The sequence below is a fragment of the Micromonospora sp. RHAY321 genome, from assembly GCF_023896955.1.
Classification (GTDB): Bacteria; Actinomycetota; Actinomycetes; order Mycobacteriales; family Micromonosporaceae; genus Micromonospora.
Genome location: NZ_JAMHIW010000026.1, coordinates 1 through 45,879, shown reverse-complemented (window position 1 = coordinate 45,879; position 45,879 = coordinate 1). Strand labels below are relative to the sequence as shown.

The 45,879-nt window shown below is 72.6% G+C and carries 44 protein-coding genes, 1 tRNA gene and 1 other RNA gene; 32 read left to right on the top strand and 14 right to left on the bottom strand.

Translation table 11 applies throughout. The features are described from left to right. On the bottom strand, positions 1 to 1,102 hold a 1,102-nt coding region (locus tag M8C17_RS30525; RefSeq protein ID WP_252420069.1), incomplete at its 3' end, for a GNAT family N-acetyltransferase. Then, complete coding sequence (locus M8C17_RS30520; protein WP_252420068.1) at positions 1,099 to 2,250, bottom strand: GNAT family N-acetyltransferase; 1,152 nt, start codon at positions 2,248 to 2,250, stop codon at positions 1,099 to 1,101. The genes M8C17_RS30525 and M8C17_RS30520, both read right to left, overlap by 4 nt. 168 nt (positions 2,251 to 2,418) lie before the next feature. Between M8C17_RS30520 and secA the strand changes: the two genes are divergently transcribed. After that, entirely contained in the window at positions 2,419 to 5,340 is a 2,922-nt protein-coding gene (secA, locus tag M8C17_RS30515) for a preprotein translocase subunit SecA (RefSeq protein ID WP_252420066.1), read from the top strand. A gap of 87 nt (positions 5,341 to 5,427) precedes the next feature. On the opposite strand, the gene M8C17_RS30510 is transcribed toward secA, so the two are convergent. Together M8C17_RS30510 and M8C17_RS30505 are read right to left on the bottom strand one after the other, a co-directional pair. Continuing rightward, the gene (locus tag M8C17_RS30510; protein ID WP_252420064.1) at positions 5,428 to 6,018 is read right to left on the bottom strand and encodes an Rv3235 family protein; all 591 of its coding nucleotides are present in this window, start codon (positions 6,016 to 6,018) and stop codon (positions 5,428 to 5,430) included. Between the two features lie 100 nt (positions 6,019 to 6,118). Further along, on the bottom strand, positions 6,119 to 6,376 hold the full coding sequence (locus M8C17_RS30505; protein ID WP_252420062.1) for a helix-turn-helix domain-containing protein: 258 nt from the start codon (positions 6,374 to 6,376) through the stop codon (positions 6,119 to 6,121). 186 nt (positions 6,377 to 6,562) lie between these two features. On the opposite strand from M8C17_RS30505, the gene M8C17_RS30500 reads away from it, so the two are divergent. After that, positions 6,563 to 7,072, top strand: coding sequence for a hypothetical protein (locus M8C17_RS30500; RefSeq protein ID WP_252420060.1), 510 nt, complete (start codon positions 6,563 to 6,565; stop codon positions 7,070 to 7,072). A 13-nt stretch (positions 7,073 to 7,085) separates the two neighbouring features. Here the strand turns inward: M8C17_RS30500 and M8C17_RS30495 are convergent, their stop codons facing one another. Further along, a complete protein-coding gene (locus tag M8C17_RS30495) occupies positions 7,086 to 8,168 on the bottom strand; it encodes a hypothetical protein (protein WP_252420058.1) in 1,083 nt (360 codons plus the stop codon). A 350-nt stretch (positions 8,169 to 8,518) separates the two neighbouring features. Here M8C17_RS30495 and pruA point away from each other — a divergent pair, with 350 nt between their 5' ends. The 10 genes from pruA (at position 8,519) to M8C17_RS30445 (ending at position 17,424) form a co-directional block, all read left to right on the top strand. Further along, the gene (gene pruA, locus M8C17_RS30490) at positions 8,519 to 10,147 is read left to right on the top strand and encodes an L-glutamate gamma-semialdehyde dehydrogenase (protein WP_252420056.1); all 1,629 of its coding nucleotides are present in this window, start codon (positions 8,519 to 8,521) and stop codon (positions 10,145 to 10,147) included. A 175-nt stretch (positions 10,148 to 10,322) separates the two neighbouring features. Beyond that, positions 10,323 to 10,838, top strand: a complete 516-nt coding sequence (locus M8C17_RS30485; RefSeq protein WP_089017591.1) for a PadR family transcriptional regulator — start codon at positions 10,323 to 10,325, stop codon at positions 10,836 to 10,838. A 175-nt stretch (positions 10,839 to 11,013) separates the two neighbouring features. Further along, complete coding sequence (prfB, locus tag M8C17_RS30480) at positions 11,014 to 12,135, top strand: peptide chain release factor 2 (RefSeq protein WP_252420054.1); 1,122 nt, start codon at positions 11,014 to 11,016, stop codon at positions 12,133 to 12,135. Between the two features lie 118 nt (positions 12,136 to 12,253). Next, complete coding sequence (ftsE, locus tag M8C17_RS30475; protein ID WP_030331491.1) at positions 12,254 to 12,934, top strand: cell division ATP-binding protein FtsE; 681 nt, start codon at positions 12,254 to 12,256, stop codon at positions 12,932 to 12,934. A 67-nt stretch (positions 12,935 to 13,001) separates the two neighbouring features. Continuing rightward, positions 13,002 to 13,877 (top strand): permease-like cell division protein FtsX, encoded by an 876-nt coding sequence (ftsX, locus tag M8C17_RS30470; protein ID WP_252420052.1) that lies wholly within the window; start codon positions 13,002 to 13,004, stop codon positions 13,875 to 13,877. Between the two features lie 151 nt (positions 13,878 to 14,028). Next, positions 14,029 to 14,508, top strand: a complete 480-nt coding sequence (smpB, locus tag M8C17_RS30465) for an SsrA-binding protein SmpB (protein WP_252420071.1) — start codon at positions 14,029 to 14,031, stop codon at positions 14,506 to 14,508. A gap of 104 nt (positions 14,509 to 14,612) precedes the next feature. Further along, positions 14,613 to 14,988, top strand: a transfer-messenger RNA (tmRNA) gene (gene ssrA, locus M8C17_RS30460). 98 nt (positions 14,989 to 15,086) lie between these two features. After that, positions 15,087 to 15,767 carry a hypothetical protein gene (locus tag M8C17_RS30455; RefSeq protein ID WP_252420050.1) on the top strand — a complete coding sequence of 227 codons (681 nt, stop codon included), beginning with the start codon at positions 15,087 to 15,089 and terminating at the stop codon, positions 15,765 to 15,767. A 134-nt stretch (positions 15,768 to 15,901) separates the two neighbouring features. Continuing rightward, complete coding sequence (locus tag M8C17_RS30450) at positions 15,902 to 16,417, top strand: hypothetical protein (RefSeq protein ID WP_252420048.1); 516 nt, start codon at positions 15,902 to 15,904, stop codon at positions 16,415 to 16,417. A 53-nt stretch (positions 16,418 to 16,470) separates the two neighbouring features. Beyond that, positions 16,471 to 17,424, top strand: a complete 954-nt coding sequence (locus tag M8C17_RS30445) for a hypothetical protein (protein WP_252420046.1) — start codon at positions 16,471 to 16,473, stop codon at positions 17,422 to 17,424. A gap of 28 nt (positions 17,425 to 17,452) precedes the next feature. Here the strand turns inward: M8C17_RS30445 and mdlC are convergent, their stop codons facing one another. After that, entirely contained in the window at positions 17,453 to 19,048 is a 1,596-nt protein-coding gene (gene mdlC / locus M8C17_RS30440) for a benzoylformate decarboxylase (RefSeq protein ID WP_252420044.1), read from the bottom strand. 143 nt (positions 19,049 to 19,191) lie between these two features. Next, a complete protein-coding gene (locus M8C17_RS30435) occupies positions 19,192 to 19,992 on the bottom strand; it encodes an S-methyl-5'-thioadenosine phosphorylase (protein ID WP_252420042.1) in 801 nt (266 codons plus the stop codon). Between the two features lie 172 nt (positions 19,993 to 20,164). On the opposite strand from M8C17_RS30435, the gene M8C17_RS30430 reads away from it, so the two are divergent. From M8C17_RS30430 to M8C17_RS30420, 3 genes are all read left to right on the top strand, one after another. Next, positions 20,165 to 20,755: a YqgE/AlgH family protein gene (locus M8C17_RS30430; protein WP_252420070.1), complete on the top strand. Its 591-nt coding sequence runs from the start codon at positions 20,165 to 20,167 to the stop codon at positions 20,753 to 20,755. A 98-nt stretch (positions 20,756 to 20,853) separates the two neighbouring features. Then, positions 20,854 to 20,926, top strand: a tRNA-Ala gene (locus M8C17_RS30425). Between the two features lie 122 nt (positions 20,927 to 21,048). Further along, complete coding sequence (locus tag M8C17_RS30420; RefSeq protein WP_252420040.1) at positions 21,049 to 21,615, top strand: hypothetical protein; 567 nt, start codon at positions 21,049 to 21,051, stop codon at positions 21,613 to 21,615. Between the two features lie 52 nt (positions 21,616 to 21,667). Here M8C17_RS30420 and M8C17_RS30415 read toward each other — a convergent pair whose 3' ends face one another. Together M8C17_RS30415 and M8C17_RS30410 are read right to left on the bottom strand one after the other, a co-directional pair. Beyond that, the gene (locus tag M8C17_RS30415; protein WP_252420038.1) at positions 21,668 to 22,549 is read right to left on the bottom strand and encodes a helix-turn-helix transcriptional regulator; all 882 of its coding nucleotides are present in this window, start codon (positions 22,547 to 22,549) and stop codon (positions 21,668 to 21,670) included. 160 nt (positions 22,550 to 22,709) lie between these two features. Further along, a complete protein-coding gene (locus tag M8C17_RS30410) occupies positions 22,710 to 22,832 on the bottom strand; it encodes a ribosomal protein bL36 (RefSeq protein WP_074317072.1) in 123 nt (40 codons plus the stop codon). Between the two features lie 140 nt (positions 22,833 to 22,972). Here M8C17_RS30410 and M8C17_RS30405 point away from each other — a divergent pair, with 140 nt between their 5' ends. Continuing rightward, a complete protein-coding gene (locus M8C17_RS30405) occupies positions 22,973 to 23,896 on the top strand; it encodes a lytic polysaccharide monooxygenase (protein ID WP_252420036.1) in 924 nt (307 codons plus the stop codon). Positions 23,897 to 23,920: 24 nt separating this feature from the next. On the opposite strand, the gene mgrA is transcribed toward M8C17_RS30405, so the two are convergent. Beyond that, positions 23,921 to 24,916 (bottom strand): L-glyceraldehyde 3-phosphate reductase, encoded by a 996-nt coding sequence (gene mgrA, locus M8C17_RS30400; protein ID WP_252420034.1) that lies wholly within the window; start codon positions 24,914 to 24,916, stop codon positions 23,921 to 23,923. A gap of 70 nt (positions 24,917 to 24,986) precedes the next feature. Between mgrA and M8C17_RS30395 the strand changes: the two genes are divergently transcribed. The 8 genes from M8C17_RS30395 (at position 24,987) to M8C17_RS30360 (ending at position 33,539) form a co-directional block, all read left to right on the top strand. After that, a complete protein-coding gene (locus M8C17_RS30395; RefSeq protein WP_252420033.1) occupies positions 24,987 to 25,967 on the top strand; it encodes an aldo/keto reductase in 981 nt (326 codons plus the stop codon). A gap of 5 nt (positions 25,968 to 25,972) precedes the next feature. Further along, on the top strand, positions 25,973 to 26,470 hold the full coding sequence (locus M8C17_RS30390; protein ID WP_252420032.1) for a hemerythrin domain-containing protein: 498 nt from the start codon (positions 25,973 to 25,975) through the stop codon (positions 26,468 to 26,470). A gap of 55 nt (positions 26,471 to 26,525) precedes the next feature. Further along, positions 26,526 to 27,770 (top strand): histidine kinase, encoded by a 1,245-nt coding sequence (locus M8C17_RS30385; RefSeq protein ID WP_252420031.1) that lies wholly within the window; start codon positions 26,526 to 26,528, stop codon positions 27,768 to 27,770. Next, the gene (locus M8C17_RS30380; protein ID WP_252420030.1) at positions 27,767 to 28,417 is read left to right on the top strand and encodes a response regulator transcription factor; all 651 of its coding nucleotides are present in this window, start codon (positions 27,767 to 27,769) and stop codon (positions 28,415 to 28,417) included. The genes M8C17_RS30385 and M8C17_RS30380 overlap by 4 nt, the downstream gene beginning before the upstream one ends. 76 nt (positions 28,418 to 28,493) lie before the next feature. Further along, on the top strand, positions 28,494 to 29,570 hold the full coding sequence (locus tag M8C17_RS30375) for a hypothetical protein (RefSeq protein WP_252420029.1): 1,077 nt from the start codon (positions 28,494 to 28,496) through the stop codon (positions 29,568 to 29,570). 57 nt (positions 29,571 to 29,627) lie between these two features. After that, positions 29,628 to 31,088: a sigma 54-interacting transcriptional regulator gene (locus M8C17_RS30370; RefSeq protein WP_252420028.1), complete on the top strand. Its 1,461-nt coding sequence runs from the start codon at positions 29,628 to 29,630 to the stop codon at positions 31,086 to 31,088. Positions 31,089 to 31,090: 2 nt separating this feature from the next. Continuing rightward, positions 31,091 to 33,043 (top strand): VWA domain-containing protein, encoded by a 1,953-nt coding sequence (locus M8C17_RS30365; RefSeq protein WP_252420027.1) that lies wholly within the window; start codon positions 31,091 to 31,093, stop codon positions 33,041 to 33,043. Between the two features lie 28 nt (positions 33,044 to 33,071). Further along, positions 33,072 to 33,539: a hypothetical protein gene (locus M8C17_RS30360; protein ID WP_252420025.1), complete on the top strand. Its 468-nt coding sequence runs from the start codon at positions 33,072 to 33,074 to the stop codon at positions 33,537 to 33,539. 149 nt (positions 33,540 to 33,688) lie between these two features. Here the strand turns inward: M8C17_RS30360 and M8C17_RS30355 are convergent, their stop codons facing one another. Further along, entirely contained in the window at positions 33,689 to 34,696 is a 1,008-nt protein-coding gene (locus tag M8C17_RS30355) for a GlxA family transcriptional regulator (RefSeq protein WP_252420023.1), read from the bottom strand. A 53-nt stretch (positions 34,697 to 34,749) separates the two neighbouring features. Between M8C17_RS30355 and M8C17_RS30350 the strand changes: the two genes are divergently transcribed. After that, positions 34,750 to 36,054 carry an MFS transporter gene (locus M8C17_RS30350; protein WP_252420021.1) on the top strand — a complete coding sequence of 435 codons (1,305 nt, stop codon included), beginning with the start codon at positions 34,750 to 34,752 and terminating at the stop codon, positions 36,052 to 36,054. A gap of 10 nt (positions 36,055 to 36,064) precedes the next feature. Here M8C17_RS30350 and M8C17_RS30345 read toward each other — a convergent pair whose 3' ends face one another. The 3 genes from M8C17_RS30345 to M8C17_RS30335 all read right to left on the bottom strand — a co-directional run bounded on the left by M8C17_RS30345 (position 36,065) and on the right by M8C17_RS30335 (position 37,645). Further along, positions 36,065 to 36,778 carry an RICIN domain-containing protein gene (locus M8C17_RS30345; RefSeq protein WP_252420019.1) on the bottom strand — a complete coding sequence of 238 codons (714 nt, stop codon included), beginning with the start codon at positions 36,776 to 36,778 and terminating at the stop codon, positions 36,065 to 36,067. A gap of 72 nt (positions 36,779 to 36,850) precedes the next feature. After that, entirely contained in the window at positions 36,851 to 37,135 is a 285-nt protein-coding gene (locus M8C17_RS30340) for a DUF427 domain-containing protein (protein WP_252420017.1), read from the bottom strand. Positions 37,136 to 37,174: 39 nt separating this feature from the next. Continuing rightward, positions 37,175 to 37,645: an aminoacyl-tRNA deacylase gene (locus M8C17_RS30335; protein WP_252420015.1), complete on the bottom strand. Its 471-nt coding sequence runs from the start codon at positions 37,643 to 37,645 to the stop codon at positions 37,175 to 37,177. Between the two features lie 93 nt (positions 37,646 to 37,738). Between M8C17_RS30335 and M8C17_RS30330 the strand changes: the two genes are divergently transcribed. The 7 genes from M8C17_RS30330 (at position 37,739) to M8C17_RS30300 (ending at position 45,879) form a co-directional block, all read left to right on the top strand. Then, positions 37,739 to 39,136 (top strand): FAD-binding oxidoreductase, encoded by a 1,398-nt coding sequence (locus M8C17_RS30330; protein WP_252420013.1) that lies wholly within the window; start codon positions 37,739 to 37,741, stop codon positions 39,134 to 39,136. Continuing rightward, positions 39,133 to 40,476 carry a class I SAM-dependent methyltransferase gene (locus tag M8C17_RS30325; RefSeq protein WP_252420011.1) on the top strand — a complete coding sequence of 448 codons (1,344 nt, stop codon included), beginning with the start codon at positions 39,133 to 39,135 and terminating at the stop codon, positions 40,474 to 40,476. Before M8C17_RS30330 ends, M8C17_RS30325 begins: the two co-directional genes overlap by 4 nt. A 91-nt stretch (positions 40,477 to 40,567) precedes the next feature. Beyond that, positions 40,568 to 41,125, top strand: coding sequence for a helix-turn-helix domain-containing protein (locus tag M8C17_RS30320; protein WP_252420010.1), 558 nt, complete (start codon positions 40,568 to 40,570; stop codon positions 41,123 to 41,125). Continuing rightward, positions 41,118 to 41,996 carry an SRPBCC family protein gene (locus M8C17_RS30315; protein ID WP_252420009.1) on the top strand — a complete coding sequence of 293 codons (879 nt, stop codon included), beginning with the start codon at positions 41,118 to 41,120 and terminating at the stop codon, positions 41,994 to 41,996. The genes M8C17_RS30320 and M8C17_RS30315 overlap by 8 nt, the downstream gene beginning before the upstream one ends. A gap of 113 nt (positions 41,997 to 42,109) precedes the next feature. Further along, complete coding sequence (locus tag M8C17_RS30310) at positions 42,110 to 42,343, top strand: zinc-ribbon domain-containing protein (protein WP_252420008.1); 234 nt, start codon at positions 42,110 to 42,112, stop codon at positions 42,341 to 42,343. A 354-nt stretch (positions 42,344 to 42,697) separates the two neighbouring features. Further along, entirely contained in the window at positions 42,698 to 45,070 is a 2,373-nt protein-coding gene (locus M8C17_RS30305) for an EAL domain-containing protein (protein ID WP_252420007.1), read from the top strand. 50 nt (positions 45,071 to 45,120) lie between these two features. Continuing rightward, positions 45,121 to 45,879, top strand: a complete 759-nt coding sequence (locus M8C17_RS30300; RefSeq protein WP_252420006.1) for a MerR family transcriptional regulator — start codon at positions 45,121 to 45,123, stop codon at positions 45,877 to 45,879.

The following is a 45,879-nucleotide window of genomic DNA, read 5'->3' as shown; positions in this document are numbered from 1 at the left end:
CGGCCGGCAGCAGGGCGAAGGTCAGATCGTCGAGTCGGGTGCCGGCCAGGCCGGGGAGCCTGCCACGCTGCAGGGCCTCGCGCCGGAAGCCCACCCGCTCCAACACGCGGTGCGAGGCGATGTTGTCCGGCACGGTGCCGGCAACCAGCCGGGCGATGCCGGCCGGCCCGAACGCCCACCCGGCGAGCAGCCGGACCGCCCGCGTCGCGTACCCCCGGCCCCGCCACTCGGGCAGCAACGCGTAGCCGACCGACGCCTCGCCGCTGGCCACGTCGGTGTACGACAACCCGCAACTGCCCGCCGGCTCGCCGCTGGCCGCGTCGAGGATCAGCAACCGGGCGATGTCGCCGGTCAGCCATCCGCTCTCCGCGAGCCGGCAGCGCCGCTCGATCGCGGCCCGCTCCGGCGGCACCGGTGGCGCCTGGTTCGCGACCACCTCGGGTCGGCTGTGCAGCCGGTACATCAGCTCCGCGTCGTCCGGTGCGAGCCTGCGCAGGGTCACCACCTGATCGGTGAGCAGCCCGTCCGGCAGGTCGGGCAGCGGCCGGGCGGCCGGACCGGGTGGATCGTCGGCGAGGCGCACCCAGGCCAGCAGGTCCCGCCGGCCGCCCTCCCGGCTCGGGCTTGCCGCCCGGCGTACCCCCTCGTACCGGTAGCCGGCGGCGAGCGCGATCCGCTGGCTGGGCCCGTTCTCCGGGTCGGTGAGCAGTTCCAGCCGTACGGTCCCGGTGGCGAAAGCGTGCTCGCTCAGCGCGCGGGTGGCCGCGCCGGCCACCCCACGCCCGCGCGCCGCCGGCAACACCCAGTAGCCGATTTCGGCCTGACCCCGGTCGGGCACCGGGTTGCTCAACCCGATCCCGCCGAGCAGCCGGTCGGTGGCCGGGTCCGCGACCGCGTAGGCCGCGCCGCCCCCGGTCCAGGCCGCCGGGGCGCCCGCATCGATCCACCAGCGGGCGTCGGTCTCGGTGTACGGCGTGGGCAGGTTCGGCAGGAACCGCTGGGTGACCGGGTCCGCGCAGCCGGCGACCACGTCGGCGGCGTCCTCGGAACGGAACGGGCGCAGGCGTACGCCGTGCGCCTCGACGACCCGCTGAGGCGTCACGTCAGGTCCTTGGCGAGCAGCGCGGCCACCCAGACGTCGACCCGCTCGCCCCGGTGCTGCACGCCGCCCCGGGCGGTCCCCTCGAACCCGAAGCCCGCCTTCTCGGCAGCCCGGCGGGAGGCGGTGTTGCCCACGTTCGCCTTCCACTCGATCCGGGCCAGGCCGAGCGTGGTGATGCCCCAGGCGCTCAGCGCGGCCAGGGCGGCCGGCATGTAGCCGCGGCCCCGGGCAGCCGGAGCGGTCATGAAGCCCACGTCGGCGAGCAGTGGGTCGGCGGGGGAGAGCCGCAGGTCGATCGAGCCGGCGTACCGGTCGTCCGGGTCGGCGATCACGAAGCAGGCGTCGTCCCCCCGCGCCCAGGCCTCCTGGCTGAAGCCCTGGTACCACTGCGCGTCGGCACGCTCGTACGGGTCCGGCACGGTGGTCCAGCGGATGGTCTCCGGGTCGCGGCAGGTCTCCACCACGGCGTCCAGGTCCTGCTCCTCCATGGGCCGCAGCCGCAGCTCGCCGGACCGGGCGGTGGCGAACAGGGTGGGCTGCGGTCGGCCGAACACGGCGGCCCGCCGGGCGGCCAGGGTGCCCGGACCGGCCGGCCCGGTCGACCCCGGCTCGGGCACCTCCCCGGGCAGCAGCGACCCGATCCAGCCGTCCGCGCCGTCGTTCGGTGTTCCGTCGACCATCCGCAGCCGGCCGTCGATCCGGAACCCGGCCCGCAGCGCGACCAGCCGGGAGGCGTGGTTGCCCACCTCGGCCTGCCAGATCAGCCGGCGCAGGCCGAGCGTGTCGAAGGACCAGCGGGCCACCGCGCGGGCGGCCCGGACCGTCACCCCCCGGCCGCGCGCCCACGGCGCCGTCCAGTAGCCGATCACGCCGGTGCCGGCGTCGCCGATGGAGACCAGCCCGCAGGAGCCGAGCAGTTGGCCGGTTGCCGGGTCGCAGACCGCGAAGGGTGCCCCGGTTCCGTCCGCCCAGGCCCGTCCGCTCACCTCGGTGACAAACCCGTGAGCGTGTTCCGGCAGGTATGGGCGCGGTACGGTGGTCCAACGCTGAATGTCCGGGTCCTGGCACGCTCGGTACACGGCGTCGGTGTCGGCCTCCCGCCAGGGGCGCAGCAGTACGCCGTCCTCGATGATCTCCACAGGCTCCACTCCTGCATCGTGCCGGAACGTTCGCCGACGGCGTAACCGGATAACGGCCCGCGCGCTCCCGTCGCGCGCGTTATGTCGGGTTCAACGGGATGGACCGCCGCCACCAGTGACCATCGCGCCGATGGAGCGCCTACGATGGTTCGAGACTGTCTAGGGGAGCGTTGATCCGTGTCGATTCTGGAAAAGGTCCTTAACGCGGGCGAGGGCCGCATGGTGCGCCGGCTCAAGGCCATCGCCGCCGCCGTCAGCTCGATCGAGGACGACTACGTCAACCTCACCGACGAGGAGCTGCGCGGCATGACCGAGCAGTTCCGGGAGCGGCTCGCCGACGGCGAGACCCTCGACGACCTGCTGCCGGAGGCGTTCGCGGTGGCCCGCGAGGCGGCCGCCCGGGTGCTCGGCCAGCGGCCGTACGACGTCCAGGTGATGGGTGGAGCGGCGCTGCACTTCGGCAACATCGCCGAGATGAAGACCGGTGAGGGTAAGACGCTGACCTCGGTCATGGCCGTCTACCTCAACGCGCTCTCCGGCGACGGCGTGCACGTGGTCACCGTCAACGACTATCTCGCCCAGCGCGACGCGGCCTGGATGGGTCGGGTGCACGAGTTCCTCGGGCTGACCGTCGGCGTGGTGCTGCCCAACCGGCCGGCCAGCGAGCACAAGGCCGCCTACGAGTGCGACATCACCTACGGCACCAACAACGAGTTCGGCTTCGACTACCTGCGCGACAACATGGCCTGGTCGAAGGACGAGCTGGTCCAGCGGGGTCACAACTTCGCGGTGGTCGACGAGGTCGACTCGATCCTGATCGACGAGGCGCGTACCCCGCTGATCATCTCCGGCCCGGCCGAGCACTCGGCCCGCTGGTACGGCGAGTTCGCCGGCGTGGTGGCCCGGCTCCAGCCCGGCACCGACGGCGAGGGCGACTACGAGGTCGACCACTCCAAGCGCACCATCGCGGTCACCGAGCGCGGCGTCGCCAAGGTCGAGGACCGGCTCGGCATCGACAACCTGTACGAGTCGGTGAACACTCCGCTGGTCGGCTACCTGAACAACGCCATCAAGGCCAAGGAGCTGTACAAGCGCGACAAGGACTACATCGTCAGTGACGGTGAGGTCCTGATCGTCGACGAGTTCACCGGTCGCATCCTGCACGGCCGCCGCTACAACGAGGGCATGCACCAGGCGATCGAGGCCAAGGAGGGGGTGGAGATCAAGCAGGAGAACCAGACCCTGGCCACCATCACCCTCCAGAACTACTTCCGCCTCTACAACAAGCTGTCCGGGATGACCGGTACGGCGCAGACCGAGGCGAGCGAGTTCAACAAGGTCTACAAGGTCGGCGTCGTGAGCATCCCGACGCACCGCCCGATGGTCCGCGAGGACCGGCCGGACGTCATCTACAAGACGGAGAAGGCCAAGTTCAACGCGGTGATCGAGGACATCGCCGAGCGGCACCAGATGGGCCAGCCGGTGCTCGTCGGCACCGTCTCGGTGGAAAACTCCGAGATCCTCTCCCAGCTGCTGCGCCGGCGGGGCATCCCGCACGCGGTGCTGAACGCCAAGTTCCACGCCCGGGAGGCCGAGATCGTCGCCCAGGCCGGGCGCAAGGGCGCGGTCACCGTGGCGACCAACATGGCCGGCCGTGGCACCGACATCCTGCTCGGCGGCAACCCCGAGTTCCTCGCCGCGAACGAGCTGCGCCAGCGCGGCCTCGACCCGGTGGAGAACGAGGAGGAGTACGCCAAGGCGATGGAGGAGGTCCTGCCCAACTGGAAGCAGGCCTGCGACGCCGAGGCCGACGAGGTCGCCGCGGCCGGTGGCCTGTACGTGCTGGGCACCGAGCGGCACGAGTCCCGGCGGATCGACAACCAGCTGCGTGGTCGCGCCGGCCGGCAGGGTGACCCGGGCGAGTCGCGCTTCTACCTGTCGCTGCAGGACGAGCTGATGCGGCGCTTCCGGGCCGGTGCGGTCGAGGCGGTCATGGAGCGCTTCAACATCCCGGAGGACGTGCCCATCGAGTCGAAGATGGTCACCCGGCAGATCAAGAGCGCCCAGGCCCAGATCGAGGGCCAGAACGCCGAGATCCGTAAGAACGTGCTCAAGTACGACGAGGTGCTCAACAAGCAGCGCCAGGTCGTCTACGCCGAGCGGCTCCGGGTGCTCAACGGTGAGGACCTCTCCGACCAGGTCCGCAACATGATCGACGATGTGGTCGAGGCGTACGTGCGGGGTGCCACCTCCGAGGGTTACGGCGAGGACTGGGACCTCGAGCAGCTCTGGTCGAGCCTCAAGCAGCTCTACCCGGTCGGCGTGACGATCGAGGAGCTGGAGGAGGAGGCCGGCGGCTCCCGGGCCGGCATGGACGCCGACTTCCTGGTCGCCCGGCTCAAGGAGGACGCGCACGCCGCGTACGACCGCCGCGAGGAGCAGGTCGGCCCCGAGGGGGTGCGTCAGCTCGAGCGGATGGTGCTGCTCCAGGTCATCGACCGCAAGTGGCGCGAGCACCTCTACGAGATGGACTACCTCCAGGAGGGCATCAACCTCCGGGCGTACGCCCAGCGTGACCCGGTGGTGGAGTACCAGCGCGAGGGCTTCGACATGTTCGCCACCATGATGGACGGCATCAAGGAGGAGACGGTCGGCTTCCTCTACAACGTCGATGTCCAGGTGACCGAGCCGGAGCCGGACACGGAGGAGGTCGCGCTGCTCGACAAGCCGGTGGAGATCCGAGCCAAGGGTCTCAACCGCGCGCCGCAGCGGCAGGGCCTGCAATACTCCGCCCCCACCATCGACGGTGAGTCCAGCCCCGGTGCGGTGGCCGTCGAGCAGGCCGAGCAGCAGGCTCCGGCGCTCGGTGTGGGTCGGCCGGCTCCGGGTGCCCCGGCGTCACCGGGGTCGAGCGCCCCGTCCGCCCCGCAGCGGCCGGCTTCCGGCCTTCGGGGCCCGGCGGTCCCGTCTGCCGCGTCGCGTCGGCCGGCACCGAACCAGGCGGAGGCCAGCAACGGCCCGTCCCGCAACGCGCCGTGCCCGTGCGGCTCGGGCCGCAAGTACAAGCGCTGCCACGGCGCGCCCAACGGCGGCAACTGAACGACGGCACCTGAGCGACAGAGCTGAGGGCCCCGGTCGATCTGGCCGGGGTCCTTCGCTGTCGGCAGCCCTCGACGGCAGGTGTGCTCAGAGGATCTGCAGGGCGGTGCAGACCCAGCGCCCTCGCCGGTGCTCCAGGCGGAGCGCCATCGCCCAGCTTCGGCCACCCGCGCCGGTGAGCACCGCGGCCGCTTCGACGGCGGCCTCGCGGGGCTCGCAGACCCGCAGGCGGAGCAGCCGGACCACCGGTCGCGCGGCGCGGCGCCGGGGCGATCCGACGCGACGCGACGCCCGGGCCAACTCGGCCAACAGCTCACCGGCCCGGGCCGGGTCGAGCAGGGGGCGTAGCTGCGCCGGAGACCGGTAGCCGTTGACCACCTCCAGGCAGGTGCCGACGAAGCGGTGCGCGGCGCGGGTCGCCTCCGGAGCGGTCGCCGGTGGCAGCGGTGCGCCCGGGTGGGTGGTGGGTCGGGTGGGCACCCGGCGGAGGGCGGCACGGCGGTCCGGCGGCCGGACCGGATCCGGTCGGGTCGAGGCGAACAGGTCGAGGGCGAGTTGGCCGTGGGTCGGTGCCGGCCAGTACGCACCGTCGACCTCGTCCGCGTACGGGGGGTCGATGGGCGGGACGGGGCGCAGCCGCACAGGTGGTCGGGACGGACCTGGTAGCGGCTCGCTCATCACTGCCCCCTATGATCTTGCGTTTGCCTTCGTTTGCCTCCGACAGCTCTGATTCTGGGTGATGGAGCGGCCACGGTCAATGGCGCAGCGGAGGCTAGGACTACTCGGGGTCGCGGTCGACGAGCGGGTTGCTCTGGACCCAGTCGGCGGTCTCGGCGTACTTCCGCGCGATGTACTCCTCCAGCCGAACGCGTTCGACCCGCCACTGACCGCGACCACCGATCTTGATCGCCGGCAGTTCCCCGCTGCGCACCATGTGGTAGACCTGCGAGTCCGACACGTTCAGCTCGGCGGCGACGTCGGAGAGCAGCAGGAACCTCGGCTCCACAGGAACTCCCGGGGTTGGTGTCGTTTGCATCAGTTTGCCATCGACAGCCCCGGCGGCCCAGCACCGGTCAGCTCCAGCGACCGGCCAGCGCGGCGGACACACCGGTGCGGGAACTTCCACCGGCCGGAGGCGGGGTGTATGACGGTCACGGCGTGCGGCATGATCTGCGCCCGTGCCGGCGGCCGCCGGTGGAGGACGTGAGCGGGGAGACGACCGGTGACCGACGAGCTTGTCCGGGTGTACGTGCCGGCGACCGTGCCGATGCTGGCCCGGCTGCGGGAGCAGGGGCTGACGGCCGACAGGGCGCACGCGGTGACCCCGGCGCTGCGCGAGTGGTACGCCGAGGGCGACGAGGAGGAGTTGGAGTACGTCGCGTTCACCCGCGCCGCCCAGGACGCGCTGCACCTGCTCCGGGACGACCTGGCCGCGCCCCGCCGCCGGGTCGTCGTCTCGGTCGACCTACCCGCGGCCGCGATCGGCCGGGGCGATGGTGAGCTGGGATCCAGCACGGTGACGCTCGCCGAGGCCGTGCCGGTGGGCGCCGTCGCGGCGATCCACGTGGACGGCGCGGACGCGGTCGAGGAGGTCGCGGCGGCGGCGGACGTGGTGGCCGAGGCGGCGGCTGGTGACCCGGACGCCCAGTTCACGGTCGACGGCGCCGAGGACCACGAGTTGGAGTGGTACGACGTGACCGAGCTGGACCTGCTGCTGCGCGCCGCCGGCTGAGGCCGGCGGGCGGTCAGCGGGCCGGGTCTGCCCCGGCCTGGTTGGCGTCGGCGGGCTCCGTGTCCGCCGGATCCGAGTCGAACGGGTGCGCCTCGGCCGGGTCGGCGCTGACCGGGGCGGGTTCGTCGTCGTCGGTGTGGGCCGGGCTGAGCGTGCGTCCGAACGCGATGAGCGCGGTCAGCGCCCCCACGAAGAGCACCCAGATGCCGTTGTCCACCCGTGAGGTGCCCAGCGAGGTCTGCGCCACGGCGTCGGCCTCGCTCAGCGCGCTGGCCAGGTCGAGCAGCGACCGGCCGCCGATCCGGATGATCACCTCGGCGAGCAGCAGGAGCAGCCCCGGCCCGGCACCGGCCAGCAGGTACGCCGGCCAGCGCAGCGCCGGCGTCCCGGGGTCACGGCGGACGGCCCGCCGTCGTGCCCAGCTCAGGTAGCCGAAGGCGAGCAGCCCGGCGAGCAGGCCGGCGAGAAGCGACTCGGTGCGCGACACCCACTTGGCCGCGTCCACCAGCGACTCCTGGCTGTCGCCCGCGCCGAAGAGGTCGAAGAGCGGGTCCCGGGCGGGGCTGAACGCGACCACGAAGACCAGCGTGCCCAGCGCGGCGGCAGCCACCGCACCGACCGCCGGGGCGGTCCGCGCGCCGGCGGCCGCGCCACCGATGATCGCCGCGGCAGCGGTGGTGCCGGCGATCACGTTGGTGGTCGACGTGTCGAAGTAGGTGAGGTTGATCGCCAGCGCGGCGGCCAGCCCGACCAGCATTCCCGCACCGATCGCCCCGACGAAGCGCAGGGTGGACCGGTCGCCGTACCGGCTGGCGAGCAGGTTTCCGAAGGACAGGGCGACGGCGGCCCCGGCCACCAGCGCGGCTGAGATCACACCGGGCAGGGCGAACGCGGAGAGGCTGATCGCGGTGACCCCGGCCGCCGACGAGGTGATGGCCTCCCGGGTCGACCAGAGCATGGCGGCGAGCCAGGCGAGCGCCAGCAGCGCGAGCACCGCGGCACCGGGCGCGGGAACCGGCCCGACGCTGGGGGTGGCCGCGTCGACCGCCGGGTCGTCCGACTCCGCGGCCGGGACGCGGCCGGGCTGCTTGGTCATCGTCTCCCCTTCAAGGCGGCAGGTCACCGACCATTCAGGGTACGCGGGCCGGCTGGGTGCCCCGCCGCCCCGGGACGGTCGCGGCCCGCCCGGCCCGTCCGGCTTCCACCGCGAGGATGCCCGACCTCCGGGTGGTCCTGCTCCCCGCACCTCCTCGGTAAGGGGAGGAGGGGTGGGGCGGTCCTTCGCCGGTGGGTGGTGGTGGAGGTGAGGCGGGCACCCCCACGTGGAACAATCGCGGGAGGTCCCGCCGCTGCTCGGCCCTCCCGTGCGGCGTCCGGTGTCCGGCCGTCCGGTCGGTCCCCGCGGGTCCGGTTTCGCCACCGCAGTCGAGATCGCCAGGAGCCTTGATGGATGCCGTGTTCTCCGTACCCGAGCCGCGCAACGAGCCGGTTCGCAACTACGAGCCGGGCAGCCCCGACCGGGAGCGGCTCCAGCGGCGGCTGACCGAGCTCGCCGCCGAGCGCATCGACCTGCCGATGACCATCGGCGGCGAGCAGCGGATGGCCGCCGGCGACTCGATCAACGTGGTGCAGCCGCACAAGCACGCGCACGTGCTGGGCGTGACCGCGCACGCCACCCACGACGATGCCCGGGCCGCGATCAAGGCGGCCAAGGACGCCGCTCCGATGTGGCGGGCCCTGCCGTTCGAGGAGCGTGCCGCGATCTTCCTGCGCGCGGCCGAGCTGCTCGCCGGTCCGTGGAGGGACACCCTCAACGCCGCCACGATGCTCGGCCAGTCGAAGACCGCGATCCAGGCGGAGATCGACGCCGCCTGCGAGTTCATCGACTTCCTCCGGTTCAACGTGCACTTCGCCCGGCGCCTGCTCGAGGAGCAGCCGGCCTCCTCGCCCGGCGTCTGGAACCGCTTCGACCACCGCCCGCTGGAGGGCTTCGTCTACGCGGTCACCCCGTTCAACTTCACGGCCATCGCCGGCAACCTGCCGTCGGCGCCGGCCCTGCTGGGCAACACGGTGATCTGGAAGCCGGGCCCCACCCAGCAGTTCGCCGCGCACTTCACCATGCGGCTGTTCGAGGCCGCCGGCCTGCCGCCCGGTGTGATCAACATGGTCACCGGCCGGGGCGAGGAGGTCTCCGACGTCGTGCTCGCCGACCCGGACCTGGCCGGCATCCACTTCACCGGCTCGACCAAGGTCTTCCAGCAGCTGTGGCGGACCGTCGGCGACAACATCGCCCGTTACCGGGGCTACCCGCGGCTGGTCGGCGAGACCGGCGGCAAGGACTTCGTGGTCGCGCACACCAGCGCCGACGTGGACGCCCTGCACACCGCGCTGATCCGTGGCGCCTACGAGTACCAGGGCCAGAAGTGCTCGGCGGCCTCGCGGGCGTACGTGCCGCGCTCGCTCTGGGAGGGTGGTCTGCGGGACCGGCTGGCCGCCACCACCGACTCGCTGACCTACGGCGACGTCGCCGACTTCGGCAACTTCGGCGGCGCGGTGATCGACGACAAGGCGTTCTCCCGGCACACCGCCGCCCTGGAGTTGATCGCGGGCGACGACACCTGCCGGGTGCTGGCAGGCGGCACCGCCGACGACTCGGTCGGATACTTCGTCCGGCCGACGCTCTTCGAGTGCTCCGACGCCGCCCACGAGACCTTCACCACCGAGTACTTCGGGCCGATCCTGGGCGTGCACGTGTTCGACGACTCCCGCTTCGACGAAGTGGTCGCGCAGGCCGAGTCGATCGCGCCGTACGCGCTGACCGGGTCGGTGTTCGCCACCGACCGCCGGGTGATCGACGCGGTCGGCGAGCGGATGCGGTACGCGGCCGGCAACTTCTACATCAACGACAAGCCGACCGGCGCGGTGGTCGGGCAGCAGCCGTTCGGCGGTGCCCGGGCCAGCGGCACCAACGACAAGGCGGGCTCCTGGCTCAACCTGGTGCGCTGGCTGTCGCCGCGGACGATCAAGGAGACGTTCGTGCCGCCGACCGACCACGCGTACCCCCACATGGGCTGACCGGCGACGGACCGCCGGTGGCGCGCCTGGCGCCGCCGGCGGTCGGCCACCGGCGCCAAGCCATCGATAGTCCTCAATGGACAGTCTGTCGCCGACAGTGCACATAGGAAGTCCTGTCGGGTGGCAAACCGCCAAATCCTGGACGTCGCGAGCGCAAAGTGGCAGCGTAGTGGGCATGGCGGATTCCGGAGTCAACCCTACGGCGGCGGCCCTTCTCGGGCTGCTCCATGAGGGCCCGATGACAGGCGGTCAGTTGATGGCCGCCGCTGAGCGCCGTCTGGCGCCGTACTGGTCGATGACCCGCAGCCAGGTCTACCGCGAGTTGCCGGTGCTGGCCGAGCGGGGTCTCGTGCGGCTGGGCAAGCCCGGGCCGCGGATGAGTCAGCCGTACTCCCTCACCGCCAGCGGGAAACGGACATTTTCTCGCTGGCTGACGGAGAACCCGGGGCGGGACACCATCCGCAACCCGATAGCGCTCCGGATGGCCTTCGGCGAGTTGCACTCCGCCAGCCAGCTGAAGAGCCTGTACGCCTCCGCCAACGAGTACCACACCGAGGCCCTGGCGCAGGTGCGGGAACAGGTCAAGAACGCCAAACGGGACGGGGAGACGTACGACGCCAGCGCGCTGGAGTTCGCCGTCGCCTACCATCGGGCGGCCCTGTCGTGGCTGAAGTCCGCCCCCGTCGGGTGATCTCCGGCGGGTCCGCCCATAGGGAACGAGCTGCTCCGCCCACCGAGGCGCAGCGTCTTTTACGCGTCGGACTGCGGGGCTCGCAAGCTCACTCCTCGCCAGCGCAGCGTCTTTTACGCGCCGGACTGCGGGGCTCGCAAGCTCACTCCTCGCCAGCGCAGTACGCTTGTCTGTCGTGACCGCTGCCGATTATGCCGAACAGCTCAAGGAACTCGACGCGACCCTGCGAAACATCGAGGCCGTCCTCAACCTTGACCGTCTGCACGAGGACAAGGCCCGGCTCGAGCAGGAGGCGTCCGCCCCCGACCTGTGGGACGACCAGGCCAAGGCTCAGCAGGTGACCTCGCAGCTGTCGTACGTCAACGGCGAGATCAGCAAGCTGGGCAGCCTGCGCTCCCGGCTCGACGACGCCCAGGTGCTGCTGGAGCTGGCCGAGGCCGAATCCGACCCGGGCGTGCTGACCGAGGTCGAAGCGGAGATCACCGGGCTGACCAAGGCCATCCAGGAGATGGAGGTCCGCACCCTGCTCTCCGGCGAGTACGACTCCCGGGAGGCGCTGGTCGCCATCCGGGCCGGTGCGGGTGGCGTGGACGCGGCGGACTTCGCCGAGATGCTGCTGCGGATGTACCTGCGCTGGGCGGAGCGGCACGGCTACCCGACGGAGGTCTACGAGACCTCGTACGCCGAGGAGGCGGGCCTGAAGTCGGCCACCTTCGCGGTCAAGGTGCCCTACGCGTACGGCACGCTCAGCGTCGAGTCGGGGACGCACCGGCTGGTCCGGATCAGCCCCTTCGACAACCAGGGCCGCCGGCAGACCAGCTTCGCGGGCGTGGAGGTCCTGCCGGTCACCGAGCAGACCGACCACATCGACATCCCCGAGAACGAGATGCGGGTCGACGTCTACCGGTCGTCCGGCCCGGGTGGGCAGAGCGTCAACACCACCGACTCGGCGGTGCGGCTCACGCACATCCCGACCGGCATCGTGGTGACCTGCCAGAACGAGAAGTCCCAGTTGCAGAACAAGGCCTCCGCGCTGCGGGTGCTCCAGGCCCGGTTGCTGGAGCGGAAGCGCCAGGAGGAGCAGGCCAAGCTGGAGGGGCTGAAGGAGAACGCCGCCGGCTCGTGGGGGGACCAGATGCGGTCCTACGTCCTGCACCCGTATCAGATGGTGAAGGATCTCCGAACCGAGCAGGAGACCGGCAATCCGACCTCGGTCTTCGACGGTGAGTTGGACAGCTTCATCGAAGCCGGTATCCGTTGGCGCAAGCAGCGTCAGCTCGCCGGCGACGGTGCGTGACGACGCGCGGGCGGAGCGCGTCATCGATCTCCTGGTAGACCCCTGAATCGAGGACGCGCGCCCCATCTGCGGGGCGTGGGGCTTGGCTCTGTCATTACACCGCGTAGACTCACCACCCGTGATTCAGCTTGAGCAAGTGACGAAGACGTACCCGAAGGCGTCCCGGCCTTCGCTCGACAACGTGTCCGTCTCGATCGAGAAGGGCGAGTTCGTCTTCTTCATCGGTCCATCCGGCTCCGGCAAGTCCACGATCATCAAGATGCTGCTGCACGAGGTCGCCCCCAACAAGGGTCGGGTCGTCGTCAACGGCAAGGACGTGACGTCGATGCGCTCCTGGAAGCGACCCCACTTCCGGCGCTCGATCGGCTGTGTCTTCCAGGACTTCCGGCTGCTTCCGAACCGCACCGCGTACGAGAACGTGGCGTTCGCCCTCGAGGTGATCGGCAAGACCAAGGCGGTTGCCCGCCGGGTCGTGCCGGAGGTGCTGGAGCTGGTCGGGCTCGGTGGCAAGGAGCACCGCTACCCGCACGAGCTCTCCGGTGGTGAGCAGCAGCGGGTCGCCGTCGCCCGGGCGTTCGTGAACCGGCCGCTGATCCTGCTGGCGGACGAGCCGACGGGAAACCTGGACCCGGACACCTCGATCGAGATCATGCGTCTGCTGGACCGGATCAACCGCACCGGCACGACCGTCGTGATGGTCACCCACGACTCCAACATCGTGAACCAGATGCGCCGCCGCGTCGTCGAGATCGAGAGCGGCCGCATCGTGCGTGACCAGGCCCGTGGTGTCTACGGGTGAGCCGGCGCTCCACCCCTGCGCTGCCTGACGACGAACACCTCATGCCGGAGACCCGGAGGAAATCCCGATGCGCGTGAAATACGTCCTGTCCGAGGTACTGGTCGGACTGTGGCGCAACGTGACCATGTCCATCGCGATGATCATCACGATGGCGGTCTCGCTGACCATGCTCGGCGCCAGCGGTCTCATGTACCGCCAGGTCGACGACATGAAGGACCTCTACTACAAGAACATCGAGGTTTCGATCTTCCTGAGCCAGGAGGTGAGCGAGCAGCAGCGCACCGACCTGGACGCCAAGCTGAAGAGCGACCCCCTGGTGAAGGAGGTCCTCTACGTCAACAAGGACGAGGCGTACAAGCGCTTCAAGGAGATGTACCAGGACGCTCCGGACCTGGTGAACGCCGTGAAGCCCGACCAGCTGCCCGAGTCGTTCCGGCTGAAGCTGAACAACCCGGAGCAGTACAAGAACATCTATGACCAGTACAAGGAGACCGAGGGCGTCGACGAGATCGTCGACCAGAGCCGGCTACTGGACAAGATCTTCAACATCCTCACCTCGATCCAGAACATCGCGCTGGCCGCGGCCATCGTGATGGCTGTCGCCGCCCTGCTGCTGGTCGCGAACACCATCCAGGTTGCCGCGTACAGCAAGCGGCGTGAGGTGGCGGTCATGAAGCTGGTCGGCGCGTCCAACTGGTTCATCCAGGCCCCGTTCGTGCTGGAGGCCGTCGTGGCCGGCCTGATCGGTTCGCTGCTCGGCCTGGTCGCCCTCGTCGCGGCGAAGTATCTGCTCTTCGACGGGTCGCTCAGCGCGTTGCAGGGCCTGCTCTCGCCGATCACCTGGGGCGACATCCTGTTCATCTTCCCGCTGATGGCGGGCGTCGGTGGCCTCGTCAGCGCCGGCACCGCCTGGATCACCCTGCGCTTCTACCTGCGGGTCTAGGCACCGGACGGGTCGTCCCGTCGTCTCCCGGGGACCCTCCCGCTGCCGGAAATAAACGGCGCGGGAGGGTCCTTGTCATTCAGGTAGCATGATCGGTTGTCCGGCCGGGGTGACCCCGGCCACGGACGTCGGAGGAGAGGGGGTGGCACCCATGCCACGGGAAAAGGGGCGCAAGGTGGTCGCCTCCAACAAGAAGGCGCGCCACGACTACTCGATCCTCGACACGTACGAGGCGGGCATGGCGCTGACCGGCACCGAGGTCAAGTCGCTGCGGGCCGGGCGCGCGTCGCTGGTCGACGCGTTCGCCCAGGAGCGCGACAACGAGTTGTTCCTGCACTCGATGCACATCCCGGAGTACACCCAGGGCACCTGGACCAACCACGAGCCCCGGCGTACGCGCAAGCTGCTGCTCAACCGGGGCGAGCTCGACAAGCTTCTCGGCAAGACCCGCGAGGGCGGTCTGACGATCGTCCCGTTGCAGGTCTATTTCTCCGACGGCTGGGCCAAGGTCGAGATCGCGCTGGCCAAGGGCAAGAAGTCGTACGACAAGCGTCAGGACCTCGCCAAGCGGGACGCGGACCGGGAGATCGCCCGGGTCTCGGGTCGGCGCGGCAAGGGCATGGAAGACTGAAAAATCCTGTTTGTCCGGGTCGGCGAGTTGGCCCGGGGCTCGGGATGAAACCCGTTGCGGCAGGCGTTAGTCTTGTCAGTGCCGCCACATCGGCGGCCTGTCGAGGGGGTGACTGGTTTCGACTTCGTACGCAGCGACAGGGGAAGCGAGCCGAGGAAGCCGACGTCGTCTCGAGAATCGGTCGTCGGAAACTTATAAGCGCCAAGAACAATCGCGCTGACTTCGCTCTCGCCGCCTGAGGCGAGTAGCTAAGTCTGTCGGCCTGGGAACGCCTTCGTCCCAGTAGCCGGCATCAGCTAGGAGGCTGGCCAATCGGACCCGGTCGCGGGGTCCGTGCGGCGAGATTAATCAGCGACTGGGCCCGTCACACCAACTTGCTCGCGTGAGCGGTGGGGCCGAGTAGAGGCACAGCGAGCTGCGCTCGGAGAAGCCCTGACAAACCGGCGAAGGACCCGGGTTCGATTCCCGGCACCTCCACCACCTCGAAGCGATGCGCCCCGGCCACCGGCCGGGGCGCATCGTCGTATCCAGGCTTGTGCGGGTGCCGCGCTCGGCCGCGGCTCACCTACGCTGCCGCTGTGACGAACGAGGAACTACGCCTGTCGGTCGGCGCGTCACCCGGTCAACGCACCGTCTCGGTGGTGGTCGGCGTCCTCATTGCCGCCCTCGGCGCGACGTACCTGGTGCTGCCCCTGGTCGCCGACGGGCTGCTGCGCCGGCTGACCGGCCCGGGCGACGAGTTCGCCACCTACGAGGAGGCCCGCGACCTGCCTCCGGGGCTGCTGCCGCCCGCGCTGCGGGACTCCGGCAGTGGCGGGAACCAGCCCGAGCGTGCCTGGCTCGTCGGGCTCTGCGGTCTGCCGTTCGTCCTGCTCGGCGTCTACCTGGTGCTGCGGGTGCTCCGCACGGCCGCCTGGCTGGACGGCAGCCGCGTGCGGGTGCGCGGCGCGTTCGCCAGCCGCACCGTCGACCTCGCCACCGCTCGGTTCGACGCGGCCACCGTGCCGTCCCACGAGGCGGGGGACGACGCGCGGGTGCGCGAGGCCCGGGCGCCGGCCATCGTCGCCATCGCCAGAGACAGCGAACGGCGGGTCACCGTCCCGCTGCGCGGCATGGGCCTGGCGACCCTGCCCCCGTCCGAGCTGCGGGCTCTGGCGGACGCCATCACCCTCGGTCGTCCCCTCGACGGGCGCGACGGCGACGCGCACGCCGTCGCCGCGAACCTGCGCCGCCTGGCGGAGCACCCCTTCGGAGGCTGAGCGGACGCGCTGGAGGGGCGGCCGTGACCAGTGGGGCCGATGGGGTAGATGAGCCGTCCGGTGGCCCTGGACAGGGCGGGACCAGCGGGTTCACCATCGCGGTATGCGGTAGCAACACAGCGCGGGAGGTGCCCATGGTCACCGGTCCGGTCCAGCAGCCGTCACTCGTCGCCCGGCGGTCCGCCGCGCTTCCGCGTCCGGCCGGTCTCCCCGCCGGTCCGCACCTCACCGGGCTTCCCGGTGACCCCCGCCCGGCCGGGTTCGCCGGCGACCTGCACGCGCTCGCCCGGGCCGTCGCCCTCGCGCCGACCGAGCCCCGTTGGCGCGAACGCGTGCTGGTCCGGCTGCGCCCGGTCGGGCAGGGCTTCGCCGAGCACGTGAGGGTCACCGAGGGGCCCAACGGCCTCTACCGGGAACTGCTCACGCACGCGCCCCGGCTGGACCACGGCGTGCGGTTGCTGACCCGGGAACACGCCGCGATCGTCGCCGCGCTCCTGGCCGTGCAGCGGGTGGCGGAGCAGCCCGAGGTCAGCCCCGACGAACTGCGCGGCCGGGCCGGCTGCCTGCTGCGTACGCTGGCCCGGCATCGGCGCCGAGGCGCCGACCTGCTCTGGCAGGCGTACCAGACGGACCTGGGTGGCGAGACCTGAGCGGGCCGCCGCCGGCCGGGGAACCGGTGCGCCGGCGTACGCGTCGAACCGACATGCGTCGACCCGTCCTGCTGCTCGTCCTGCCCCTGCTGATGCTCGCGACGGGCTGCGCCACGACCGGCGCCGACCCGGCCGACGGCCCCACCGCCCCGGCACACCGTTCGGAGGCGTTCGACCAGCGGGCCACCGAGGTCGCCGAGGCGTGGCGTCCCAGCCCCGACTGGCGCACCGGGTACGTGCCACTCCAGGGGCCGACGATCCTCACCGGCGACCCGGGCTTCACGCCGGACACCGAGGCCGCCTTCCGGGCCGGCTGGTACCGGGAGCAGGTCCCGATCCCGCCCACCCGGGTCGGCGGGGAGATCCGCTTCCCGGACGGACGGCTGACCCTGCCGCTGGTCAGCGCGGCCGAGGCGTACCGGCAGCTCGACCAGGGCGACCCGCTGCCCTGTCCGGGACGGCCGAAGCGGCCGGGACGGCCGACCCCCGGCCTCACCGTCGAACCCGGACCGGACGGCTGGGTCACCAGCGGCCCGGAGACCGCCTGCCTTCCGTTGACCGTCACCGGCGTCGAGCTCGGCACGGTGCCGGTACGCACCAGCCGGGGCGAGGCACAGGTGCCGGCCTGGCTGTTCACCATCGAGGAGCTGGCCACCCCGGTGGCCCGGATCGCCGTCGCGCCGACCGCGGTCACCCCGGTCCCCGAGCCCATCGCGCCGGCGCGACCGCTGCCGGAGGGGCTGGTGGCCGCCCAGGACCTGGCGGCCGTGGACGGCGCGCGGCTGACCGTCCGGCTCGGTGTCGGTGCCTGCGACACCGGGATCACCCCGCTGGTGTCGGAACGGCCGGACGTGGTCGTGGTCGGGGGTGCGGTCACCCGGTCCACGGGCGTCTGCCCCGACATGCTCAAGCTGGAGCCGGTCACCGTCACCCTCGCCGCTCCACTGGGCGCCCGGCCGGTGCTGGACGTCTCCACCGGCGCGCCGCTGTCGGTCGCCCCGCGCTGAGCGGCCCGCGTTACCGGGTGGGGGCGGGTCACAGGATGCTGGGCACCTCGGTGCTGATCGGTACCGGCAGCACGGTGGGACGGTCGGCGTGCAACCCGGCGGCGAGTGCCGCGCCGAGCTGGTCGGGGGTCTCCACCACCTTGGTGGCGCAGCCGTAGCCGGCCGCGATGGCGGTGATGTCCAGCCCCGGCAGGTCCAGGCCGGGCACCCCGGGCGTCTCCTTCAGTTCGGCGAACGCCTTGAGGATCGCGTACTGCTGGTTGATCGGGACGATCACCACCACGGGCAGCGACAGCCGCGCGGCCGTCCACAGCGCCTGCACCGAGTAGTGGAACGATCCGTCGCCGACCACCGCCACCACCGGCCGGCCGCGTCCGGTGTCCCGCTCGGCCAGCGCCACGCCGACCGCGGCCGGCAGGCCGTAGCCGAGACCGCCGCTGGCCATCGTGAAGTACGACGCCGGGCGGTTGATGCGCAGGCGGCGGCGCAGGGCGGTCAGATTGGACGGTGACTCCTGGACCAGCACTCCGTCCGCCGGCCAGTGCGCGGCAAGCGCGGCGAACAGGGCGTCGGCGCTCAGCGGCGCGGTGACCTCCGGCGGCGCCGGTGCGTCCCGGGGCGCCGGTGGTGGCCGGTCGGCCGGGGGCACCAGCTCGACCAGCGCGGCCAGGGTCAGCCCCGGGTCGCCGAGCAGGCTGTCCCCGACCGGGGCGCGGGCGGCCTCGTCCGGGTCGTCCGTGACGTGCAGCAGCCGGGTGCCGGCGGGCAGGTGGTCGCCCGGCACGTACGGGTAGTAGCGGAACACCGGTGCACCGATCACCAGCACGGTGTCGTGCCCGCGCAGCGCCTCGGCCAGCGGCCCGATCGCGAACGGCAACACCCCCCGGAAGGACGGGTGGTCCTCCGGGAACACGCCCCGCTCCGGGGCGGGAGCCGACCAGACCGGTGCCGCCATCCGCTCGGCCAGCGCCACCGCGGCCGCCCAGCTCCCCGCCCGGTCGACGCCCGGCCCGTACACCAGCGCCGGGCTGCGGCTGCCGGCCAGCACCCGCACGAACTCGTCCAGCCGCTGCGGGTCCGGCGCGAACCGGGTGGCCACCGAGCGCGGCGGCAGCGGTGGGTCGGCCGGCTGGGCCCAGTCGTCCATGGGCAGGGAGAGGAACACCGGCCCGGCCGGCGGCTGCACGGCGGTCGCGTACGCCCGCAGCAGCGCCGCCGGGATGTCCTGCGCGCGGACCGGCTCGTAGCCCCACTTGACGTACGGCTGGGGAAGCTCGGCGGCCCGGCGGCTGGTCAGCCGGGGTTCGAGCAGCAGCATCTCCCGGGTCTGCTGGCCGGCGGTGACGATGAGTGGTGTCTTGTTGTGCCACGCCGTGACCAGGTTGCCCATGCCGTTGCCGGTGCCCGGGGCGGTGTGCAGGTTGACGTGCGCGGGCGTGCCGGTGGCCTGGGCGTACCCGTCGGCCATCGCGACCGCCGTCGCCTCGTGCAGGGCGTGGACGTAGTGGAAGTCGGCCGGGAAGTCCCGCAGGAACGGCTCCTCGGTGGAGCCTGGGTTGCCGAAGATGGTGGTCATGCCGAGGGCGCGGAGCACGTCGTACGTCGCGTCCCGGACCGTTGCCATCGCCGCCTGCCTCCGTGTTGCGCGCAGGGACGACCCAGGTCGCCCTACCGATCAACCGAATCTATCGGGATGTCACGGGCGTTTCGGGCGTTTCTCCGGCGTCGGTGGCCCACTCCACAACGGCGGGCCGCACCCGCGCCGGCTCAGGGCAGCGGGAAGGGCAGGGTGATGCCGTCCAACGCCCGGCCGCAGACGCAGTCCTGGACGGCGGGCAGCGCGGCCAGCGCGTCGAGCAGGACGGCCCGCAGCCGGTCGGTGTTCGCCGCGAAGACCCGGAACACCTCGCTCTGGGTCACCGACTCGCCGGCCCGCAGACCGGCGTCCAGATCGGTGATCAAGGCGATCGACGAATAGCACAGGGCCAGCTCCCGGGCCAGCACGGCCTCCGGGTGGCCGGTCATGTTGACCACCATGCCGCCGAGCGACGCGAACCAGCGGGACTCGGCACGGGTGGAGAACCGCGGACCCTCCACCACCACCACCGTCCCGCCGTCCACGGCGGTGACGTCCCGGCCGGCGGCCGCGGTGAGCAGTGCCCGCCGGCCGCTCGGGCAGTACGGGTCGGCGAACGGCACGTGCACCGCGCCCCGGTCGTAGTAGGTCTGCGCCCGGCCGCTGGTCCGGTCGATCAGCTGGTCCGGCACCACGAACGTGCCGGGGCCAAGCTCCGGACGGAGCCCACCGACCGCGCACGGGGCGAGAACCTGCCGTACGCCCAGGGAGCGCAGCGCCCAGAGGTTGGCCCGGTAGGGGATGAGGTGCGGCGGGTACCGGTGGTCGCGCCCGTGCCGGGGCAGGAACGCGACCCGCCGCCCGGCCACCTCGGCGATGGTCACCGCATCCGACGGTGGGCCGTACGGAGTGTCCAGCTCGTGGGCGGTGCCGTCGAGGAGGGCGTACAGCCCCGATCCACCGATCACCGCGAGGTCCGCCGTCGGCGCCATCGACCCTCCGTCTTAACTGTCCGATCACCCGCCCGTCAGACCTTAGCCAGCACCCGGAGCGCAGGCTATGGTGCCAGGCATGGCGTTGACAGCGCGGCTGATCCCGGTGCACCGTGCGGGTCCGGTGAATGACGGATCCCCGGCGTGGGCTCACGGTTGACGGGTGTGTGAGATGCAGGGAGAGGGCCAGGCGATCGGCGGACGGGCGATGGAGTCGATGACCGGGCGACTGCTGGTCGCGACTCCGGCGCTCAAGGACCCGAACTTCGACCGTACGGTGGTGCTGCTGGTCGCCCACGAACCGGGCGGCGCGCTCGGTGTGGTGCTGAACCGGGCCACCGAGGTGCCGGTCGCCGAGGTGCTCGGCGACTGGGACGACCTGGCCCGCCACCCGGCGGTGCTCTTCGAGGGCGGCCCGGTGCAGCCCGACTCGGCCATCTGCCTGGCCCGGATGCGGCACCCGCTGCGCCGGGTCAAGGGCTTCCACCAGGTCTCCGGTGCGGTCGGCACGATCGACCTATCGGTCGACCCGGAGCGGCTGCGGGAGAGCATCGGCGCCATCCGGGTCTTCGCCGGCTACTCCGGCTGGGGGAGCGGGCAGCTGGAGCAGGAGATCGCCGACGGCTCCTGGTTCGTGCTGGACGCGCTGCCCGGTGACGCCTTCGTCGACCGGCCTGACGACCTGTGGCCGATGGTGCTGCGCCGGCAGGGCGGGATGATGGCCGCCGTCGCCCACTTCCCGCCGGACGTGGCGCTCAACTGACCCGCGTCGGCCGGCCCGCGGTGGGACCCGCGAGATGACCACGCTCGCGGGCATGTGTATAGTTTCGCCAGTGCCCGGGCGACCGGGGACAGCAGCGAGGGGCCGTGGCGCAGCTGGTAGCGCACCACACTGGCAGTGTGGGGGTCAGGGGTTCGAGTCCCCTCGGCTCCACCCTTGCGACCAGGGCGTTCGTCAGAGATGGCGGGCGCCCTTCGTCATGTTCTGGGCGCGAGCTTGACGTTTGTCGCTACCCTGCTTGCCGTCGCTGCCCGCAGCGGAGGGAGGCGTTGACGATGGATCAGGCAATCACCGCTCTGGCGGCCGTGATCGCGGTGCTGGCCGGAGCGGCCGGCACGTACGTCGTCGGCAGGCTCACCGATCGCGACAGGTTCGCCAGGGAACTGCACGTCCGGTGGGACCAGCGCCGACTGGACGCGTACGTGTCCTACGTCTCGGCGGCGAAGCTGGCCGGCACCCGGGCGAACCAGGTTCACGCGGGCCGTATCAACGGCGCTTCCGAGGCCGACCTCGCTGCGCTGCTACAGGAGCTGGCGGACGTCGAGATACGCAGGTCGGAGGCGTTCGAGGCGCTGCCCCTGCTGGCCGACGGCGCCACCATCGAGGCGGCACACGAGCTGAACCGCGCCGTCTGGCAACTTGAGCAGCCGGCACGGCTGGGCACGAAGCTGGACGACGACGTCTGGCACGCTCTCGCCGACAAGTGGGTCAACGCCCTCAACAACTTCCACTCGTGCGCTCGGGCGGGGCTGACCGTCCCCGGGCAGTTCTCCAGGCGGGACGTCGCGGCGTTGCCGGTGTCGCGTCCCGAGCCGGCCACTTCCTCGACGAGAGAGCAGTGACCGCTCGGCCGGCGTGCGGAAGCGGGCAGGCGGGACGACAGGGCGGAAAGCGTCAACCGGTCGAGCGGGGGTCCTCCTGCGGGGCCGGCCGGGTGGCGGCGGTGAGGCTACCCAGGATGCCGAGCAGCTCGGCGCTGCGGCTGCCGGGTTCGGCGTGGAAGACGACCATGATCAGGCCGTCGGTGCCGCCGATGGCGAGCTTGTTCGACTGAAGGTCGATGTCGCCGACCTGTGGGTGGGTCAACCGCACCACATGGCCCCGCTGCGGGTGCACGTCATGGCGTGCCCACAGCCGTCGGAACCGCTCACTGCGCACCGACAGCTCCCCGACCAGCTCCACCAGCCGCGGGTCGTCGACCTCGGGGCCGGTGTGGGCGCGCAGGATGGCGACCCCCTCCTCGGTGGTGTCGTCCCAGTCCCGGCGAAGAGCCCGCTCCGCCGGGTCGAGGAAGACCGACTCCAGCAGGTTCACGCCGGGCGCGTAGTTCGGTGACAGCGCCGCCGCCAGGGTGTTGACGGCGACCACGTCGAAGAACCGGGTCTGCACGTACGCCGGGTTGCCGGCCCATCCGTCGATGAGCTGCCGGATGCTCAGCGGCACCCGGACGGGCGGGGCCGTGCGGGCGCGGGCCGCCCTGGTGGATCGGCGGGAACCCTGCCCCTGGGCCAGCCGGATCAGGTGGGCGGTCGCGTCGCGATCGAGCCGCAGAACGCGGGCGAGCGCCTCCAGGACCTGCACGGAGGGGTTGCGGTCCCGGCCCTGCTCCAGCCGGAGGTAGTAGTCCGCGCTGATGCCGGCGAGCAGGGCGACCTCCTCGCGGCGCAGGCCGCGGACCCGCCGCAGGCCCGTGCCGGCGCCGATACCGACGTCCTCGGGGCGGACCAGTTCCCGTCGAGCACGCAGGAACTCCCCGAGCGGGTTGTCGCCATCCACGTCACCCACGGTAGGTCGGTTCGCGCCGCGGTGGCTGGCCCTCTCGGGACCAGGATGACGGGGTGCCTCTGACAGCCCGAGGCGCCGGGCACACGAAAACGCCCCGGCCGGAGATGTCCGGCCAGGGCGTTCGTCGACTGTGTGTCCGGTAGGGGCTCGATCAGCCCTGACGGCTCTTCCACTGCGGGTTCGCGCGGTTCACCACGAGGACCCGGCCGTGTCGGCGGACGACCACCGAACCGGGCTTCTGCTTCAGCGCTCGCAACGAGGTGCGTACCTTCATGTCTGCCTCCTCGGCCTGGGGATCTGGTGTCGATCCCGTACCGCCTGTCGGAACGCCGGGCCCGGGTCCGCGATTCCCGGCCCCCTCGACGTCGAACCTTTGCCGCCCCGCGCCCGTACCACTGCGCGGGAGGTCAATCCATGACCGTGCGCCGAGTGCTCGCCGCCGTGCTGGTCGCCGTGGCGACCGTGCCGCTGGCCGCCACGCCCGCCACCGCGCACGGCGCCCCGACCGACCCGGTCAGCCGGGCGGCGGCCTGCGGACCCGAGGGCCGGTACGCGGCCACCAGCGCCTGCCGGGCGGCCGTCGAGGCGGGTGCGGCGGTCCGCGAGTGGGACAACGTCCGGGTCGCCGCGATCAACGGCCGGGACCGGGAGAAGATCCCGGACGGCGAGCTGTGCAGCGGCGGGCTCTCCGCGTACCGAGGACTGGACCTGCCCCGGACCGACTGGCCGGCCACCGAACTGACCGCCGGTGCCCGGTTCACCTTCCGCTACCGGACCACCATCGAGCACCGGGGCACCTTCCGGCTCTACGTCACCCGGCCCGGCTACGACCCCCGGAAACCCCTGACCTGGGCCGCTCTGGAAGCCCGCCCGTTCCTGACGCTGACCGACCCGCCGGTACGGGCCGGGGCGTACCAACTGCCGGGCCGGCTGCCGGGGGGCCGGGACGGCCACCATCTGATCTACACGATCTGGCAGAACTCCAACACCCCGGACACCTACTACTCCTGCTCCGACGTGGTGTTCCGCTCGGCTCGCGGCGGCACGGCGACGGGCACCCCGAAGCGGGCCGCCGCGACGAAGAGCGCTGTGCCGCGTACCACCGCGAGCCGCCCGGCGGCGACCGAGCCGGCGGTGGCGGCGGCGGCCGAGCCGGGCGTGCCCGTGGCGTCGGTGACCGACCTCGCCGGCCGGTGGCCGGTGCTGGCCGGTGCCGCCACCGTGCTGGTCGTCGCGCTGCTGATCGGTGCGAGCCGGCGGCGGCGCAGCGACGGCCCCCCGGTCGGCCGGGCCTGCGAGGTGCGCAACCACCGGGCCGGACGGCGCCGGATCTGGTGACCCGGCCCGCCGGCCCGGCGGCGCTCAGCCCAGGTGCCGGTCGATCTCGGCCAGCTCCTCGGCGGTGAGGTCGAGGTTGTCCAGCGCGGCGATGTTCGTCTCCAGCTGCTCGACGCTGCTCGCGCCGATGATCAGGCTGGTCATCCGCGGGTCACGCAGCGCCCACGCCAGTGCGAGCTGGGCCAGCGACTGGCCGCGGCCCTCGGCGACCGCGCCGAGCCCCCGGATGGTGGCCATCTTCTCCTCGCTGAGGTCGCTCTCGTTGAGGAAGACACTGGTGCGCACCCGCGAGTCGGCGGGGATGCCGCCCAGGTAGCGGTCGGTCAGCAGGCCCTGTGCCAGCGGGCTGTAGGCGATGCAGCCGGCGCCGACCTCCTCCAGCGTGTCCAGCAGACCGTCGGCCTCGGTCCACCGGTTGAGCATCGAGTACGACGGCTGGTTGATCAGCAGCGGCGTGCCGAGGTCGCGCAGGATCGCGGCGGCGCGGGCGGTCTGCTCGGAGTTGTAGTTCGAGATGCCCACGTACTGCGCCTTGCCGGAGCGGACGATCGCGTCCAGCGCGCCCATCGTCTCCTCCAGCGGAGTGTCCGGGTCGAACCGGTGCGAGTAGAAGATGTCGACGTAGTCCAGCCCCATCCGGCTCAGGGACTGGTCCAGGGACGAGATCAGGTACTTGCGCGAGCCCCACTCGCCGTACGGGCCGGGCCACATCAGGTAGCCGGCCTTGCTGGAGATGACCAGCTCGTCGCGGTAGGGCCTGAGGTCGGTGGCGAGCAGCCGGCCGAAGTTCTCCTCCGCCGCGCCGGGCGGGGGACCGTAGTTGTTGGCCAGGTCGAAGTGGGTGACGCCCAGGTCGAAGGCGCGGCGGACGATGTCGCGCTGCCGTTCGAACGGACGGTCGGGGCCGAAGTTGTGCCACAGGCCAAGGGAGACGGCGGGCAGCCGCAGGCCACTGCGTCCGCTGCGCCGGTAGGTCATGGTGTCGTAGCGGTCATCCGCGGCGAGATAGGTCACGATCATGAGCCTAGCTCCGGCCCGACGTAGGCGGGATCGGGCGTGTGAACCCGGACAACAGGGTAGTTTCGAGACCATGCGTCTCATCGCGCTCGACACCCCCAAACCGCTGTCCAAGATCGGGTTGGGCACCTGGCAGTTCGGCTCCCGCGAGTGGGGTTACGGCCCGGACTTCGAGCAGCGTGCGACGCAGATCGTCCGCCGGGCCGTCGAGCTGGGCGTGACCGTCTTCGACACCGCCGAGGTCTACGGCTTCGGGCGCAGCGAGCGGATCCTCGGTGCCGCGCTCGGCGAGGACCGGCACAAGGTCGTGGTCGCCAGCAAGATCTTCCCGGTGCTGCCGGTGGCCGCCGTGGTGCAGCAGCGGGCGGTCGCCTCGGCGGCCCGACTCGGCGTCACCAGCCTCGACCTCTACCAGGTGCACCAGCCCCACCCGCTGGTCGCCGACCACAGCACGATGCGCGGCATGCGGGCGTTGCAGGACGTCGGGCTGGTCGGCGAGGTCGGCGTGAGCAACTACGGGCTGCACCGCTGGCAGGTCGCCGAGGCGGCGCTCGGCCGGCGGGTGCTCACCAACCAGGTGCGCTACAGCATGCTGGACCGGGCACCCGAGCAGGACCTGCTGCCGTACGCGCGGCAGGCCGGCCGCGTCGTCATCGCGTACAGCCCGCTGGCACAGGGCTTCCTCTCCGGCCGCTACGACGCGAAGAACCCGCCCACCGGCGCCGTCCGGCGGGCCAACCCGTACTTCCTGCCCGAGAACCTGGAGCGGGGCGCCAACCTGATCGACACGCTGCGCCAGGTCGCCGACGCCCACGACGCCACCCCCAGCCAGATCGCACTGGCCTACCTGCTGCGCCACCCGAACGTGCTGGCCATCCCCGGCGCGTCCGGCGTGGAGCAGATGGAACGCAACGCGGCCGCCGCCGACATCGACCTCGCCGACGACGAACACGCCGCGCTCGCCGAGGCCGCCAAACGGTTCCGCCCGGTCACCGGCCTCGCCGCGATGCCCCGAATGCTGCGCGCCCGGTTCGCCGGGCCGACGGGAAAGTGAGCACAGTGGACGACATCACCGCACTGATCCTGGACGACCACGCCGCGTTCCGGCGTGGCTTCGCCCGCCTCGACGACGCCCGCGACGAGCAGGAGCTGCTAGCCATCTGGGAGGCGCTCGCCCTGCACCTGGACATCCACGCCGAGGCGGAGGAGGCGATCCTCTACCCGCACCTGGTCAAGCACGGCGACGACGGTGAGGACGAGACCGCCGACGCGATCGGCGACCACAACAAGATCCGCGACGCCATCGCCGAGTCCAAGCTGCACCCGGTCGGCTCCGATCGCTGGTGGGAGGCGGTCGGCACGGCCCGCCGCGAGAACAGCGAGCACCTGGCCGAGGAGGAGGACGAGGCGCTGCCCGACTTCCGCCGGCACGCCGGCACCGAACTGCGCGCCGAACTGGGCCACCGCTGGCTGACCTTCTACGGCGAGCACAAGAACGGGCGCAACCTGCCGTTCCGCGACAAGGACCCGCAGTCGTACGTGGCCGACCACCGCTGAGATCTCCCCGGTGCGGGGGAGTCGCACCCCGGGGAGTCGGCCGCAGAATGGCGTGATGACCCTCCGAGCGGCACTGGCTCCGCTGGTCGCCGGCAGCACCTGGCGGCGCGGCGTGTTCCTGCTGCTGGGCGGGGTGCTGGCGCTGCCGTACGGGCTCCTCGCGGTGACCTTCGCCCAACTGCTCGGCGACGCGGAGATCCCCCGCCCACTGGTGTACGCCCTGCTGGTGATCGCGGCGCTGATCGCCGTGGTGCCGCTGCTGCTGGACGGCAGCCGGGCACTGGAGATCGCCGCCGTGCGGGCGTTGCTCGGCGTCGACCTGCCTGAGCCCGCAGCGGGGCACCGCGGCGACCGGGAAACCCGCCTGCGCAGCGCGCTCTGGATCACCACCCACCTCGTCGTCGGGGCTCTGGTGATGGTCGCGCTGTTCAGCGCCCTGCCGATGGCGCTGGCCTTCATCGCCCAGCAGTTCGGCGTCGGCGACGAGCTGACCAGCCGGGAACGGTTCGGGCCGCTCCACGGGCGGGACAGCGGCTGGTTGACGCTGACCGGGGTGGCCCTGCTGGTCGGCCTCGGCTACGCCGTCGCGGCGCTCGGCGCGCTCGCCGGGTCGATGGCGCCGGTGCTGCTCGGCCCCGCGCAGGCGGAGCGGATCGCCGCCCTGGAGGCGCGGGCCACCCGGCTCGCCGAACGCAACCGCCTGGCCCGGGAACTGCACGACTCGGTCGGCCACGCGCTGACCGTGGCCACCCTCCAGGCCGGCGCCGCCCGCGAGGTGCTCGACACCGACCCGGAGTTCGTCCGGCGGGCGCTCACCGCCATCGAGAACGCCGGGAGGACCGCCATGGACGAGCTCGACCACGTACTCGGGCTGCTCCGCGAGACCGGCGGCGACCGGAGCGGGGCGGCGCCGCAGCGTACTCTCGCCGACCTGGACCGGCTGGTCACCGACGCCCGCGCGACCGGGCTGACGGTGCACGCGCAGCGCGCCGGCGACCCGGCGCGGGTGCCCGCGGCGGTCTCCCGCGAGGGCTACCGGATCGTCCAGGAAGGGCTGACCAACGCCGCCCGGTACGGGCACGGGCCCGTGACGTTGCGCCTGGACCTGCACCCGGACGCGCTGGAGCTGGAACTGGTCAACGCGGTGGGCCGGGCAGACCGCGCCGACCCCGGTCGTGGTGGTCGGGGCCTGGACGGCATGCGCGAGCGGGTGCTGCTGCTCGGCGGCAGGCTCACCGTGGGCCCGGACGGCGAGCGGTGGCTGATCCGGGCCCGCCTGCCGTACGAGGGGACGCGATGACCACCGGCGTGCTGATCGTCGACGACGACGAGCTGATCCGGATCGGGCTGCGGGCAATCATCGACGCCCAACCCGACCTGCGCGTGCTCGCCGAGGCCGCCGACGGCGCCGAGGTGCCGCCGCTGGTCGCCCGGCACCGGCCGGACGTGGTGCTGATGGACGTGCGGATGCCCGGCATCGACGGCATCCAGGCCACCCGGCACCTGCTGGCCACCTCCGCCGACCCGCCCCGGGTGCTGGTGGTCACCACGTTCGCCAACGACGAGTACGTCTACGAGGCGTTGCGCGCCGGCGCCTCCGGCTTCCTGCTCAAGCGGGCCCGGCCCGCCGAGGTGGTGGAGGCCGTCCGGGTCGTCGCGGCGGGGGAATCGCTGCTCTTCCCCGCCGCGATCCGCCAACTGGTCGGGGCGTACGGGCCGGCCGGCGGCGACCGGCTGCGCGGGGCACGGCTCACCGAGCGGGAGGCCGAGGTGCTGCGCCTCATGTCCACCGGCCGGTCCAACCCGGAGATCGCCGCGCACCTGGTGGTCGGGGTGGAGACGGTGAAGACGCACGTCGGCAACGTGCTGGCCAAGCTGGGCGTCCGCGACCGTACCCAGGCGGTCATCGCCGCCTACGAGTCTGGCTTCGTCACCCCGTCCGGCTGACCGGTCCCTCCGCCGGGGGAGCGGCTTCACCGCCGGCCGGGAGGGCACCGACCTGCTGTCGGACCAGGCTGAGAGCATGACAACGATCACTGCCTCCCGACCCCGTGCCGACTCCCGCTGGCCGGACCGGCTCGCCCCACTGGCCGCCGGTTGGCTCGGCCTGTGGGGCGTCCTCGCCCTGCTCGGCACGCTCACCGGCGCCGGCTACCCGTTCGGCCCGAACGACCCCCACGGCGGCGACGTCAGCCTGCTCCGCCTGGTGCCGGTGGAGGTGGCCACCCCGCTCTTCGCCGGCGTGCTGCTCACCGCCGCGGTGGCCGCCCTGGCCATGAGCCGCCCGGCCGTACGCCCACCCGGCCCACTGCGGACGCTGCTCGCCGGCTACGGCTGGACCGTGGCGTTCGTGCTCGCCGTTGTCGTTCCGGACGCCCGGGTGCTGGTCATCCTCGGCTACCTGCCGATGCTGATCATCGGTGCGCCGTTCGGCTGGCCGCCGGTCGACTACGCCGAGATCTTCACCTGGGCGCTGTTCGCCCGGTTCGCCGCGCTCGTCGGCGGGCTGCTGCTGGCCGGGGCGGTGCTCGCCTGGCAGCGCCGCACCGCCGGGGCCTGCGTCGGGTGCGGCCGCGACGGCACCGACCGTGGCTGGACCACCCCGGCCGCCGCCGCGCGCTGGGGCCGGTGGGCCGCCGGCATCGCCGCGGCCATCCCGTTGACGTACGCGCTGACCCGGTTCGCCTGGACGGCCGGCATCCCGCTGGGCATCTCGCGGGAGTTCCTGGCCGAGATGCAGGACACCGGGCTGGTGTGGGCCGGGTTCGGGCTGGGCGCGTTCGCCACCGTCGGCGCGATCCTCACCCTCGGCCTGGTGCAGCGGTGGGGCGAGCGGTTCCCACGCTGGATGGTCGGGCTCGCTGGTCGCCGGGTGCCGGTGAAGCTGGCCGTCGTGCCGGCCACGCTGGTCGCCATCGCGGTGACCGCCGCCACACTGGGCCTGCTCACCAACCCCGAGTTCTGGCGGCTCACCGGCGGGTTCAGCCTGACCGGGGCGCCGATGCTGCTCTGGCCGTTGTGGGGCGTGGCGCTCGGTGCCGCCACCTACGCGTACCACCTGCGCCGCCGCGGAGCCTGCCGGCGCTGCGGGCGGAGCTGAGGGTGGGAGTGGGGGTGCCCCCCGATGCCCGGGGCGCCCCCGCGAATGTGAGCTAGCGTGGGTCGGGTGACTGCGCCCTCCCCGGTAATCCCGGTCCCACCGGCCGACCTGCCCGGCACGCTCGGCGCGCTTCGGGCGGCCGGTCACCAGTACCGCACCGTCAAGCAGGAACTCCGCGACAACCTCCTCGCCCGGATGCGTTCCGGCGAGGATCGCTTCCCCGGCATCGTCGGCTACGACGACACCGTGCTGCCCGAGGTCGAGCGGGCACTGCTCGCCGGGCACGACATGGTGCTGCTCGGCGAGCGCGGCCAGGGCAAGACCCGGCTGATCCGCTCGCTCGGCGCGCTGCTCGACGAGTGGACGCCCATCATTCCCGGCTCGGTGCTCAACGAACACCCGATGCACCCGCTCACCCCGGCGTCCCGCGCCCAGGTCGCCGAGGCCGGCGACGACCAGCCGGTCGGCTGGCTGCACCGCTCGATGCGCTACGGCGAGAAGCTGGCGACCCCGGACACCAGCGTCGGCGACCTGATCGGTGACGTCGACCCGATCCGGATCGCCCAGGGCCGCACCCTCGGCGACCCGGAGACCATTCACTTCGGCCTGGTGCCCCGCACCAACCGGGGCATCTTCGCCGTCAACGAGCTGCCCGACCTGGCCGAGCGGATCCAGGTGGCGCTGCTCAACGTGCTGGAGGAGCGGGACATCCAGGTCCGTGGCTACCAGTTGCGGCTGCCGCTGGACCTGCTCCTGGTGGCCAGCGCCAACCCCGAGGACTACACGAACCGGGGTCGGATCATCACCCCGCTCAAGGACCGGTTCGGCGCGGAGATCCGCACCCACTACCCGGTCGACCTGGAGTTGGAGCTGGAGCTGATCCGGCAGGAGGCCGACCTGGTCGCCGAGGTGCCGGAGCACGTCCTGGAGGTGCTGGCCCGGTTCGCCCGCGCGGTGCGCGAGTCGCCGTCGGTGGACCCGCGCTCCGGAGTCTCCGCCCGGTTCGCCATCGCCGCCGCCGAGACGGTGGCCGGCGCCGCGCTGCGTCGCGCCGGCCTGCTCGCCGCTCCCGGCAACGCGGAGGGTCAACCGGAGGCAGCGGTGGCCCGGGTCGGCGACGCGGTGTCGGTGACCAGCACCCTGCGCGGCAAGGTGGAGTTCGAGAGCGGCGAGGAGGGGCGGGAGATCGAGATCCTCGCCCACCTGCTGCGGACCGCGACCGCCGAGACGTTCCGGGCCCGCCTCGCCGGGCTGGACCTGTCCGGCTTCACCAACCTCGTCGAGGACGGCGCTGCCATCGAGACCGGTGAGCTGGTCGGTGCCGCCGAGTTGCTGCGCCAGGTGGGCACCGTGCCCGGCCTGGCCAAGGTGCTGGACCGGCTCGGTCTGGGCGACGCGCCCACCCCCGAGGAGGCCGCCGCCGGCGTCGAGTTCGTGCTGGAAGGGCTGCACCTGACCCGCCGGCTCGGCAAGGACATCAGCGACTCCGGGCGCACCGTCTACGGCGGCCGGGGCTGACCATGGCCGGCAACCGGTTCCGGTACGGGCAGTGGCGCGGCGGGCCGGACCCGCTCGCGCCCCCGTACGACGTGCGTGAGGCGGTGGACGCGGTCGGCGCCGAGGTGCTGGCCGGTGGCAGCCTCCGGGAGGCGCTGCGCGACCTGCTGCGCCGTGGCCCGCAGGGCCGTGGCGGGCTCGACGACCTGGCCGCCCGTGCCCGGCGGCTGCGCCGGGAGGCGTTGCGCAGGGGCGACCTGGACGGCGCGGTGACCCGGGCGCAGGCACTGCTCGACCAGGCCCTCGCCGCCGAGCGGGACGAACTGCGGGGCCGCGACGACGACGCCGCGCGGTTCGCCGAGTCGGTGCTGGACAACCTGCCCCGCTCCACGTCGCGGGCGGTGGAGGAGTTGGCCGGTTACCAGTGGGCCAGCGAGGACGCCCGCCGGTCGTACCAGCAGATCCTCGACCAGCTCCGCGACGACGTCCTCGGTCAGCGTTTCGCCGGGCTGCGCGACGCGGTGCGCGCCTCCGCCGACCCGGCCGCCCAGCAGCGGCTGGCCGAGATGATGCGGGACCTGAACGACCTGCTGGCCCGGCACGGCCGCGCGGAGGACACCACCGACGCGTTCGCCGAGTTCATGCGCCGGCACGGCGACTTCTTCCCGGAGAAGCCGGAGACCGTCGACGAGCTGGTCGACGTGCTGGCCCGCCGCTCGGCGGCCGGCGAACGGCTCATGAACTCACTCTCCGACCGGCAGCGCGCCGAGCTGGCCGGGCTGATGCAGCAGTCGCTCGGCGACCGGCTGGCCGGGGAGCTGTCCGCGCTGGACGCGAACCTGCGGGCGCTGCGACCGGATCTGCGGTGGGGGCGCGGCGAGCGGGTCCGGGGCGAGCAGCCGCTGGGCTACGCCGACGCGGCCGGCGCGTTGGGTGAGATCGGCGAGCTGGACGAGCTACTGGACCAGCTCGACCAGGAACACCCGGGCGCCACCCTGGACGACGTGGACGTCGACGCGGTGGCCCGGACGCTGGGCCGGGACGCCGCCGACGAGGTCCGCCGGCTGCGTGAGCTGGAGCGGGAGCTGCGCCGGCAGGGCTGGGTGAGTCGGGACACCGACGGCCTCACGCTGAGCCCGAAGGCGCTGCGCCGACTCGGCGGGACCGCGCTGCGACGGGTCTTTTCCGAGCTGACCGCCGGGCCGCGAGGCCAGCACGACCTGCGGTCGGCGGGTGCCGCCGGTGAGGTCAGCGGCGCGTCCCGTCCGTGGCAGTACGGCGACGAGCAGCCGCTGGACGTGGTCCGGACGCTCACCAGGGCGGTGAGCCGGGGTGGCCCGAGCGTGCCGGTGCAGCTCACGGTGGACGACTTCGAGGTGGTGGAGACCGAGAAGCGGGCCTCCGCGGCGGTGGTGCTCTGCGTGGACCTCTCGTACTCGATGATCTCGCAGGGTCGTTGGGGGCCGATGAAGCAGACGGCGCTGGCACTGGCGCACCTGATGGAGACCCGGTTCCCGCAGGACGCGCTGCAGATCGTGGGCTTCGGCCGGGAGGCGATGACGCTCACCCAGCAGGAGTTGGCCGCCGTCGAACCGGACATGGAGCAGGGCACCAACCTCCAGCACGCGCTGCGGCTGGCCGGTCGGCACCTGCGCCGGCACCCGGACGCCGAGCCGGTGGTGCTGGTGGTCACCGACGGCGAGCCGACCGCCCACCTGGACCCGGACGACGGGGAGGCGCTGTTCCACTGGCCGCCGCTGCCGGAGACGATCGAGGCGACGGTCCGCGAGGTGGACCGGCTCAGCCGCTACGGCGCCACGCTCAACCTGTTCATGCTCGGTGACGATCCGGGTCTGCGCCGCTTCGTCGACGCGGTGGCCCGGCGCAGCCGGGGGCGGATGTTCACCCCCGACACCGACGACCTGGGCGAGTACGTCGTCAGCGACTACCTCCGCTCCCGCCAATCCCGCCGCTAACCCCCGCCGGGCGGGGTTGACTGGGGGTGTGGAGAGCGGAGGGCTGCGGCGCGCGTACGACGCGGTGTTCGCGGAGATCGACGACGAGGCGGGGTTCGGGCCGCCGCCGGAGGGTCAGCTCAGCGCCGAGCAGATCGTCGCGCACCTGGTCGCCAACGACGAGCTGATGGTCCAGGCCACCGAGGCGCTGCTGGCCGGGTCGGCGTTCGCCTACTACGACCTGGACGACATCCACCGCCCGCAGCTCGACGCGCTGGTCGCCGAGCAGGGTGGCCTGCGCGGCCTGACCGCGTTGCTGCACGGCACCAGCGACCGCCTGTGCGCGCTGGTCGACCAGCTCGGCCTGGAGGCGGACACCCCGGTCGAGACCCACCTGCGGGAGGGCTTCGACCTCATCGTCGACGAGCCGCTGCCCTGGTCCCGCACCCTCGACCTGCACACCCGGGTCCACCTGCCCAAACACCAGGCCCAACTGCACATGCTCCGCCGCCCCTGACCCGTGCTGACCCCCGCTGGACCCCCGCCGATCTTGCACTTCCTGCCTCGACAAATAGGGGCACAGCGGGCGAATGGGCGACCGAAAGTGCAAGATCGCGGGCGGGCATCGCGGGTGGGCGGGTGGGCGGGGCGGGGCGTAGGCGCGGGTCAGCTTTTTAGGAGCTCGGTGCGGGGGTGGAAGGTGCGGCGGTAGGTGGAGGGGGCGACGCCGATGCGCTGGTGGAGTTGCTGGCGCAGGGCGGCGGTGGTGCCGAAGCCGCAGCGGTGGGCGATCTGGTCGACGGTGAGGTCGGTCGTCTCCAGCAGCAGTCGGGCGTGGTCGGTGCGCTGCTGGAGCAGCCACTGCGCCGGGCTCAACCCCGTCTCGGAGCGGAAGCGTCGGGTGAAGGTGCGTACGCTCATCCGGGCCTGCTCGGCCAGGTCGCGCAGCGCGATCGACTCGTGCAGCCGCTGCCGGGCCCACTCCCGGGCACCCGCGGTGCTGGTGTCGGTGGCCTTCGGCACCGGCTGCTCGATGTACTGCGCCTGGCCGCCGTCCCGCCAGGGCGGCATCACGCAGCGGCGGGCCGCCCGGTTGGCCACCTCGGTGCCGTGGTCGAGGCGGATGACGTACAGGCAGAGGTCGATGCCGGCGGCCACTCCGGCCGAGGTGAACACCCGATCGTCGGCGATGAAGAGCACACCGGGGTCGAGGTCCACCCGCTCGTGCAGCCGGCGGAACCGCTCCGCGTACGCCCAGTGGGTGGTGGCCCGGCGCCCGTCGAGCAGCCCGGCGGCGGCCAGCACGAACGCGCCCGTGCAGATCGACATCACGCGGGCGCCCCTCCGGTACGCCGACCGCAGCGCCTCGGCCACCTCCGGCTCGACGCTGCCGGAGGTCAGCGCGCTGCCGTCGTGGACGCCCGGGACGATCACCGTGTCGGCCGTGTCGAGCAGGTCCAGACCGTGGTCCGGGACGACCTGGAAGCCGGCGGTGCTGCGGACCGGCTGGCCGCCGGGGGTGCAGACCCGCACGTCGTAGTGGGGCACACCGTCGGCGCCCCGGGCGGTGCTGAAGACCTGGGACGGGGTGCCGAGGTCCAGGCCGACCACCTGGTCCAGGGCGAGGACGGCGATCCGGTGCGGGCGTACGGTCATGGCCCGATTATTGCGCATGATGGCTTTCCGGCCACTCGTCGGTGCCGGCGGCGCCGCACAGACTGGTCTGCGTGAGTAAGAACCGCCGCCTGCATCCCGCCTGGCTGGTCGCCGCCGTCGCCTTCGTGGCGCTGGTCGGCGCGGCCGGCTTCCGCGCCACCCCCTCGGTGCTGCTGCACCCGCTGCACGAGGAGTTCGGCTGGCCGCTGGCCACCATCTCTGCGGCCGTCTCGATCAATCTGCTGCTCTACGGGCTCACCGCGCCGTTCGCCGCCGCGTTGATGGACCGGTTCGGCATCCGCCGGGTCGTCTCGGTGGCACTGCTGCTGGTCGCCGCGGGCAGCGGGTTGACGGTCTTCATGACCGCCAGCTGGCAGTTGCTGCTCTGCTGGGGCGTGCTGGTCGGGCTGGGCACCGGCTCGATGGCCCTGGCCTTCGTGGCCACCGTCACCGGGCGTTGGTTCGTCCGCCGGCGGGGCCTGGTCACCGGGGTGCTGACCGCCGGAGGGGCGGCCGGGCAACTGGTCTTCCTGCCGCTGGTCGCGGTGCTGGTGCGCGACCACGGGTGGCGGACGGCGGCGCTCGTCGTGGCCGGAGCCGCGCTGGCGGTCGTACCCCTGGTGGTGTGGCTGCTGCGGGAGCACCCGGCGGATCTCGACCTGCCCGCCTACGGCGCGACCGAGGTCGTCGCGGCGCCGCCGGCCACCGGCGGGGCGGCGACGCGGGCGCTGGGCGCGCTGGCCGCCGCGGCCCGGACCCGGCCGTTCTGGCTGCTGGCCGCCGGGTTCGCGATCTGCGGCGCGACCACCAACGGCCTCGTCGGTACGCACTTCGTGCCGGCCGCGCACGACCACGGCATGACCGAGACCACCGCCGCCGGGCTGCTCGCCCTGGTCGGGCTCTTCGACATCGTCGGCACGATCGCCTCCGGCTGGCTGACCGACCGGGTGGACAGCCGGCTGCTGCTCGGCGGCTACTACGCGCTGCGCGGGGCGTCCCTGCTGGTGCTGCCGAGCCTGTTCGCCGACACCGCCAAGCCGAGCATGCTGGTGTTCATCATCTTCTACGGCCTGGACTGGGTGGCCACCGTGCCGCCCACCGTGGCGCTGTGCCGGGAGTACTTCGGCACCGCCGGGGCCGTGGTGTTCGGCTGGGTGTTCGCCGCTCACCAGTTCGGTGCGGCGCTCGCGGCGACCGGCGCGGGGCTGGTCCGGGACCGGCTCGGCGACTACGCGATGGCCTGGTACGTGGCCGGTGCCCTGTCGATCGGCGCCGCCGGGCTGTCGTTGCTGCTGCGGCGGCGGCCGGGCCGGCCGGTGCCGGAGGCCGTCCTGGTCGCCGCGACCGCACCCCGGGCGTGGAGCTTCCGGGGCTGAGGCCGGGGGCTCAGCCGAGGGTCCACTGCTGGGCGGGCCGGCCGTCGCACGTCCGCTGCCGGACCTTGTCCCCGGCCTCGGCGCCGTCGTCGTCGGCCTGCCCGCACTTGCCGCTGTGCACGGCCACCAGCAGCACCGGGCCGGTGCCGGTGGCGGTCAGCCGCCACTGCTGGTTGGCCTGGCCGTGGCAGGGGAACTGCAGCATCTGCGCGCCGTCGTCCGTGCTGCCGCCCTCGACGTCGAGGCACTGCCCGTAGGCCGCGTTGGTCAGCGTCACGACGTCCGCGCCGGCCGGGTTGACCACCCACTGCTGCTCCGGGCCACCCGTGCACGCGGCCAACGTCGCCTCCGCCTCCTCGTCGTCGCCGTCGAGCCCGAGGCAGAGCCCGGAGGCGGCCCGCAGCACCCGAGGGCCGGTGGGCGGGCCGGCCGGGGTGGCCGACGGGGTCGGCGACGGCTCGGCCGTCGCGCTCGGGCTCGGCTCGGCCGCCGGGGCGGTGGGCTCCGGCGCGCTGGACGGGGCGCCGACCGTCGCCGGCACCACCGGCTCGTCGTCACCGTCGAGCAGCCCGGTGGCGAAGACCACTCCCAGGAGCACGCCGACCAGCCCGACGGCCAACGCCACCCGCAGCAGCGGATCGGCCAGCGGGCCGGAACGGGGTGCGGACCGCCGGCCGCCGTAGACGGTGCCGGCGGGGTCGGGGCGTTCGTCGGGCGCGGACATACGGGCCATCCTCACCCACCGCGGCGGGCTGGGGCCAGTCGGCGAACGGCGCCAGCCGCCGCGGTCGGGGGATCAGTCGACGACCCGGACGTCCTTCCAGAACGCCACCCGGTCGCGCACCATCTCGGCGTCCGGCTTCGGCTCCGGGTAGTACCAGACCGCGTCCTCGCTGGTGCTGCCCTCGTGTTCGAGGCTGTAGTACGAGGCGGTGCCCTTCCACGGGCAGACGGTGTGCGTCGCGGACTCGCGGATCAGGTCGTCGCGCAGGGCGGAGCGGGGGAAGTAGTGGTTGCCCTCCACCAGCACGGTGTCGTCGCTCTCGGCGACGACCAGGTCGTTCCACACGGCTTTCGGCATGGCACCAACACTAGGCCGTCGCTGGGACAGCGGCTGCGCTCAGCGCGTCGGCTGCGGGTCCGTGACGTCCGCCACGGTGGCCGCGAGAGCGGCGATCGTGGCGTCGGCGTCGAGCGCGACCGCGAGACCGCGCTCACCGGCGCCCAGGGTGATCTCCCGGCCGCGCAGCCGCTGGTCGGCGATCACCGGCCAGGCGGTGCTCGCGCCGAACGGGGTGATGGTGCCGCGCTCGTAGCCGGTGGCGGCGAGGGCGCCGGCAGCGTCCGGCATGGACAGCCGGTGCACCCCGAGCAGGGCACGCAGCTTGGGCCAGGAGATGACCCGGTCGCCGGGGGTGAGCACGAACAGGTGGTCGTCCGCGCCCCGGCGGACCACGATCGTCTTGACGACGTCCGGGACGGCCACGCCCCGGGCGGCGGCGGCCTCCGCCAGGCTGCCGACAGCGCCGTAGCGGACCAACCGGTAGGGCAGGCCGGCGGAGTCCAGGGCGGCGATCGCGGGCGACGACATGCCCGCCACGGTAACCGCCGGGCCTGCCACCGGACGGGAAACGGCCATCGTCGACATCCCACCGAATTCTGGGTACGGGCGTAAGGTGATCACATGCGCGCTGAGCGTGTGGATCACTCGATTGACCATGATCAAGCGGTGGACACGTTGCGGCGGTCGTACGCCGCGGTGCCCACTGGCGAGCCTGTCCGGCTCGCCAAACGAACCTCCAACCTGTTCCGCCCCCGGTCCGCTCCCCGGACCCCGGGCCTCGACGTGAGCGGCCTCGGCCGGGTGCTCTCGGTCGACCCGACCGGGCGCACGGCCGACGTTCAGGGCATGTGCACCTATGAGGACCTGGTCGACGCGACACTGCCGCACGGGCTGATGCCCCTGGTGGTGCCGCAGTTGCGCACCATCACCCTGGGCGGGGCGGTCACCGGCCTGGGGATCGAGTCGACCTCCTTCCGCAACGGCCTGCCCCACGAGTCGGTACGGGAGCTGGACGTGCTCACCGGCACCGGCGAGATCATCACCGCCCGGCCGGACGGCGAGCACGCCGACCTGTTCACCGCGTTCCCCAACTCGCTGGGCAGCCTCGGCTACGCCACCCGTCTGCGCATCGAGCTGCAGCCGATCGGCCGGTACGTGGCGTTGCGCAACATCCGGTTCACCCAGTTGGAGGCACTCACCGACGCGATCGCCGAGGTGACCGCGACACGGTCCTGGGCCGGTGAACCGGTCGACGCGATGGACGGGGTGATGTTCAGCCCCGGCGAGGCGTACCTGGTGCTGGCCAGGTTCACCGACGCGGCCGACCCGCCCAGCGACTACACCGGCCAGGCGATCTACTACCGGTCGCTGCGCCAGCGCACCCGTGACGTGCTGACCGCGTACGACTATCTCTGGCGCTGGGACACCGACTGGTTCTGGTGCTCGGCGGCGTTCGGCGCGCAGCACCCCGTGGTGCGCCGGCTCTGGCCGTCGCGCTTCCGGCGCAGCGACGTCTACCACCGGCTGGTCCGGCTGGAGCACCGGCACCAGGTGGCCGCCCGCATCGACCGGCTGCGCGGCCAGCCGGCCCGGGAGCGGGTGGTGCAGGACGTGGAGATCCCGCTGGAGAACACGGCTGACTTCCTGCGCTGGTTCGCCGGCGCGGTGGGGATGAACCCTGTCTGGCTCTGTCCGTTGCGCCTGCGCGAACCGGCGGGTCCCGGTTCCGCGAGGTCCTGGCCGCTGTATCCCCTCCGGCCGGGGCAGGACTACGTCAACATTGGGTTCTGGGGGAGCGTGCCGATCGCGCCCGGCGCCGCCGACGGCGACGTCAACCGCACGATCGAACGCAGGGTGTCGGAGTCCGGCGGGCACAAGTCGCTCTACTCCGACGCGTACTACGACCGGGACGCCTTCGACCGCCTCTACGGGGGTGAGACCTGGCGCGCGGTGAAGGACCGCTACGACCCGGACCACCGGCTGACGGGACTGTACGAAAAGGCGGTAGCACGAGCATGAGCCTGACCGACCGAGACCAGGGGGCGGCGAGCGCCCCGGCCACCCCGCCGGCGGGGGGCCGGCAATCGGGACCGACCGTGGCGGACGTGGTCCGTGCGGTCACCGCCGGGCCGCTGCCGGTGCGCATCACCGGGTACGACGGCAGCGCGGTCGGCCCGTCCGACGCCGGCATCACCCTGGCGATCCGTTCCGAGCGCGGCCTGTCGTACCTGCTCACGGCCCCCGGTGACCTGGGCATGGCCCGGGCCTACGTCAGCGGCGACCTGGCGTTGCAGGGGGTGCACCCGGGCGACCCGTACGAGGCGCTGCGGGTGCTCAAGGACGAGTTGCGGCTGCGCCCACCGTCGCTGACGGAGGGGTTGGCCCTGGTGCGTGGGCTGGGCTGGGAGCGGCTGCTGCCGCCGCCGGCCCCGCCGCAGGAGGCGCAGCCCCGCTGGAAGCGGGTGATGAACGGGCTGCGGCACTCGCGGGTGCGGGACAGCACGGCCATCTCGCACCACTACGACGTGTCGAACGCCTTCTACGAGAAGGTGCTCGGCCCGTCGATGACGTACACCTGCGCGGTGTACCGGTCTCCGGACGACACGTTGGAGCAGGCCCAGGCGGCGAAGTACGACCTGGTCGCCGGCAAGTTGGCGCTCAAGCCGGGGATGCGGCTGCTCGACGTGGGCTGCGGCTGGGGTGGCATGGTCCGGCACGCGGCGCGCGAGTACGGCGTCAAGGCGCTCGGGGTGACCCTGTCGAAGGCGCAGGCGCAGTGGGCACAGGCGGCGATCGAGCGGGAGGGGCTGTCCGGGCTGGCCGAGGTGCGGCACATGGACTACCGGGACGCGCCTGCGGAGCAGTTCGACGCCATCTCCTCGATCGGGTTGACCGAGCACATCGGGGTGCGCAACTACCCGGCCTACTTCGGGGCGCTGCGCAACCGGCTGCGGCCGGACGGCCGGCTGCTCAACCACTGCATCACCCGGGCGGACAATCGGGCGCCGCACCGCTCGGGCGCGTTCATCGACCGGTACGTCTTCCCCGACGGGGAGTTGGCCGGCCCGGGTCGGCTGATCAGTGAGGTCCACGACGCCGGGCTGGAGGTGCACCACGAGGAGAACCTGCGCCAGCACTACGCGCTGACGCTGGCGGCCTGGTGCCGCAACCTGGTGGAGCACTGGGACTTCTGCGTCTCGGAGGTCGGCGCGGGCACCGCACGCGTGTGGGGGCTGTACATGGCCGGGTCGCGGATGGCGTTCGAGCGCAACGGCATCCAGCTGCACCAGGTGCTGGCCACCCGGAACGGCCCGGAGGGCCAGACCAGCTACCCGTTGCGGCCCGACTGGCTGCCCTGACCGTCCTCGCCTGAAGCCGCGCCGAAAAGTCGGCGCGGCTTTTGGCGAACCGATTGACAAACAAGTTTTGTACGTACAAACTGATTTTGCCATGAGAGAAGTCCTGTACCTGGAGCAGATCGAGCAGGCCGAGGTCCTGCTCAAGCCGCAGCGCGTCGAGGTGCTGCGGCAACTGGCCGAACCGCGCACCTGCACCGAGGTCGCGGCCCGACTCGACCAGACGCCACAGCGCGTCTACTACCACGTCAAGCAGCTCGTCGCGGCTGGCCTCGTCGAGCTGGTCAAGGAACGCAAGGTCCGCGGCATCACCGAGGGCATCTACCAGGCCGCCGCCCGGTCCTACTGGCTGTCCCCCCGGCTCATCGGCCGCATCGGGCTGCGCCGGGCCCGCGACGAGCTCAGCCTGGGCTACCTGCTCGACCTGATGGAGGAGGTCCAGGCCGACATCGCCGGGCTGGACAGGGCGGCGCCCGAGCTGCCCTCGATCGGGGTGTCCGGCGAGATCCGGGTGCCGGCGGAGCTTCGCCAGGAGTTCCTGCACGACCTGCAAAGCGCACTTCAGGACCTGTTCACCCGCTACGGCGGCAGCGAAGGGGATGCCTTCAAGCTCGCTGTCGCCTGCTATCCGAAGGGAAACAACCATGAGTGACCCGATGAAGGTTCAGGCCCGCCTCTCCGCGCCCGTCGGGCGCGTCCGCCAGGCACTGACCGACCCGGCCGAGCTGCGACTCTGGCTCGCCGAGCACGCCGAGGTCGAGCTGCCCCAGCGGTACGAGTTCTGGGGCCGGTACACGCCCGAGGGCGACGCACCGCACCAGCGACTGCTGCACGCCGATGACGACACGCTGCGCTTCGGCTGGCTGCTCGACGGCGTGGAGACCACCACCGAGTTCCAGCTGACCGCCGAGAGCCCGGACAGCACCGTGCTGACGCTGACCCAGAGCCACTTCGACTTCAACGAGGCGATGACCGGCTCCAGCATCCGCGGCGTGCTGCAGACCTTCTGGGCGCTGGCCATCGCCAACCTCGCCGCCCACCTGGAGGGCCGGTCGCTGCTGCCGAAGACCGACTTCACCTCCTCCGACCTGCGCGGTGAGCTGGTCATCGCCGCCCCCGCCGACAAGGTGTGGGAGTCGCTGACCGACTCCGAGCAGGCCAGCGCCTGGTTCGGCTACCCGATCGGCATCGAGCCGTGGGCCGGTGGCCGCTACGCCATGGGCGGCTTCGACGCCGGGTACGCGGCCAAGGTGGTCGACGTGGAGCCGGGCCGGAAGATGAGCGTCGACTGGGGGCCGGTCGGCGTCACGACCTGGGAGCTGGCCGAGTCCGGTGGCCGGACCACGCTGACCTTCGTGCAGAGCGGCTTCGACGAGAGCAACCCCCCGTACGCGGCCTGGAGCGGGTCGCTGGCCGGGCTGTACGAGCTGCGCCGCTACCACGAGGTGCAGGCATGGCAGCCGATCTGGCTCGCCGCCGACGTGCCCGGCCTGGAGCCCGAGCCGACCGCAGCGGCCAGCTGACGGGGTGGACCCCTGCGGCGAGCGCCGGCCCCACGGCACCACGGGCCGGCGCTCGCCGCGTATCCGGCGGCATTCCCGGTGATATCCGGGCCTGGAGTGGGTACTGGCTGGCGATGTTCTTCATCTTTGGTCTGCGTACCAAGGTCGACCGGTCCGGTGTCGTGCAGCAGGTCTGCCGGCACTGCGGCAACCACGCCGCGCAGGTGATCACCCGCCGATCGACCAAGTTCACCCTCTTCTTCATTCCCCTCATCCCGATACGCACCCGGTACGCGCAGCAGTGCACGTTCTGCGGGGCGCAGTACGAGATCTCCAGGGCCGACGCCGAGCGTCTCCCGGTCGGCTGAGCCGTCGATGGCCCGCTTCCTCTGCTGGTTGATCCGCCGGCCACCCCCACCGGTCAGCCCTCCGGTGCACACCGCCGCACGTCCGCCCTGCACGCCCGGCCGGCGGAAGCACCGCCGCGCCCGCCGCCCGCTGGCGGGCACCGGGTTGCCCCGCTCCCCCTGGAACCGTTCCGGCGGCCGCTGACCGCGTACCAGAGGACGCCCCTCCGGCGCGGCCTCCTGTGTGGCCGGACCGGCTCGATGTGGGCGGCCGTCCGGACCCTGGCGGGCGTCCCGGGCGCTGGCTAGGCTTTCGGGGTTTGCCGTGGACTCCGTCCGTCCGAGGGTGCACGCACGACGACGAGCCGGAGCGACGTGTCGCGAGAGGACCTGAAGCAGGCTGCGGGGGAGTCCACCTCGGAGCCGGCCGGCGCGCCGCCGGCTCTCGCCGATGCGACCCTTCCGACGCCGGCACCAGCCGCACTGGACGCGAGTGGTGGGCAGAGCGCCGTCGCGCCGGCCCGGCCGGGAAGAGCCGGGCTGGTCGTCGCAGCCGGTGTCCTGCTCGTCGAGGCGTTCTGGCTGGTCGCCGCGCTGCCCGGCGCGGCGCTGGTCAGCGACGTGGGCGCGCTCCTGGTCGCCGGCTGGGCCACCGTCGCCTGTGCCGGGGTGGCCCGCCGGCACCCGGTCCCGCTGCGCCGGTTCTGGACGCTGCTCGCGGCCACCATGGCACTCGCCGCGCTCGGCCGGGCGATCTGGACGGCGCAGCGGCTCGGCGGTGGCGACCTGCCGCACACCCCGCTCGTCGGGGCGATCTTCACCGCCGGCATCCTCACCGGCACCGCCGCGCTGCTCTGCTCGCCCTCCGCGCCGCGCACCGGTGTGGGGCGGGCCCGGACGCTGCTGGACGGGGTGATCGTCGCGCTGGCCCTGGTGCCGATCGGCTGGGTGCTGGTGTTCCGTGGCGTCGCCGCCGCCGAGCTGGCCGACCCGGCGCGCACGCTGGGGCTGCTCTACCCGATGTTCGACCTGATGCAGCTGACCATCCTGGTGGCGGTCTCCGGCCCGGCCCGGTCGGTGTGGCGGCCGATGAGCGTGCTCGCGGCGAGCCTCACCATCCGGGTGGTCGCCGACGTCGTCTACGTCTCGCTGGTCGCGCGCGCCGACTACGCCGCCGGTCACCCCATCGACCTGTGCTGGCCGCTGAGCTACCTGCTGATCGGCCTGGCCACCCGCAACCCGCCACCACCGGACTGCGACGGCACCGACGACACCGCCGAGGCACCGGTGCCGCCCTGGTGGCGGGTGGCGCTGCCGTACCTGCCGGTGGGCGGGGCCATCATCGCGGTGGTGATAGCCCGGCGGCCCACCGGGCAGACTCCGCACCTCGTGTTCGTGACCATGATGGTGCTGCTCGCCGCCCTCGCCGTGCGGCAGGGCCTGGCCGCCAACGAGAACCTGCGCCTCGTGGCCCGGCTGCGCCGGCTCGCGTACGGAGATCAGCTCACCGGGCTGCCCAACCGGCTGTTGTTCAACCGGCGGCTGCGCCTGGCCCTGCGCGACGGGCGGCCGGTGGCCGTGCTGCTGCTCGACCTCGACGGGTTCAAGCAGGTCAACGACCGGTTCGGGCACGCCACCGGCGACACCCTGCTGACCGGGCTGGCAGCTCGCATGCGGGCCGCCGTGGACGACGACGGCATCATCGCGCGGCTGGGTGGCGACGAGTTCGCGGTGCTGGTCGACGGCGACCGGCCCGTACCCCCGGAGCGGCTGGCCCAGCGACTGCTGGACGCCCTGCGACCCTCCGACGGTGACGACGACGTCGGAGTGCACCCGTCGGCGAGCATCGGCATCGCCGAGTACGGCCCGCAGCACGCCTCCCACACCGACCTCCTGCGCGACGCCGACATCGCCATGTACGCGGCCAAGGCGGCCGGTAAGTCCGCGTACCGGACGTGCACCCCGGCGCTGCGCGAGTCGGCCGTCTCGCGGGCCGAGCTGATCGCCGACCTGCGCCGGGCGGTCGACGAGGAGCAACTGCACCTGGAGTTCCAACCCATCGTCGACCTGGCCACCGGCGCGGTACGCAGCGCCGAGGCGCTGGTGCGCTGGCGGCACCCCCGGCTCGGGCTGCTGCCGCCGGCGAAGTTCCTGCCGCTGGCCGAGGAGACCGGGCTGATCCTGCCGATCGACCGCTGGGTGATCCACGAGGCGTGCCGGGCCGCCGCGACCTGGCGGGACCGGGTGCCGGAGGCGACGGTCGCGGTGAACATCGCCGCGGCGCACCTGCGCAGGCCCGACCTGATCGCCACGGTCACCGCGGCCACCGCCGGCGCCGGGCTGGCGCCGCGCGCGTTGACCCTGGAGCTGACCGAGTCGGCGCTGATCGAGGGGACCGACGCGGTGCTGGAGCGGCTGCGCCAGCTCCGGGACCTGGGCATCCAGATCGCCATCGACGACTTCGGCACCGGCTACTCGTCGCTGAGCTACCTGCACCGCATCCCGGCCACCGAACTGAAGATCGACCGTTCGTTCGTGGCCCGCCTCGGCACCGACGACGACCGGGCGTACGCCACCGTGGAGATGGTCACCCGGCTGGCCGGCGCGTTCGACCTGGCGGTGGTCGCCGAGGGGGTGGAGACCGAGCGGCAGCACGCGGCGGTCACCGCCATCGGTTGCCCGCGCGGCCAGGGCTATCTGTACGGGCGGCCGGACGCCCCCGCGACGGTGGGTCAGAATCGGCCTTGACCCTGACGTAGCGGCAGGCGGGAGTCTGGTTCCCGGAAGGGAGGGGAACCATGGCGTACACGGTGGGACAGGTGGCGAAGGTCGCCGGCGTGACGGTACGGGCGCTGCACCACTACGACGAGATCGGACTGCTCTCGCCGAGCGGGCGGACCCCGGCCGGCTACCGCCGCTACGACGACGCGGACCTGGAACGGTTGCAGCACGTCCTGTTCTACCGGGAGCTGGGTTTCCCGCTGGAGGAGATCGCCGCCATCATCGACGACCCGGCGGCCGACCCGGCCGCGCACCTGCGCCGGCAGCACGAGCTGCTGACGGTACGGATCACGCGGTTGCAGGAGATGGTCACGGCGATCGAGTTCGCGATGGAGGCGAGCAAGTTGAACATCCAACTCACCCCCGAGGAGCGGTTCGAGGTCTTCGGCGACTTCAACCCGGAGGAGCACGAGGCCGAGGCCGAGCGGCGTTGGGGCGACAGCGAGGCGTACCGGGAGTCGAACCGGCGGGTCTCCCGCTACAGCAAGGACGACTGGCTGCGGATCAAGGAGGAGAACGAGGACTGGGGCCGGCGCATCGTCGCGGTGCTTGCGTCGGGCGTGCCGGCGGACAGCCCGGAGGCGATGGAGCTGGCCGAGGAGCACCGGCAGATCATCAGCCGCTGGTTCTACGAGTGCTCGTACGAGGTGCACACCGGGTTGGCCGACATGTACATGGCCGACGAGCGGTTCACCCGGCACTACGAGGACATCGCCCCGGGGCTTGCGGCGTACCTGAACGAGGCGATCCACGCCAACGCGATCAGCCGCGCCTGA

Excerpts from the sequence above, each read along its gene's own strand:
- M8C17_RS30510 (WP_252420064.1), bottom strand. The coding sequence starts at position 6,018 with ATGAGCGAGCCGCTACCAGGTCCGTCCCGACCACCTGTGCGGCTGCGC.
- M8C17_RS30505 (WP_252420062.1), bottom strand. The coding sequence starts at position 6,376 with ATGCAAACGACACCAACCCCGGGAGTTCCTGTGGAGCCGAGGTTCCTG.
- M8C17_RS30495 (WP_252420058.1), bottom strand. The coding sequence starts at position 8,168 with ATGACCAAGCAGCCCGGCCGCGTCCCGGCCGCGGAGTCGGACGACCCG.
- pruA (WP_252420056.1), top strand. The coding sequence starts at position 8,519 with ATGGATGCCGTGTTCTCCGTACCCGAGCCGCGCAACGAGCCGGTTCGC.
- M8C17_RS30485 (WP_089017591.1), top strand. The coding sequence starts at position 10,323 with ATGGCGGATTCCGGAGTCAACCCTACGGCGGCGGCCCTTCTCGGGCTG.
- ftsX (WP_252420052.1), top strand. The coding sequence starts at position 13,002 with ATGCGCGTGAAATACGTCCTGTCCGAGGTACTGGTCGGACTGTGGCGC.
- smpB (WP_252420071.1), top strand. The coding sequence starts at position 14,029 with ATGCCACGGGAAAAGGGGCGCAAGGTGGTCGCCTCCAACAAGAAGGCG.
- M8C17_RS30450 (WP_252420048.1), top strand. The coding sequence starts at position 15,902 with ATGGTCACCGGTCCGGTCCAGCAGCCGTCACTCGTCGCCCGGCGGTCC.
- M8C17_RS30445 (WP_252420046.1), top strand. The coding sequence starts at position 16,471 with ATGCGTCGACCCGTCCTGCTGCTCGTCCTGCCCCTGCTGATGCTCGCG.
- mdlC (WP_252420044.1), bottom strand. The coding sequence starts at position 19,048 with ATGGCAACGGTCCGGGACGCGACGTACGACGTGCTCCGCGCCCTCGGC.
- M8C17_RS30435 (WP_252420042.1), bottom strand. The coding sequence starts at position 19,992 with ATGGCGCCGACGGCGGACCTCGCGGTGATCGGTGGATCGGGGCTGTAC.
- M8C17_RS30430 (WP_252420070.1), top strand. The coding sequence starts at position 20,165 with ATGCAGGGAGAGGGCCAGGCGATCGGCGGACGGGCGATGGAGTCGATG.
- M8C17_RS30420 (WP_252420040.1), top strand. The coding sequence starts at position 21,049 with ATGGATCAGGCAATCACCGCTCTGGCGGCCGTGATCGCGGTGCTGGCC.
- M8C17_RS30410 (WP_074317072.1), bottom strand. The coding sequence starts at position 22,832 with ATGAAGGTACGCACCTCGTTGCGAGCGCTGAAGCAGAAGCCCGGTTCG.
- M8C17_RS30405 (WP_252420036.1), top strand. The coding sequence starts at position 22,973 with ATGACCGTGCGCCGAGTGCTCGCCGCCGTGCTGGTCGCCGTGGCGACC.
- mgrA (WP_252420034.1), bottom strand. The coding sequence starts at position 24,916 with ATGATCGTGACCTATCTCGCCGCGGATGACCGCTACGACACCATGACC.
- M8C17_RS30395 (WP_252420033.1), top strand. The coding sequence starts at position 24,987 with ATGCGTCTCATCGCGCTCGACACCCCCAAACCGCTGTCCAAGATCGGG.
- M8C17_RS30385 (WP_252420031.1), top strand. The coding sequence starts at position 26,526 with ATGACCCTCCGAGCGGCACTGGCTCCGCTGGTCGCCGGCAGCACCTGG.
- M8C17_RS30380 (WP_252420030.1), top strand. The coding sequence starts at position 27,767 with ATGACCACCGGCGTGCTGATCGTCGACGACGACGAGCTGATCCGGATC.
- M8C17_RS30375 (WP_252420029.1), top strand. The coding sequence starts at position 28,494 with ATGACAACGATCACTGCCTCCCGACCCCGTGCCGACTCCCGCTGGCCG.
- M8C17_RS30365 (WP_252420027.1), top strand. The coding sequence starts at position 31,091 with ATGGCCGGCAACCGGTTCCGGTACGGGCAGTGGCGCGGCGGGCCGGAC.
- M8C17_RS30355 (WP_252420023.1), bottom strand. The coding sequence starts at position 34,696 with ATGCGCAATAATCGGGCCATGACCGTACGCCCGCACCGGATCGCCGTC.
- M8C17_RS30345 (WP_252420019.1), bottom strand. The coding sequence starts at position 36,778 with ATGTCCGCGCCCGACGAACGCCCCGACCCCGCCGGCACCGTCTACGGC.
- M8C17_RS30340 (WP_252420017.1), bottom strand. The coding sequence starts at position 37,135 with ATGCCGAAAGCCGTGTGGAACGACCTGGTCGTCGCCGAGAGCGACGAC.
- M8C17_RS30335 (WP_252420015.1), bottom strand. The coding sequence starts at position 37,645 with ATGTCGTCGCCCGCGATCGCCGCCCTGGACTCCGCCGGCCTGCCCTAC.
- M8C17_RS30330 (WP_252420013.1), top strand. The coding sequence starts at position 37,739 with ATGCGCGCTGAGCGTGTGGATCACTCGATTGACCATGATCAAGCGGTG.
- M8C17_RS30325 (WP_252420011.1), top strand. The coding sequence starts at position 39,133 with ATGAGCCTGACCGACCGAGACCAGGGGGCGGCGAGCGCCCCGGCCACC.
- M8C17_RS30320 (WP_252420010.1), top strand. The coding sequence starts at position 40,568 with ATGAGAGAAGTCCTGTACCTGGAGCAGATCGAGCAGGCCGAGGTCCTG.
- M8C17_RS30315 (WP_252420009.1), top strand. The coding sequence starts at position 41,118 with ATGAGTGACCCGATGAAGGTTCAGGCCCGCCTCTCCGCGCCCGTCGGG.
- M8C17_RS30310 (WP_252420008.1), top strand. The coding sequence starts at position 42,110 with ATGTTCTTCATCTTTGGTCTGCGTACCAAGGTCGACCGGTCCGGTGTC.
- M8C17_RS30300 (WP_252420006.1), top strand. The coding sequence starts at position 45,121 with ATGGCGTACACGGTGGGACAGGTGGCGAAGGTCGCCGGCGTGACGGTA.